Here is a 47891-nt window from a genome sequence, read left to right on the forward strand (position 1 = left end):
CCGCCGCGCTGGGAGGCCGTGCCCGCCAACGCGACACGGCTGGTCCGCACGGTGCACGGTCTGCGCCGGGTCCCGCTCGGCGAACTGCGACCCGCCGACCTGCGCACCCTCCTCGCGCAGCAGGTGGCGCTCCCGTTCGTCCTTCCCCTCGCGGTGCGCCTGCTGGCCGAGGAACCGCTGCTGGACGCCTACTTCTACGAGGGAGACCTGCTGCTCGCAACCGTCACGGCCCCCGAAGGGGCCTGGGCGGCGCTCCCGGAGCTCGAAGCGCGGCTGCGCACCATCGTCGCGGGGCTGCCCGGGGCGGCGGTGAAGGAGTTGCCGCGGGGGAGTGACACGGACCTAGCCCGGTTCATCGCGCGGGGCTGATCCCACCGCGCGGGGGCCGTCAACGTCGGCCGTGCTTGGTGTGGAGCCAGCCGTGTCGACGATCAAGCAGTGACCAGACGCTTCCCGCGGGGCGCGCTGCAGCCCGCACCGAGGACATCTTGCAGGCGCCGCCCTGGCTTCACACCCGGCATCATGTGGCCCCCGCCGTCGCTACCGCCGTACTGTTCAGTGCGCTCGAATGCGTCTGAAGGGGGACACACCCTTGCCGGACCGCAGTGCCGAAATGCGTGCGAAGACGCTCGACCGCATTGCTTCGTATCAGGAGTCCAAGGACCGCTGGAACCTGTTCCGGAGCCTCAAGAACCTCATCGAACAAGCCGTCCGAGACTACGAGCATCGCGCCTTGGTGGAGCTCCTTCAGAACGCCCACGACGCGCATGACGCCGATGACCCCGGCGGCAGGGTCCTGATCAGGCTCGACCACGACGAGGGCCCGCACGGTGCGGTGTACGTGGCGAACACCGGACGGCCCGTCAGCGGCAGCAACTTCGACGCGATGACCTACATCGCACAGTCGGACAAGCGACCGGAGGAAGGCATCGGCAACAAGGGGATCGGCTTCAAGAGCGTTCTCCAGCTGACCGGAGCACCCCAGGTCTACTCGGTCGCCGGGGCGGGAAGCCGGGTCTTCGACGGCTATCGCTTCACCTTCGCCGACGAGACCTCGCTCAAGGATCTCCTGGGCGGCGACGTGACCCTCGCAGCGGAGGTGGCCGCCGACGTCTTCCACCTCTGTCTGCCTGTCCCCCTCGACGGCGTCCCCGACGCCGTGAACGGCTTCGCGGCCGACGGATACGTGACCGTGCTGCGCCTGCCGCTCAAGAGCGAGGAGGCCCGGGCCGAGGCGGCCGAGCAGTTGACCGCGCTGTCCGCCGACCCGCCGGTGCTGCTCTTCCTGCGCCGCATCGGGTCACTCACCATCGAGGAGAGGCAGGACGGGGAGGTCGCTCGGCGCACCCTGGTCCGGACCGAGCGGGTGGACGCCGTCCTCGACCGGCTCACGGTCAGCACGGCACGCGTCGCCACGACCTGCTTCATTCTCCGAGTGCGAACGACGCCCGTTCCTGCCATTTCACACCGTCGTGCACCATCAGTTCAACCGACGCGACATGAGACGTGAACGGGAGCTTGTCGGCGAGGTCGGCCTCGATCTCCTCCAGAACGGCGTCTTCCTGACCTTGAGCGATGGTCAGGTGCGGCACGATCTCGGCAAACCGGCCGCCATACGGCGGAGCCTCAGGCCAACGATCAGCGATCGCCTCCGTGAGCTGCCGCAACTGCGTATCAGGCTCGGGGACGAGATACAGCACTTCCGGGAGACGCCCACACCTCTCGAACCGCAGATCAAAGGCCGGGTGGCTGGCCAGCACGTCCGCGAGAGCGGAGTAGACGAGCGCATCTATTCGGCTCTCATCGAGGAACGGGAAGAGCACGGTGACGTGGGCTGGAACCCCGGCCTGGGCTGAGGGGTCGAGCTGTTCACGCCACCCGCGGACGGACGGCTCCGCCTCCGGGATCCGGACGATGAGGCCCGTCTGGCCCGCCTGAAACGTACTGGTGCTGTCATCTGCCATGACACCGCATGGTGTCACCTCTGTCGCAGACAGCACGGCTCCTTTTCCGCCGAACGATCACGACGGGTCTCCGAAGCCGGTCGACGGGCGGGACGACCAAGGTGCTGCCGTTATGTGCCGTGAACATCCAGAGTGCCGGTGATCACTGACCGCCGCCGGAACCCACGAACAACGCTGTCGGTTGACGGGTTCTGGCACGACTTTCGTGAAGCGGTCGCGATTAGTGATCAGTGGGTGTTTCGAGTGCTTGGAGGATCTGTCGCACTTCCTGGCGCCACTGGTTGGCGTCAGCGCTGTCCACCCAGCCGGTTGTCAGTTCTGATCCGTCCTGGAGAACCCGGTCCAGTGCCAGTTTCGCCGACGCGCGAAGGGAGGCTGGCAGTTTGGGCAGCGGTTCCCTGGGGCCGTCATCGGGGTCGATCACGATGGGGCTGTCTGGGAGGGTGCTGGCGACGAGGGCGCCGGCGGCGACGGCTTCGGCCCCGTCTCCGCCGTCGACGCGTTCCTCTGAGTCGGTGACTCGCTGGAATGCCCTCTCCAGCAGGGCGATGACCTGCTGGTGGGCGAGCCCCTCAAGTTGATCGACGAAGTCTGCGGCGAGGTCGCTGTCGAACGGGCCGGTTCCCCACGTTCCCATGCATGGCTCCTGATACGGCTGTCTCGGACGAAGGCATGGTTCCAGGAGCCACTGACGTCGGTCACGGGGCGAGGAGGACCCGCTTGCGGAGCAGTGTGAAGCCGGCGCGTCCGAACATCTGGCGCTTGAGCATCTTGATCCTGTTGACGTGCCCTTCGACAACGCCGGAGCTCCAGGGCAGGGTCAGGCCGGCGATGACGGCGTCGCGGTCTCGGTCGATGCCGGCCGCGAGAGTGTGGGGGGACTGGGAAGAACGTCCCGGCGGACCGGCTTCGAGCCACTGCGGGAGTCGTTCCCCCCTGCCGCTCGGTGAGCACCCGCCGATGAGCGCGCAGCCCGACCACGCCCCATCACGCAGTACCCCGCGCCCGGCGCGCAGCTGGCCGAAATTGACCATGAGGGCCCCTTGCCGATCACCGAGGGCACCGGGATTCGGTTGACGGTCGCGAAGCTGCCAAGCGGCGGGGTGAACAAGCCCGCCTGGCTCTGGTGGTCGGGCACCGGTGCGGGCCCCGAGGACGTGGATCGGTGCTGGCGGGCGTTCCTGCGAAGGTTCGACGTGGAGCACACGTTCCGCCTGCTCAAGCAGACGCTCGGCTGGACCCGTCCCAAGCTCCGGGACTCCGCCGCGGCCGACCGCTGGACCTGGATCGTCCTCGCGGCACACGCCCAACTTCGTCTTGCCCGCCCGCTCGCGCGCGACCTCCCCGGCCGTGGGAGCGACCAGCGGAACCGTACAGACTCACCCCCGCCCGAGTACGCCGCGGGTTCAGGAACCTGCACGCGCAGACCGGCACGCCAGCCCGTGCACCGAAACCCAGCCGACCCCGCCCCGGCCGCCCGCCCGGCTCGAAGAACAAGCGGCCCGCCACCCGCTACGACGTCGGACGCGTCCTCGCCACCGGCGAGTCCTACACCCGACCGGCCCACCACAAGGTCGGCACCAAACCCCGAAGAACTGGGCAACCGGCAAGCTGAGCTGCCACCCCAGCCTCATCGCCACGACACCGACGATGTTGGATAGCCGCATGGTGAGACGGAAGAAGGAGAAGAAGAAGCGGCCCGACTGGGGCATCCCGAAGGGGATCGTGCTGTTGGCGACGCCAGAGGGCTGGCGCCACAGCGTCCTCACCATGGAAGGCGGCATGCTCTGCGGGCGTCTGGACGTGCCAATCAACACCGATCCACAAGACGCGCGAGCCGCGGCGGCCCGGATGGTGACGGAACTCGCGCGAGACTTCCACGACACCGACGTCGAGGTGAGCTGGGATCCCCCTCGGGAGCCCTGGTCATGGACCGCTCAGGTCACCCTCCCCGCCGGAACCGAACCTTCCCCGCCAGACTCCGAAGGTTAAATCGCAAGCTCAGTGCCTGTTCGAGTACGCCGCTACAGTTCCCCCGTCGACGTCCGGGGGCCCCGGTCTGAATGAGGGGTGGGAACGTGGAGAAGACCTGGTTCGAAGAGGTGTTCCGCAGGAGACCGCACCCGATGCTGCGCCTGCTGGGCAACCTCCTGCTCGGTGCGGCCCAGCTGGTATTCGTAGTCGCCGTGATCACGCACTTTCACAGTGACTGGCGGTGGCTTGTTGTCCCGATGGGGCTCTGGGCGATGCTTGCCGATGGCCGAGGCGTGGCCTTGGCGGTGCAAGACCTTCGGCGGCGCGACCCCGCCCCGGCGCCAGAGTGAGACGACCTCCGCTGGCTGGCCACCTCGGGGTCATGCCCGTTTAGGAAGGACCGGGCCTCGGCCGACTCCGGCACTGGAACGCCGGCGACGTCCCGGCCGACGGCTGCAACACCCGCGCCGAGGTACTGCTGGCCGAGGCGGTCGTGTATCCGGAGATCGGGCCGGGCTGCACCCTGACCGGCGGGGTGTGGTGGTTGTACTACGACGAGCGGGAGGTCACGCCGGCCGGTGCGCTGGACATCGACCACATGGTGCCGCTCGTCGAGGCCTGGGACTCTGGGGCGGCGGCGTGGACGGCGGCGCGGCGGGAGGCATACGCGAACGATCAAGGTCAGCTGGCCTCGCTGGTGGCGGTGACGGCCCGCTCGAACCGGAGCAAGGCCGACCAGGACCCGGCGCAGTGGCTCCCGCCGGCGCCGGACGCGCTGTGCCGGTACGGCGCCGAATGGACCGCGACCAAGCTCCGCTGGGGTCTCGCGGCCGACGAGGCGGAGCGGGAGCGGCTGCTGGACATCGCTGCCGGCTGTAGCGGCACGGACGTGGAGTTCACCCCCGCCCCGTAGCGCCAACGCGGACGGTTTGACGGGGCCGCCACCGCCGACGAGGGGGGCGGCCCCTTTGTCTGTGGCGCCTGCGGTCAGGGGTGGAGGTAGTCGTTGAGGTAGGTGCGGGCCGCGGCCTCGCTCGTACCCAGCGCGGTGGCCAGCACTGTGAGCGGCACGTCGCGGGCGCCGTGGGCAGACTGGGATCAGCCCGGCTCGGCCTCCGGAGGGTAACGGGGGTGTTCGAATGCGATGGAAGGAGCGCGAGGCCGGGTCTGTCAGCGTTCACGCATCCTGGTCCACCACCAGCCGTGCATTGCCCACTCGGTGTAGTTGGGCTCCGGCAAGGTGCGGCGCTCGAATTCCTCATCGATGCGCGTGATCAGTCGACCCAAGTCCCGTTGGGCTCCGGGAGGAAGGTGCAGCATCGCCCGCTCCAGATCGTCACGGGCGTCTTCCACCTCTATCCCAGGCGAGCATGCCTCGGAGGCGTTCAGGTAGCGGCCAGGTTGCTTGAAGGCCCACTCGAAGCGTGAGAGCGCATCCGCGACCGCGTTGGGCCACATATCTTGGTCTTCGACCCGGCGGATCGCTGCACGAGTCCGCGCACTGACACCGCGGACTTGCAGGACCGGGTACTGCCATCGTGGCCGAAACCGCTCTGCACGGACGGCCTTGGGACGCCTACGCGGCATCGCCCTTTCGGATCAACATAAGGCCATCCTGCCACGGCTGGTGCCCGGATGGGGTTCCCACGGGCCCGCCGTGGTCCTGCGGGCCCGTGGGAACCGGGGCAGGCGGGGTCAGGAACGGGCCGGCGCCGCTCCCCGGCCTGCCTCGCGGCCGCCGACGAGGCCCGATCATGCCGTCGACCGCACGGAAGACGGAACCCCTTCTTTCCGGAGTGGGCGGGGAGCCGGCGCGCCGCCGTGCTCGGGTCCCAGCCGCGAGACCCCGCACGGCCCGCATCCGCAGCGGGTGCCCGGACACGCCCCGGGGAGCCCGGGCCGCAGCCGGCCCGGCCCCCTCACCCGTCGGCCTGGTGGCGTATTCGACGGCTCGGGCTACTCCGCATTCCCGCCGGTGACCCGGGAGTACGTCTTCGGGTCGGTGGCGGCGATGCGTTCAAGCGCGGCAGCGGCCCGCACGCCCGGCCGGCGCCCGTCGTCGGGCAGGCGCCAGGTGAGGCGGACCCACTGGCCGGCTTCGTCGCCGACCGGGTCGCGGCCGGCGCCGGGCCCGTACCAGAAGTCCACTTCGACGGTGTCCTCGTACGGGCCGGCCGGGCGGCACCAACTCTGCAGGATGCCCCAGCGGGCCAGCAGGCCGGGCCGCTCCCCGAGCCCGGCCTGGATGAGGCGGGCGGTGCTGCGCGCGGGCCGGCACCAGGTGTCGTCCGCCCGGGCACGGTCGACCTCGGCGTGGTAGGCCGCGGCGTCGAACCGGTGCTCGGGCAGCTGTGGTCCGATGCCGTTCTGACGGGGCCCGTGCCACACGACGTGGGCCCCGTCCCGCCGCACGGTTACGGACAGCGTTCCGCAGCACCCTTCATCGCACTCCGCCGTCGACAGCGTGACGGTGCGTTCCTCGGGCGTCGCCCGCAGCAGGTCCTGGCCGAGGACGTGCTCCGGCGACGGGCTGTGGCCCGCGGGGAACAGACGGGGCACCAGCGGGCGGCCGTCCAGCAGGATCCGGGCCTCCACGTGGCCACCGATCTCCGGATCGTGTTCGACCACGTGGATCCGCAGGCCGTTCGGCGTGGTGCGGTCGAGGGGCTCCCGTCGCATGCGCCGGATCCAGTCGGCCCGGTACCGGTCGCGGTGTCGATGGCCGCCGTCCGGCACCGCCGCCCAGGCCGGGGTGCCCAGCAGGCGCTCCAGCCGCTCCAGCAGTTCCTCTCGCAGCCCCGGAGGCCAGTCCAGGAGTACGGACGCACCGCTGGACAGGTCCAGGGCGAGCGAGAGCAGGATCGCGTGGTGGTCGAGGGTGGGCGGGAGCCGGTCGGCCCGTCGCACCAGCGCCTCGTAAACGGCGATGGCCGGCCCGTAGCCGAGGACCTCGGCGGGGGAGCCGGTCGCCAGCGCCATCCGGGTCAGCAGCCGGCCGCCCTGCGCCAGGACGGACGCATCGACGGACTCGTCCTGCAGCAGGTCGGCGAGGCGGACCGCGAGGGCGATGTGGTGGGCCCGGGAGCTGGTCGTGCCGGGCCCCACGGGCAGGTTCAGCAGCCACCGACGGGCTGCCGGGTCCTCACGTGAGGCGAGCGCGTCGATCACCACGCCGTGATCCTGCGGATCCAGCAGGTCCATGAGCCGGATCAGCACCTCGGTGTCGCACCGTAGTGCCGAGAGGGCCGTGACGACGGGCCGGAGGAAGCCCTGCAGCAGGGCCAGTGTCGTGAGCTGGGGCACGTCCTCCGACCCGCCGAGGCGGCCGACCAGGTGGATTCCCGCCCCCAGCGCCGTCGGATCGGATGCCGTACGGACCAGCTGACGGCCCAGTGCGAGGGCTGCGGACTCGTTCGTCAGGGGCAGCCGCGCGAGGGGATGGTGCACGAGGTCCGGGCGCACACCCAGCTGGGGCAACCGCCGGTCCAGCGTTGCCGCTGCCCCGACCGGATCGGGGTCGTCCACAGCGGGACCGAGCAACTGGGCCAGGAGCCGGGTGGCTTCCCTGAAGCGCAGCGCGGAGCGCAGCCGGTCACCGGGCACCGGGTAGCCGTAGGCGGGAGCCCGTCCGTCCGGCTCGATGCCGCGGCGGAACAGGGCGTAGTCGTGGAGGGAGGTCGTCTGGGAGCGGAGCGCCGGGCGCTCTTCGCGGGCGCTCACCGGACGGGGCGCGACTCGATTCCGTAGATCATGTCCCGCAGCATGCCGCAGTGATCACCCGGCGTCCAGCGAAAAAAGATCGACCGTCTCGGGCCGATGCTCGCGCTCCAGCCGCGCAGAGGCTGCGTGTTGATCAACGCCACGCGCGGGCGCACAGCGCAAACGTGAGCAGGTCGGGAGTGCTGTGCGCCACAGCCCAGGAATCACAGCCCGACAAGTCCAGTGTTCATCGGACAGGTGCAGTGCTCCGTCACGACGCACCTGTGACTGCCGGCCTTAGTTGGCCCCTCCCGCCAACTACACCACTCAGCTTTCACGCCCGTTGTGCGGCTCGGCGGGCTGCGGAACCGCGCCGACCTGTGTGGCGTTCGGGTCCCGACCTGAAGACGAGGACGGGGACCCGGCCACCCGTCAGCCGCGGCGTCTGACCGGCTCTCCGAGCAGCTCGGTCAGTTCTGCCTCGACGGCGGCGAGCAGCGGGGGCCCCCAGACGGTCAGTGTCTGTTCCCAGGGGTGGCCGAAGGTGCCCAGGCGGAGGTCGTCGGTGAGGTGGAGGTAGTAGTCGCCATTGGGGTAGGTGCCTTTGCCGGGTCGGGGCGGCCGTCCGGGGAGGTCGGTGCGGCGGGGGTCGTAGCGATAGCCGTCGTGCTGCCAGTCGAGCCAGTAGACGAACTCGCCGGGCTTGGTGGCTGTGAGTAGTCCGCGCTGGACGATCGCGTCGATCTGTTCGGGGAGGTCAGGGACGGGCCGGTGGTGGGCGTGCAGATGCCAGACGGCGGAGGGAACGGGAGCGCTGATCGCGGGCAGGGACGTGGTGCTCGGCTTGAAGTCGAATTCAGTTTGGAAGCGGTCCCTCAGTGGACCGTCGTCGTGGAGCCAGTCGAGGAACTGCGCGGGTCGGGTGATCTCGGGGGTGCCGGTCGGGCGCCAGTGGTAGGAGCGGACGGTGGCCGCCTCCATGAAGCCGGCCTTCAGAAGCCGCTCGCGCAGGAGGCCTCCGGCCTCGGCGAGGAGGGGACGCGAGCTCTGCGTGCGCCAGTGGGCGGTGCAGCCTTGGACGAATTCTGCGTCGTCGCTGCTCAGCCCACCGACGACTTTGAAGGGACGGGTCAGGTCGGCGTAGACCCAGCCCACGGCGGTGACCTCGCGGTGCTGCAACAGGACGTCGATGTAGACGTCGCCGTCCTCCGAGGCGCCGTCGGCGATCATCTCCGCGTAGGGCACCGCGTGCGGGCCGGGGGAACCGACGGCGATCCCCCAGGCGCGTTCGGCTTGCTCCCGTACCGCGTACAGGCTGCGGATGTCGTTCCGGGGCTCCACCAAGACATCGGGCTCGCCCGGCAGCTCCTCGGCAATCAGCACGGAACGCTCCCAGCCCGGGGTGAACCCAGCCGCGGTCAGCGCTCGGCTCAGGTCCGGCGCATCGTGCCCGTACACCTTCCACTCCACGGGCTCGCCACGCTCTGCGAAACCTTCCTGCTGGTGGCGCACCAGCCCGGCGATGTCAGTCCCGGGCTTGAGGGGGGCGTGCTCGACCGTGCCGTGCGTCCCGTAGTGCCGGCGTACGACCGGCCCATCGGCCCGGACCACCACCCCGACCGGATGCCACGAGGGGACCCGTCCCCGCAGCCCGTCGTATTCCGCCCACCGCTCGCCCATGTCCATGCGCGGGAGCCTAGACGCGGCTCGGAGGCGCCTCGGCGTGAGGACCTTGGGGGTACACGCTTCGGGGCAGTTTTCCGACCATCCGTACGTGCAGGTCACGGGTGTCCCGAGGGCGGCAGGGGCCCTCTGGAACACTCATATTGGCCAGCTGTAGTTGACCACTGAGCGTTGTAGCTGGCCGGAGCCGCGCAACGGCGTCTACCGGCCGATCTCGAGTCGATCGTGCCGTCTGCGCGAGCGTGGGAGGGGAGGGTCCCGGCTTGGCACAGGCAGGAGCTTCGGGCCTCCTATTTGGTCGCTCGGGCCGAGCGGGGTTGCGCGCGCAAGGCAGGCAGCCGGGCGGTGTCTTCGGCTCCGGCCAGACTCTCGCCCACGGTCAGCAGCGAGAGGAGCCGCACCGGCCGGCCGGCGGTTGCCGCGGCTTCCAGTTTGTGGTGGCCGTCGAGGAGGAAGTGGGTCAGGCCCCAGTGCACTAAATAGTCGTCTCCCCGGTCGATGCCCGCAAAGGGGTCGAGTCCTCACAGCGGCTGGAAATGCATCGGCGTCCGCATCGCCCGCAAGGGCATCGAGTCATCAGAACGACTCGGCCGCCGCCGGAGGGTGATCGAGCGGGCCATGTCTGGCTCACCGGCTACCGCAGACTCAACCACCGCTACGAACGCCACCCCCGCAACTACCTCGCCTTTCTCGGCCTCGCCGCAGCCATCTGCTGCTACAAGCAATTCCTCCGCCTCACCGCATAGGACACGAGCTAGAAACACAGCGTTGCTCAGGGCTGAGAGCGGCGCCGGTGACGGGCAACGTGCACCGACGTTGCCGCCAGGACGGCGTCGGCCGGCGGGCCTAGTCTGCCGCGTAGCACCCTGTCTGGTAGTCGAGCCCGGGATCGGGTGGCCCACACTGCAGGATCGCGTCCACGGCCGGCCACAGCTCGATGGGCACGTCGTACCCATCGAACATCCAAGGGTCGTCCGCGTCGGGAGTGATCACCTCACGGAGTTGCATGATCTGTTCGCGGCCGATGGGAAACTCGGTGCGCAGGAAATCGTCGACCTTACTGAACCCCTGAAGGACCCACACGGCCCCAAGATCTTCCGAAGACATCCACGGATCGTACCGACATCGCCCCGAGGTGGCCGACCTTCGCCCGCCGCTACGGCTTCGACATCGAGCGGCCGGTCCAGTGGGAGGTGGAGGCGCTGGAGCCGGACGAACTCCAGCGCCTGGTCCTCGCCGCCGTAGACCCGTACATCGACCGCGACATCCTCGCCCGGGAGATTGCCCGCGAGGAGCAGCAACGCCGCGCGCTACGCGCCCGCCGGTCTCCTGCCACCGCACATAGGGGGAACGGCCAGGGCGGCAAGGTCATCGCCTACGAAGGTGCCACCGCTCCGTGGATCCAGCTCGGCCAGAGCGTGACGCCCGCCGCTCCGGGCGACATGACCGGCGACTAGAATCACGACCTCGTCGCGATCGACGCCACCGGCAAGCTGCGCCTCTACACGCCACGGGTACCGGCGCCCTCGGTACGCACAGCATGGGCAACGGCGGCCGGTCGGTATCTTCCGTGGCGCACCGCAGCGACCGGACCGGCGACGCTAAGAAGGACATTGTCCCCCGCGTCGGCGGGGAACTGCGGGTCTACCGGGTCGTCGGCGCCGGCGATGTCACGAAGGACGGCCACCCCGACCTCCTCGTCCAGCACTCCAACAAGCTGTACCTCTACGCGTCCATCGCGATGAGGCGGGCGGCGGTGGGAACTCGATCATGACGGCGCCGGGGATCTCGGAGGCGTAGCGGCGGCCGATGTCCTGGAAGTCGGCGACTTCGAGTGTGCCGATCCCGACCAGGGTGGGGACCGCGACACCTGACAGGTCGCCCCGCACGACGCCCTGCGAGTGCTCCCCGACGACGTCCTGGTTCACAAGCGACGTAACTACGTAGCGATCTTCATCCCTGCCAGAGAGCAAGCCCCACGGACCACAGGTTAAACGGCAAGCTCAGGACACGTCGCTCGACTAAGGGCTGTCCCGGAATCCAGTGCCGGGCTGGAGCGCCGCTACCCCAGAGCGGGAGGTGGCGGCTACTGACCTGACGCTTGCGTTCGACGCCCGCCCCGGGAAGAGTTCCGTCCTGCGGACGTCGTTCGGGGCGGGGCGTGGGAGCAGGGGCAGAGAGATGTGTGAGATGGACGCGGCGGTCAGAGAGGCTGCCGTTGCTCGGTTCCTCCGCGAATATCCGCTGATGGAGCAAGCTGCATGCGACCACCCCGCGCTGCTGGGCTGCGCCGACGTCGACTGGTCGCAGATTCCCGGGTGCCCTGCCGGGGTCCCGGTCCTGCTCCGCGGTCTCTTGGATGAGGTGGCCGGCCCTGCGGCTCTGACCGTGCTGGAGAACGTCCTGATGAACAGTGTTTTCCACGTGAGCGCCGTGATGCCGGCCGTCCTGCCCTTCCTGATCCGCCTGGCAGCCGTCCCTGACATCGCGGTGCGGTCCGGATTGGTCGACTTCCTGGTCGTCGCCGCGGAACTGTCTTCGTCCGTCGACGCCGACGATGAACGCCAGGTGCTGCTGTTCGGCAAGGACTCCGATCACCCGGAACGCGAGTGGTGCAGGGCCGCCTTCGCCGCACACGCGTCCGCCCTGCGCGCGTTGCTGGAGGACGGAACCCTTCCGGACGGACTGATCAGCGCGGATGACCGCGAGTGCCTGCTCAGGGCTGTGGAACCGCAGCGACGTCCTTCCTGACTGCCCGCTGACCGGCACCGCGGCCCGTGAAAAGACCCTGCGGTGTCTGGTGTGATCACGGCGTCGGAGCCGTCCTGGATAGCCCCGTTCACCGGGCTGAGCCCTCGCTGTTTCAGCACGTTGGTGACACAGCTGCGGCGTGAAGGAGCTGACGCGGTCCGCAGGCCGGCCGTGGGGCATGCCGCCGGAGGACCGGGTGCTGTTAGCCACGGCGTACTGGCGCACCAACTTGACGTTACGGCGCTCGCACCACTGTTCGGCGTCTCGAAGTCCGCGGCCAACCGCATCATCAGCCACCGTCAACCGCAAACGCCGCGGCAGTGAGGGCGGCCGGCCCACCGGCTTCGACAGCGAGATCTACAAGCGCCGCAACGAAGTCGAGCGGACGATCAACCGGCTCAAGAACTCCCGGGCTGTCGCCACCCGCTATGACAAGAGGGCCTACGTCTTCCACAGCACCGTCACCACCGCGGCTGTCCGGTTATGGCTCCGAGGCTGAGCCGGCCTGCAGCCTCAGTCCCCGAGGAACCACAGGTACAGGCCCTGTCCGGCGAGAACCACCTGACCCAGCTCGATCAGCTCGCGCGCGAACTCATCAGTCAGCACGCCTGCAGGCAGCCGCGGTACCTCCTCCAACAGGGTCGACACCTGCCGGTGGTTGAAAACGGTGTCCCCATACGGCAGCAGGTGTCCCAGCATCGGGAACACGGCCTGATCAAGACCAGCCAGCTCAGGACCCCAGAGCACACCGTGCTTCGCGCGGGCCTCGATCGTGCCGCTCTCGCCTCGGACATGGAGGTTAATCACGGTCAGACCCTACGGCCTTATGATCCGCCGGACACCCCCTAGCCGCTCGTCGTGCACTTCTCAAGGTGGCCGGCCCGTTCGCGCGGCACACCCCCCGTGGTTGTCAACCTCTGTGCCGGGCCGGGCGGCGTTGAGCGGCCCTTCGGGTGGCGGCTGCCAAGGTGGGGGGCGTGCCTATTCGTCGTGTTCGTGTGGTGGCCGTCTCGGCCGCCGTCGTCGCCATGGCCGCTGTTGCTGGCTGGGATCCGGCTGCTCTCCTTGGCCGGTCGAAGGCGAAAGAGGCGGTTGTCCGTGTCGACCAGTCCGGCTACGTCACGGGCGAGGTCAAGGTCGCCGCGGTCATGGGGGATGAGGAGGCGCTGGCCGGCGCGGGTTTCGTGGTCCCGTAGGGTGACAGGGACGAGAGAAGAGCACGATGGATCCCCGCATACCCCGCCTGCGTCGCAAGCTGGCCGCGATCCCTTTCCAACCCCTGCGCAGTCACTCCTTCGGGGAAGAGAAACACGAGTTTCGCCTCGGTCCGAATCGGCGCAACCGGCGAGATGCGCAGTCGTTGTGAGGGTGGGACGCACACCGCCCCTGGGAATCCATCCGTTCCCCCACGGGTCTCACCAGGGCGGGTGCGCATCCTGACCACCTGCACGTGCAGCGGCCCCTCGTCGGGACTTGACCTGGGGCCGGGGCGCGGCCGCGCATGGCGGCGGCGGGTGGTCAGGCAAACCACCAGCCCGCCTCGGCGGAGCTGCTGATCAGGAAAGATCTCGTGCATAGCGGAACGCCTTCTTCCCAGGCGGGAAGACAGCGATAGGTGCGGTGCCTGCACCCCCCGGCCGACAGCCAGGCCCGGCAAGACGCGGCGATGCACCGAGACGATCACTGTGCCGTGTGAAACCTCAGGCCGCCCCACGCTGTGCACGACGGCGCTACCTCCCGCTGCTGCCCGCGGATAGATTCCAGGCGTCCCCTCCGCAGGAGGGGCAATTCGGGCCGTCGGCCGGCCCGTTAGATGGACAGTCCATTCGCAGTTCTGTCCGCACCGATCCGTTCGGATCATTCACACTTTTCTCACGAGGGGGGACTCGTGCGCAGAAGAAGTGCGCTTCCAGTGTTTGCCATGGTGTCTTTGTCTCTGCTGCTCCCGCAGCAGATGGCCGGGGCGACACCTGCGGCAGCATCACCCGCGGCGGGGTCCGCAGTCGTCGATCCACCGCTGGCCGACGGCCAAGTCCAGCAGGTCGGTCCCGGTGTGTACTCGACGGCGGACAAGTCGTTCGAGATCTACGAAACCGATGTGGCAGTGGGCCTGATGAGCCGCAGTCACACCGTCACCGTTCAGCCGGACGGCGTGTCCAGGCCAGAGTCCGCACCGGTGGCCCGTGCGGACATGGGGATCTTCGGCCCGGGCTGGGAAGCTGAGTTCGTGGGTGGCCAGCTCAACCGCAAGCTGGAGCAGAGCGGCAATACGGCCGTCGTCACCGACCTCACCATGAACGCCGCGGCCACCTACGCTCTGAAGAGCAGCCTCGACTTCCCGGATGGGGGCGGCGTCAGGAAGTACGCGACCCCCGAGGGGGACACCCTCACCGAGACCACCCGGTTCAACGAGGCGACGGGCACGATGGTGTCCACCGCCGTCGAGAGCGCCAACGCGGCCACCTCGCTACCGGACGAGGACCTGTCCGCTGACGCCGATGCGACCGCGCCCAGCAATTTCGCTCAGCTGGCACCGACCTACACCTGGAAGCAGGTGGGGACTGGAGCCAACAGCTGGCGCGTCACCGGGGTTGGTACTGCCGCCAACAGCGCCCTGTCCACGGTCACGTACGACACCGCGGGTCGGGTCGCCACCGTCAAGGACGCCGAGATCGGGGAAACCACCTCCCGGCTCCTGACGGTCAAGTACTCGACCGCCACCACGGCCACCGGCACGACCCCCGGGGAGTTCACGGGCCGAGCCAGGGAGATCACCCTCACCGACGGCGCCACGGTGCAGACCCTCGCTCGGTACTCCTACGACGCCACCGGTCGACTCCGTTCGGTGGCCAACCCGGCCGAGGGAATCGACGCGGCTTCCTCGTATTCCTATGACACCACCGGGCGGGTCTCCGCCGTGGCTTCGCCGGCCAACGGCAACTGGGAGCTGACGTTCCCGGCCGGCTCGGCCTCGCCGAACGTCGAGCCCGTCGGTCCCGCGCGACCGGCTGCGGACGCACCGCTCGAAGGAGCGGGTGGGATCACCGACCCCGCCGCCGGCCCGCTGCCGACGGACTTCATCAACGGAGAGATCACCGACCCGCAGGCCTACCCGCGCCACTGCTCAGCCGCGACGGACTGGCTGTGGTACCTCAAGAGGAACTGTGCAGCGTGGGCTGCGCACTACGGCTGGCACAAGCCGACGTTCAAAACCACGCCGACCAACCACCGGGTCGTGGGCATCAACTACGACGGTTGCAGCACCCCCGGCCCCAACGTCAGCAGGCCGGGCGGCTTCAACTTCCGCACCGCGTGCGACATGCACGACTACGGCTACGGGCTCATCGGCAACACGTACAAGGGCTACTCGTACTACCTCGACCGGAGCAAGAAGTCGAACGTCGAGAACGCTTTCCACACCACGATGAAGACCTACAGCTGCAAGGCGTACTTCATCCTGAGGCGGCCGGGCTGCAACAACTGGGCGTATGCCTACTACAAGGCCGTGAGCAACCAGAGGTGGGGCGGCAACCCGAAGAACGGCGCTGACGCCACGTAAGGGCGCCGACTCTTTCCCACAACGTGCCATACATCAGCCGGACCGGGTGCGGCCGGGCATGACGGGGCCGGGGCGGAACCTCTCCGCCCCGGCCCCACCCCTCCGACCAGCCCGTGCACCATCTCGGCTGCCTCGCTTCGCCACCTCGGCATCGCTGCGATCCGAGTCGGGTCCCACGAGACGAGTCAGGACGCGCCCCGGCCGCCGCGGCATTTCCCTTGCAAACGACGGCCGACTGAACTGGCACAGCCGTGATGACGACGAGGTCCCTCGGCGCTTCGGATCGGTCCGTGCAGCCGCGCCGCTCACTCCCGCGGCAGCTGCGGAGCCACCCTCGGCGGCCATGACCCGATGCCGCCGGCCACATTCTTCCTTCCTGGTGCGAGCTCGCACCCGCCCTATGTTCATGGAGCAGCAAGTGAAAATTCGCATGGGCGGATTGGTCGCCGCCGCAGCAGCGGCCATGGTGATCACCGCGATACCGGTGGGCATCAACCCCCTGTCCGGAACCGCCACCGCCTCCGCCGAGGGCGGCGGACCGGTCGACCCTCCGCTGTTCGACGACACCCAGGACGGCGGGACCGTCCGGGTCAACGTCGTCACCGGCCAGCGGGCCGACCTGGCTTCCGCTGCCGGTGCGGGCGAGACCCTCGTCTCGTACGACACCCTGCCGATGGTCACCCTCCGCGTGGACAGGGCGGGCCTCCAGGAGCTGAACACCAGGCCGGGCGTCATCAGCGTCACCGAGGACGTCCCGGTCCCGCCCACACTGAACGAATCCACCCTCAAGATCGGCGCCGACCAGGCCGTCGCCGCAGGCAAGACTGGCGCCGGCACCGCCGTCGCGATCCTCGACACCGGCGTGGCCGTCAACCACCCGTTCCTCTCGGGCCGCGTGAGGACCGAAGCGTGCTTCTCCGTCAATGACGCGGAGTCGGGCGTCTCGAGTCTGTGCCCCAACGGTTCCGACCAGCAGGACGGCGCCGGCAGCGCCGACGCCGACAGCGGCCCGTGCGTCACCACGGGCATCGACTGCTCTCACGGAACCCACGTCGCCGGGATCGCCGCCGGCAACGGAGCCGGCATTGGCGGGGCACCGCGGCACGGTGTCGCGCCCGGTGCGGACATCATCGCCGTCCAGGTGTTCTCCAAGTTCGACTCCGACGACTTCTGCGGAGCGGGGATGAGCCCCTGCGTGCTCAGCTACACCAGCTCCCAGATCAAAGGTCTGGAGAAGGTCCTCGCGCTGAAGAAGGCAGGGACCAACGTCGTCGCGGCCAACCTGAGCCTGGGCGGCGGGCACTACACAACCCCCTGCGGCCAGGACTTGCGTACGGTCGTCGTGGACACCCTGCGTGCCGCTGGCGTTGCCACGGTCGTGGCCGCCGGCAACAGCGGTCACACCGCTGCCGTCAACGCTCCCGGCTGCGTTCCCTCCGCGATCACGGTCGGCTCGACCACCGACGACGATCAACTCTCCGCTTTCTCCAACCGCGGACCGCTGCTGGACCTCCTCGCCCCCGGCACGAGCATCATCTCCTCGCTTCCCGGCGGCGGCTACGGTTCGAGAAACGGCACCTCCATGGCCGCCCCCCACGTCGCCGGGGCCCTCGCAGTGCTGAAGCAGACCTACCCCGCGAAGAGCATCGACCAACTCGAAACGATCCTCAAGAACGACGGCAAGGCCATCGCCTACGAAGGCGCCACCACTCCGCGAATCCAGCTCGGCCAGAGCGTGACGCCCGCCGCTCCCGGCGACATGACCGGCGACAAGAAGCCCGACCTCGTCGCGATCGACGACACCGGCAAGCTGCGCCTCTACCCCGGCACGGGTACCGGCGCCCTCGGTGCGCACAGCATTATTGGCACCGGCGGCTGGTCGGGATCTTCCGTGACGCACCGTGGCGACTGGACCGGCGACGCCAAGGAGGACATCGTCGCCCGCGTCGGCGGGGAACTGCGGGTCTACCCCAACCGGGGCGACGGTACGCTCGGCGCGCATATCAAGATCGGTAGCGGGCTTCCCACCACCGCCCAGGTCGTCGGCGCCGGCGATGTCACGAAGGACGGCCACCCCGACCTCCTCGTTCAGCACTCCAACAAGCTGTACCTCTACGCAGGTGCTGCGGGGCCCGCGCCGTCCGTCGCCGCCCCCGTCATCATCGGCACGTCCGGGTGGGACGTCATGGACCTCACCGCCCCTGGTGACGCCGACCACGACGGCCGCGTCGACCTGCTCGCCCGCGACACCCGGGACGGCATCCTCTACCACTACCTCGGCCAGCCCGACGGAAAGACATTCAGCGACCGCACGGAGTACGGCCGCGGGTACACCAACGCTTTCCGGCCGCTGATCGCCGGCGCCGCCGACGCCAATCGAGACGGCATCGCCGACATGTGGGCCACCGCCGCCGACGGCACCCTGAAGTTCTACAAGGGCGACACCTCCATCCACGGCCCGGTCGACGGCCCGAGCATCCAGGTCGGCAGCGGCGGCTGGGGCGCCATCAAGTCCATCAGCTGACCCGGCCCCTCGCGGCTGCACGACGTTCCCAGGCGGCCAGGAGAGCCACCCACGCTTCCGGCCGGGAGCGCGGACAGAATGCATGTCGGCGTGGGCCGCCGCCACCCGGTGGTGGCCCACGCGCCGCCAGCTGTCGAAGACAGCCACCCATGTGATGTCCGGCGATGAGCGGTGTCCGACGACTCGCCATCCCTCACGAAGGGACGGCTGCCCGCCACGGTTCGCTGCCGCCATCCAGATCCAGGACGACGCCCCGGTGCCGGACGCGTACGCGGTCGGTGAGGAGTCACGGGGCAGCACGGTGCCCGACACGCGGTCGTCGCCCGCCCGCAACTGGGTCAGGCCGACCGACCCATTGCCCGGACACCGTCGCCTGGACGGTGATACTGCCGCGTGGGACGTGGCCGCAGTCTGTCCGCGACGGCGCGATCATCGAACCTTGACCGCCCTGGTCAGACTGTTCCCGGGGCCGCCGACTGCTTCGCACCGTCAGCAGGCTCGGGTGCCGCCCGGGGGCTGGAGCTGAACTGCTCGCCGATGTTGTTCCACATGAAGCCGTCCTGCCAGTTCGGCTTCGCGGCTGCACAGCCGAACACTGCCACGAGGACCTTCTCCTGGGAAACGGTCATGGTCTGGAAGTGCTGCTCGGCCCCGCCGTCCCGGTATTCGAGCTGGTAGGCGTTGTTCTCACGCAGCAGGACCTGGATGTACCAGCTGCCGGGCAGTTCCTCGTCCACCCGCTCCACGATCAGGTGGGCGTTGCCCCGCCGCAGGTTGGCCAGCATCGCTCCGATGGCGGGCTTGGTGGCGCGCTTCACCACGTGGCCGAGTTCGTTGGTCGCTATCAGCATGGCCGGATCATCCAACAGGGGACTGACACCGCCTCGTGAGGCTCGGACCTGGGCGGTCAAGGTTCGATGGCACGAACGGTGCAGTGGTCCAACTTCAGTGGCAATCGGTCAAGGATCGGTGGCACACGACAGCCTGGCTGACACGCATCACCGCACCCGCTCTCGCGTCCCGAAGTCCCGCGAGGTTAAATCCAAGGTTAAGAAGTGCCGGAATCTGAGGTTAAGACACGCTAGGGTTGGCCTATGCCAACCGAGGATGAGCTGTTCGCGGCCGTGGATGCCCTGCTGACCGGTGAGCCCGAGATGCCGCAGCCGGCCGAGCGGGCCCGGCTGCGCGAGGCGGCCGGTGTCACCCAGGCGCGTCTCGCCCAGGTCCTGCAGACCACGACACAGTCGGTGAAGAACTGGGAAGCGGGCCGTTCCGAGCCGCGCCCGCCGCGCCGTCAGGCGTATCAGCGGCTGCTGGATGGCTGGGCCGCCCAGCAGCCCACCCGCCCGAACACGCCCGTGCCCGCCGCGCTCTCCGGCACGCCCGCTCCGGCCGCTCCGTCAGCGGAGCCCGTCAGCCCGGCCGTTGCCGAGGTCCCGATCCGTCCGGCGGCTTCGTCACGGCGCCCGGCCGCGAAGGAGGCTGCCAAGCCCGCCACCAACCCGGCCGATCCCCGCTTTGCCCACGGTCCGCTCGCCGTCCTCGACGGCGACGGCAACGCGTACGCCGTGAACGGCATCGTGGTGGACTGCCCGGCCACCACGGTGGTCGAGCTGGTGGAGTGGACGCTGAAGGAGTCCGGTCTGGGCGCCGCGCGGCTGAACCGCAGCGGCAAGGACTCCGACCCCCTGATCGTGCTCACCGCCTCCGCTGCCGTGAAGCTAGGCCTTCCCGAGCGGCTGGAGGGGCGGGAGGAGCGGCGCTCGCTGCGCTTGGCGGAGGACCACCCGGTGGTGAAGCAGATCGCCAGGGCGAAGTGGCAGCTCACGCAGCGCGGTTTCGGCCCGTGGCCGCGGATCTACCGCAAGGCCCAGGGGAGCGCGCGGCAGTGCGTGCAGCTCGCGGTCCTGTCCTGGGATGCCCTCGACACCCGCTCCTGGCCGGGTGTCGCCGACATGGCTCCGGCTGACATTGCCCGCGTCCTCGGCGCGTACGCGCAGCGGGTCATCACCCCCCGCGGCTCCACCGCCGTGTCCGGGCTGGAGCTGATGACCGCGCTGCGCCCGCCCACCCGGGCCGTGCAGGAGAACGGCACCTGGGTGTCGGGCCACAACCCGGGCAGCCTCGGATCGGAGCCGATGGACCCGGCGCCGCCGGAGGCGATCGCCGAACACCCCGTCGTGGTGAACTCCGGCTGGACGGGCGGCTTCCTGAACGAGGAGGCGTACCAGTGGGTCCGCGACCCCGGCCTCCTCTCGGACGAGGAGTGCCTGCTGCCGTACGCGGTGGGCCTGGACCTGAACACGGCGTTCCTCGCGGCCGCGGCGCGACTGACGGTGGGCCTGTCGGCGCCGGACCACTTCCACCGGCCGGTGTTCAACAAGAAGATCCCCGGCTCCTGACTGGCCGACCTCTCCCACATCGATCTCGATCCGCGTCTGCCGTCGCCGTTCACCCCGGACGGCACCCGGCCGACGGGCCCGGCCTGGTACCAGACCCACACCCTGGCCTACGCCGAGGAACTCGGGCACGAGGTCCACCCGATCGAGGCCTACCTGCGCCGGGAGACCGGCGCCTACCTCGACCCGTGGCACGACCGGCTCAAGACCGCGTACGTCGACACCCTGGCCGACCTCGGCGTCACCGGACCTCACCGAGGCCGAGTTCCTGGCGGCGATGGAGCACCACAAGCAGGCCGACCCCGCGATGGCCGCCGTCCTCGCGGCGATCAAGGCGACGGTCAAGGGCGGTATCGGCAAGCTCCGCGAACGGCCCCAGGGCCGCACCTACCGCGACGGCGACCCCTGGCCCGCCATGCAGCGCCCGACCTGGCGCCCCGACATCCGCGCGGCCGTGATCTCGAAGGCGCGGGTCAACATGCACCGCAAGCTCGCCAACATGGTGAAGCTGACCGGCCTGTACCCCCTCGCCGTGCTCTCCGACTGCGTCGTCTACCCGTCCCCGGGCGCCTCGCCGCTGGACTTCCTGCCGTACGCGGCGTCGGGCAAGCCGCTGATGGGCGGCTTCCGCCTCGGCCCCACCCCCGGCCTCGCCAAGCTGGAGGGCGTGCAGCAGTTGGCGTGGGCGGTGGACCTGATGGAGAAGGGTCTGAACCCCGCCCGCCACATCAAGGGCGGCGACGCTGTCCTCGACGACGGCGAATAGCATCGAGCCGTGGCCTCCGCGACCGGAGGCCACGGCTGACAGACCGCTCACCGTGTACGACTCGGACACCTGTCAGGAGCGCTGAACCGCTGTGGGAGAGATCGAGGACGCCATCCTCCGCGCCGACCAGGAGGCTTTCACCAAGGACCCACCCAAGACCCTGAAGGGCCAGATCAACTTCCTGCTCAAGCAGCTTAAGACCACCCGCGCGGTCGCAGCCGAACTCGGCGTCAGCCAGCGGTCCGTCGAGCGCTACCGCAAGGGCGACCGCAAGACCCCGCCCCAGCCTGTCGCCACCCGCATCGAGGCGGCCGTACGCGCCCGCTGGCAGCCCGTCGTACGCGGCCGCCGCCGCAAGGAAGCCGCCACCAGCACCGGCATCACCGTCGAGACCCGCGCCCGCTTCGGCTACACCGCCCCCGTCGGCACCACCGACGACGGCCGCGTACGCCGCCTCACCGTCCACCTCCCGCCCGCCTACGCCCAGCGCCTGTTCGACGCCCGCGCCCGAGGCGCCGACGACCGTGATCTGCGCGGGATCGTCGCCGAGGGCTTGCAGGAGATCTACTTCAAGGACGGCGGCACCCGAGCAGACGAACTCCGAGTCGAGTTCACCGACATCGACTACTTCGACGTCTCCTTCTGACACCCGCCACCAGGCCCGCCCCGGTAGAACCGCACCCGGACCATGAGCACCTGTCCGGGTGCGGCTCACACCCATGTCCGCACGTCAACACCGGGCCTGCCTCGGGAAAAGGGTGCAATGGTGCTGCGGGGAGTTGCTCTCGGACGGGCCGCTCCCGGCCCCCGTGGCGCTGTCGACCGCGGGCAGGAACCCGGCCGCTGTCACACATAGCTGGTCACCGCCCCGGTCGACAGCATCCACCCGGCCCCGGCCCAACGACCGCATTCACGGCCGAGGGTGAACTCAGCTTCCCTGGCTATGCCAGGCGCTTCTTCGGAGCGGGTCGGGCGTCGAGGAGCGCCCACCAGGCGTGGCCGTCGTGGTCGGTATGGGCGCCGCACGCGTCCACGGTGCGCAGCACCGCCACCCCCGCCGGCACGGCTCCCGCCGCGTCCTGCTCACGGGTCTGGTGGTTGAGAGCCATGACGAGAATCTTGTCGTCCTGGTCGGCGAGGTGGACGCTGAGGCGCTTCCCGCCGGCCGCCACGGCCGTGTGGACCAGTCCGTGGACTGTCTTGAGGAAGTCGTGCTCATCCAGCAGCGGGTAGTCCCACGCGGCGACGGCGAGCGCTGCCTGCGCGGCGGCCTTCTTCGCCGCCCAGCGGTCCGCGCGAAACGCGCGGGCGGGTCAACGCGCGCTACCGGCGCTCGGTCAACGCCTGCGGGCACTTCCCGAACGAGACCGCCGCCCTCAAGCAGCTCTACCTCACCACCCTCGCCCTCGACCCCACCGGGAAGAGCCGCAAGCGGTGGACCAGCCGCTGGAAAGAGGCGATGAACGCGTTCGACATCGCCTTCGACGGCCGCCTCTCCGCCGAACGAGTGTGAGCCAACCAGACCAACGAGAAACCTCTACGCCAACCGAGTGGTGAACACCGCTTTCGTGGCTCTGTCTCACTTCCGGTGGTGACGGAAAGGCATGGCAAGAAGGCCTGTTGAGCCGAGCAGGCGCCCGTGTCAGACCCCTGTCCGTGTCAGACCCCTGTCCGTGTCTTCGGCGGGCACAGAGCCAAGGCATCGACCTTCCACTTGGCCTGCGTTAATCGCCGCTAGTAACGATCACCACGCCCCGTTACCACCGGAAGTGAGCCAGAGCCGCTTTCGTGATACTTCCCCCGGCGTCGAACGGACGATCGGACAGAGGAGGGGCCGATGCTCGGTGGGGGCTGACCGATTGGGTAGCGTGTGCGAACTGGGGGCTGTCGAGTCGGGCGCCCTCGGAGAACGGGGGCACTTCATGGGACTGGCCGAGGAGATATCCGCCGTGCGCAGCGTATCGGGGCATTCGGGCCGCTTGCTGGGGGAATTTCGCCGCGCCGCACTGCTGGTGCCGCTGTCGGAGGGTGATGGCGGCGGGCTGATGTCGGGGTGGCAGGGCGGTGTGCGCTGGATTTACGCGTTCACGGACGAGGAGGCTCTGGCCCGTTTCGCGGTGGCGCGCGGTGCTGATGCTGGTGCGCGTGAGTGGGAGTACCTCTCGATCCTGGGGGCCCGTCTCGTCGACGCGGTGATCCCTACGGTCGAGGGTCCGACCGGTGTGGCCGTCGATGTCGCTGATGAAGACGGTTCGATGCTGTTCCCGCCGGTCGTGGGCATCGTTCCGGACGCGTATGCCGTGGATGCAGGGCCCGACCGTGCGGAAGCCGTCTGATGGCCGGCGATGCGGACCTTGAGGTTTCGCCGGCTGCGGTCAAGAACATCCAGGACGGTCTGCGCAGGGCCGTCGCCGAGCTGCGCGAGTCCGGGGATGCGGCCGGCGCCTCGATGGGCGCCGGTTTCAGTGATCTGTCGATGACGGGGATGGAGGCCGGACACGCGGGTCTGGCCACCGACTTCGAGGACTTCTGTGAGCGCTGGGAGTGGGGCGTGCGCAGTCTGGTGCAGAACGCGAGCGCTCTGGCCGGGAACCTGGGGATCGCGGCGGGCACGGTGTGGGAGGAAGAGCACTACATGCAGGGGGCGTTCAAGGTGGTCGCCAATGCCGCGTACGGCAATCCGCATGCGAGTGAGGACGAGATCGAGCAGAAGAGCTGGGACGACATCTGGCGTGCGGATGTCTACAAGCCGGACTACAGCGATGAGTCCTTCGAGAAGAGCGACGCGGACATCAAGCAGACCTGGTCGGACACGGGCGACAAGCTGACTTCCAGCGGGAAGATCGGATCGCTGAAGGATCTGCTGGACCAGGCCGGCGGGGGCGGTAACTGATGGGCTGGAGGGACTTCGTACCGGACTCGGCGGAAGACTGGGTCGAGGACCGGGCCGAGGACCTCGGCGACGCGGTCGAGTGGGGCGGTGACAAGGTCGCCGGCGCGGCAGAGAAGGTGGGCCTGGACGAGGCGGGCGACTGGGTCCGTGACAAGAGCCGATCGGCCGCCAACCAGCTCGGCTCGGACGTCTCCGAGCTGGAGCTCGGACAGACCGAGGACCCGAACAAGCTGGTCTACGGCAGCGTGTCGAAGATCCGCGCGCAGGTCTCGCACCTCAGTGACTTCGAGCTCTCGTTCACACTCGTTGGCAACGGCCTGAAGGCCCTGGAAGGCGACGGCCTGAAGGGCGCGTCGGCGAACGCGTTCCGGGACGCGATAGCCAAGGAGCCGCCGCGCTGGTTCAAGGCGGCCGAGGCCTTCGGCAAGGCCGCCGACGCGATCAACCGGTTCGCGGACACCGTGGAGTGGGCACAGGGCCAGGCCAAGGAGGCCCTGGAGGAGTACAACAGGGCCAAGAAGGTCTCTCAGGACGCGCGCACCGCCTACAACAAGTCGATCATCGACTACAAGGCGGCGGTGAAGGCCGAGAAGGACACGCTGCCGCCGCGGCCGGCCGACGACTTCACCGACCCCGCCGATCCGCTGTTCAAGGCGGCCGACGACAAGCTCCAGACCGCGCGCACCCAGCGCAACGAGGTCGCGGAGACGGCCCGTACGGCGGTCCGCGCGGCCCGCGACGCCGCCCCGCCCAAGCCCTCGTACGCCGAACAGCTCAAAGACGGCATGGACTACCTGGAGATCGCGGAAACCCACCTGGCCGGGGGCGTCCTCAAGGGAACGGCGGGCCTCGCCAACTTCGTCCGGGCAGTCACCCCGTTCGACCCGTACAACCTCACCCACCCCGCCGAGTACCGGACCAACCTCAACTCGACGGTCGCCGGCCTGCTCGTGGCGGTCAACGACCCCATAGGCACGGGCAAGCAGATGCTCGACGACTTCATGAAGGACCCCACCGAAGGCGTCGGCAAATTCCTCCCGGAACTCGCCGGCACCAAGGGCCTCGGCGCCGGGAAGAAGGCCGGCACGGCCGCGAAGCACCTGGACGACCTGGACGGCCCGGGCGGCAAGGAGACGGACGGCCCGGGCCGCAAGGAGACGGACGGGAAAGGACCGCACCACGGCGAGCGGCCCGACCCGGACAAGGCCAGTGAGGGCACCGACCCCGTCGACCTCGCCACCGGCCGGATGTACCTCCCGCAGACGGACGTGGTCCTGCCCGGCACGTTCCCGTTCGCGTTCACGCGCCGTGCGGAGTCCGGCTACCGGGCGGGCCGCTGGTTCGGCCCCACCTGGTCCTCCACGATCGACCAGCACTTGGAGATCGACGCCAAGGGCGTCGTCCTGGTCTCCGAGGACGGCCTCCTCGTCGGCTATCCGCATCCCGCGCCCGGTGTGCCCGTACTGCCGGTGTCGGCCTCGGCCCCGCGCCACCCGCTGGCACGCACCCCTGACGGCGACTGGACGCTGACGGACCCGCTGACGGGTGCCGTCCGCCGCTTCGTCCCGCCGGCCGACGGCGCCGAGAACGGCATCGCGCCGATCGCCCAGTTCGAGGATCCGAACGGCAACCACGTCGTCTTCGAGTACGACGAGCACGGCACGCCGCTGGGGCTCACCCACTCGGGCGGCTACCGGCTGCACTTCGAGACCGAAGGCGGCCGGATTACGGCCCTGCACCTGTCCGGCGGCGGCCGCGTCCTCGCGTACGGCTACACCGACGGGAACCTGACCGAGGTCACCAACTCCTCCGGTCTGCCTCTGCGGTTCGCCTACGACGACCGCGCCCGCATCACCTCCTGGACGGATACGAACGAGCGCCGCTATGAGTACGCCTACGACGACCTCGACCGGTGTGTCGCCGAGGCCGGCGAGGCGGGCCACATCGCCCTCACCTTCCGCTACGACGACGTGGACCCGCAGACCCGCCACCGGGTGACGCGTGTGACCACCGCCGCAGGTCATACCCGCCAGTACCTGATCGACGACCGGTACCGGGTGGTGGCCGAGACCGACCCGCTCGGCGCGGTCACCCGGTACCAGTACGACAGCGGCGGCCGGCGGACCGCGCTCACCGATCCGCTCGGCCACACCACCCGCAGCACCTTCGACGACACGGGCCGCATGGTCTCCTACGTCCGGCCCGACGGCAGGGAGGCCCGCGCCGAGTACAACGACCTCGGCCGGCCGGTCAAGGTCGTCGCCGTGGACGGATCGGTCGTCCACCAGACCTACGACGAGCGCGGAAACCGCACCGCGGTCAGCCGCCCCGACGGGACGGTCACCCACTTCGGCTACGACGAGAGCGGCCACCTCACCACCGTCACCGACCCCCGCGGGGCGGTCACGCGGATCCGCACCGACCGGGCCGGGCTGCCGCTCGCCGTCACCGACCGGCTCGGCGCCACCACCACGTACGAGCGGGACGCCTTCGGGCGGGTCACGGCGGTCACCGACCCCCTGGGAGCGGTCACCCGCATGGAATGGACGGTGGAGGGCAAGCCGCTGCACCGGACGGACCCGGACGGCCGGCGCCGCTCGTGGACGTATGACGGCGAGGGGAACTGCCTGACCCGTACGGACGGCCCCGACGGCGGCGGGGTGCACTTCGAGTACACCCACTTCGACCTGCTCGCCGCCCGGACCGACGCGGACGGCACGCGCCACGCATACACATACGACGCCGAGCTGCGGCTGACCGGGGTCCGCAACCCGCAGGGCATGACCTGGGAGTACACCTACGACCCGGCGGGCCGGCTCATCCGGGAGACCGACTTCGACGGCCGTGTGCTCGACTACGCCTACGACCCGGCGGGCCGGCTCGTCACCCGCACCGACGCCCTCGGGCAGCGGATCACGTACGAGCGCGACGCCTTGGGGCGCACCGTCCGCAAGGACGCGGGCGGCACGGTGACGACGTACGAGTACGACGTCTTCGACCGGCTCGCCGTCGCGGTGTGCGGGGACAGCGTGCTGACCCGGCTGCGGGACCGGGCGGGCCGCATCCTCCAGGAGACGGTCGACGGCCGCACCCTCACCTACACCTACGACGCCATGGGGCGCCGCACCGGCCGAACCACCCCCACGGGCGCCGTCGCCGCCTGGGCGTACGACGCCGCAGGCCGCTACGACGCCCTGACCACGTCCGGCCGCCGGATCGGCTTCACGCACGACGCGGCGGGCCAGGAGCTCAGCCGTACCTACGGCGACGCCGTCGCCCTCGACCAGGCGTGGGACGAGACCGGCCGGCTGGTGGAGCAGCGGCTCACGGGCGCAGGACAGGGGGTGGTGCAGCGCCGCGGCTACACCTACCGGTCCGACGGGGTCCTGACCGGCGTCGACGATCTGTTGGCCGGCCCGCGCAGCTTCGACCTCGACCCGCGCGGCCGGGTGACGGCGGTGCACGCCGGTAACTGGACCGAGCGCTACGCCTACGACGACGTGGGCAACCAGACCTCCGCGTACTGGCCCGGCGCCCATCCCGGAGGCGGGGAAGCCACCGGACCGCGCACCTACGAGGGCACCCGGCTGATCGGCGCGGGCCGGGTCCGCCACGAGTACGACGTCCTCGGCCGGGTCGTGCTCCGCCAGAAGGCCCGGCTCTCGCGCAAGCCCGACACCTGGCGCTACGAGTGGGACGCCGAGGACCGAATTACGGCCGTCACCACCCCGGACGGGACGCGCTGGCGGTACACGTACGACCCGCTGGGACGGCGGACGGCGAAGGAACGGATGACGCCCGACGGCCTGGAGGTGGCCGAGCGCACGGTCTTCACCTGGGACGGCACCGTGCTGTGCGAGCAGCGGACCGCCGCCGCGGCGCAGGAGGCCGGCGGGATCGCCGTGACCTGGGACCACCGCGGCCTGCAGCCGCTCGCGCAGACGGAGCGGATCCTGGGCGCCAGCCAGGAGGTGGTGGACGAGCGGTTCTACGCCATCGTCACCGACCTGGTGGGCGCACCCGCCGAACTCGTCGACGAGCGCGGCGGACTGGCCTGGCGCAGCCGCTCCACACTGTGGGGATCCACGGCCTGGAACCGGGACGCCACGGCCTACACGCCGCTGCGCTTCCCCGGCCAGTACTTTGACGCCGAATCAGGCCTGCACCACAACTACTTCCGCACGTACGACCCCGAGACCGCCCGCTACCTGAGCCCGGACCCGCTGGGCCTGGCGGCGGCCCCCAACCCGGTGGCGTACGTCGCCAACCCCCACGGGTGGTGCGACCCCTTCGGGCTGGCCCCGTACTCGGACAGCACCCGGGCGGCGCAGGGCGTCGACCACCAGCTCAACGAGGCGGAGAGCGGCAAGGACAACCACTACCTGCAGGGCATCGGGAAAGACGAGGTGAAACTGGAGAAGTACCTGCGGGGCCATCTGCAATCGCCGGCCAACTACGTCGACAGCGACACGGGGGCGCGGATCATCATCGACAAGACCCTGGACCCGTCCAGGCCGGTGGCCATCATCCGCCAGGACCATATGATCCACGCGTACCACATCGAGCCGGAGGACCTCTCCAACTACATCACTCCGCGGGACGGCAAGGACACCGCGAAGTGGCGGACCCCGAAGGGGGACGAAGTGAATGAGTAGCCGCAGCGGTATCCCCCGCGATCCTGCACCCGGCTGGCCGGGCTACCACGCCGAGCCGTCCTACGACCCCGGCCAGAGCCGGGTCTTCCCGGCCCCGCTGCCGGCGGAGCTGCGGGCGCTCGGCAACGACGTCCGGGCGGCCGACTGGCCGGTGCGGCTCGCCTTCCGCAACTCCCGGACCGAGCTGCTCGACACGCTCTGCCGCTGGCAGACCCTGCGCGCGCTGGCGTACGTGCACCTGCTGGCCGCCCGCACGGGGGACGAGCGGCTGCCGGCCGACCTGAGGGTGGTTCCCGACCCGGAGGCGGTCGGCGAGCCGGGCCTGCCCGCGCTGCTGGCGAGGCTGGAGCATGCCGCCGCCGGCCTCCCGGCGGACCTGCTGGACGCGGTCGTCTGCGACAGCGGCGGGCTGCTCGCCGACAATCGGTTCGCGGCATCGGTGCTGGCCGCCGGGCTCACCGCCGATTCCCGGCCGGGGGACCCGGACAAGGCGGTCTCCCGCGCCGTGGTGCTCACCAGCTACTGGTACGAGGTCCCCGGGCTGCGCGGCGCGCTGGCCCTGGCGTGGAGCGCGAACCTGTTTGTCCGCTCCTGGCTGGGGTGGTCCCAGCGGTTCGTGTACGGCGACCCGGCGGGAGGCCTCGGCATCACCTCCGACCCCCGCCCGCCCCGCCCGGCGGCGTCCGCCCTCCCGAAGTGGGCGGAGCCCCTGCTGGACCGCATCGAGCAGGGTCCGGGGGCAGCCTCGTGACCTGGGCCGACTTCGTCGTGACCTCCCGGTACTCGTCGGCGACCGCTAGAAGTTCTTCGGCCGTCCGCCCGGGAGCGTCTCGCCACCACGGCGCCACGAGGCACAGCCGCACCAGCTCCGGCAGCCCGAGTGCGAGTGGGCCAGGCTCGTCGTGTACGGCGCGAAGGGCTTGTCGTTAAGATGCCGGCAGATCAACGTCTGGACCCGAGGCAGGGTCCAGCGTTCGTCTTCATAGCTGTGCCGTGCGCCGACGGGCCCTTGCCGAGTTCCTCCTCGAGCACGGCGAACTGTTCGTCGGTGATGGTCGGGGCGTTCGCCGGACCCGCTGACCGCAAGCCCTCCATGCCGTCCTCGCGCCAGGCGACCGGACAGGATTGGCAACCCCGCATGAACGCTGCCGATCAAGCTAGGGTCCGGGTAGCCCGTGCCGATATGGCGTGCTCGGGTGAGCCCGGGGCCCAGAGCGCTCTGGGGGCAGCAGTACCCCCGGGCCGCCCCCACCCCTACTGCCGCCCGTGTTGCTGGTGTCCGGCGTGACCCGGCGGCGTTGGGCAGGGCATGGAGATGGTGGAGCGGTTGCCGTTCGGGATGCGGACCGCGGTCGAGGCGACGTACGTCCGGTGCGCCCTGTGCGGCGCGTTCGGTGAGCTGGTCCTGGACAGCGGACGGCTGGACGAGGCGCTGGCCCGCGCCCGAGATCACGTCCGCGAGACGCATCCGGGCGCGGACATCCCCGAGGCGCTCCGGCTCGTGCCCGATGTCGCCTTCCCGCCGGACGGCTGCCGCGACGTTGTCGAGTGGGTCGAGCAGTACAACGCCCGGAACACGCTGCCGGTCCCTGGCCCGCGATAGCTGCGCCGGCTGGCGCCGCCGTCGGCCGCTCAGGCGGCTGGAGCGGGCGTGTGCTGTGGGATTCCGTGGGGCGGGGCCCCGCCGGTGCTGTTGCCGGGAAGAGGTGGGTGGCCGGGCCCTTGTTCCGGGAGCCGCGGCGGGTGCTGTACGGCTCCCTGGTGGGCGTCTGTCCGGCCGTGGACGAGGTAAACCGGGGCCGCGCTGCGGGCGCAGACGGGATGGGCTCAGGTGTGGACGCGGCTGTTGGTGCCGTCGTGGTGGTCGGCGTTTTCGTCGTCGAACTAGACGAGTAAGTCCGAAGTGTTGGTCAGTGGTCGTAGGCGACGAGTGATCGGGTGATGGATGTTCCGTTGGCCCGGTTGTGCCAGATGGCTGCGGTCAGGGCCAGGATGCGTTGTCCGACGCGGGCCAGGACCCCAGATGGGGTTCTGGCTCCGTGACGTTCGAGGTCGAGTTGGCCTTTGAGGGTGTCGTTCACCGACTCGATGAGCTGCCGGATCGGTTTGAGCAGGTGCTCGCCCGGCCGTGGCTTGCGGTTGCGGTAGCTGGGCCGCAGCAGGGTCAGGCCGTGGTCGGCCATGAAGGCGTCCAGGTGCTTGGAGACGTAGCCCTTGTCGCCGACGATGGTCTGCCCGGGGTGGGTGGCCAGCAGGTCGATGTCCTGGGTGAGCATGCCGGCGAGGACTTCACGCTCGTCCGTTGTCGGGTTGGCCAGCGCCCAGGCAATGGGCAGGCCGCCGGGTGTGCAGAGCAGGTGCAGACGCAAGCCCCAGAAGAACCGTGAGTGCGAGGCGCAGTAGCCGTAACCGGCCCAGCCCGCCAGTTGCGAGCGTTTGACCGTCGGCCGTGAGCGGGCGCACTCCACGGGGGTGGAGTCCACGATCCATACGTCGTCGTGCCACAGGTCGGTGTCGCGGGCCAGAGTGCGGATGAACCGGCTGATCAGCGTGTTGGCGGCCCGCAGGCGCTTGTTGTAGCCGGACTGCTCGGGCAGGTAGGGGAAAGTCGGCGCTCAGGTGGCGGCGGGCGAACCGAAGCCAGCGGGTCTCGGAGGCGAAGCCGAGGACGGCCTGCATGACCGCGAGCGTCAACAGCTCGGCATCCGTCAGCCTCGGCGGACGGCCCCATCGCCGCGTTCCTGCCAGAGAGTCATCAATCCTCACGTACAGTGCAGTCGCGAGGGTTTCGAGATCTGTCGTCACAAACGGATCAACGAGACCCTCGCTTCATGCGCCCGAAGACTTCGGACTTACTCGTCTAGAGCATGGCTCCCGGCCGTCCACCTGCTGCCCCGCCCAGGCCGCCGGGACGGACTTGCATCCGGAGTTCGACCGGGCCGACGTCGTCAACTGGCTGCTCGCCCACGACAAGATCACCCTTCCCGCCGGTGCGGGGCAGGCGTCGCTGCTGGTGCGCGGCGAGAGGGGCGCTACAGGCAGGTTCCGGCTGGATGCCCCGTGGCTGGGCCTCGCCGACGACATCGAGGGCACCGACCGGCTGTCGGGCTGGGTCGCCGACGACGCGGACGCCGACGCGCTGGCCGCCCTCGCGGCGGGCCCGGTCGGGGCCACCCTGACACGGCTCACCGCACCGGGCGCGGGTCCCCTCGCGGTGCTCGGGGACGTCCGGGTGACCGACCGGCTTTGGTCCGGATCTGGGGGCCTGCGAATCACGCTGGAATGGCCGGCCCGCCTGCGCGGCACCACCGCGCACACCGGTAACGGTGGTGTGGTCGCCACGGCGTCCCGCAGACCAGGACCGGCGAGGACTGCGTGTGCACCCGCCACGACTGCGGCGGCCTGGACCCAGTCCTGTGGTGCGACGAACACGGCGGCGAGGCGCCCCCCAGTGCTGGACTGGCACGCGGGCGGCGGCCTGCGCTGCGCACAGCTCGGGCGAGGAAGCGTGGCAAGCGTGACAAGCGCGTAGGGGCTCGTCGGCTGAGGGTGGTCCCGGCGCAGCCTCGGATGCGCCGGGGGCCGGTCAGGCCCGGATTTCACCGTCAGGGTTGCCGGCGGCGCGTTGGTACCAGGTTTCTGCCTCGGCCGCCCGCCCTGTGTTCTGCAGCAGCCGTGCGAGGTTGTTCATGGCAGGGGCGTTTCCGGCTTCGGCGGCGCGCCGGTACCAGGTTTCTGCTTCGGCCGTGCGCCCGGTGCCCTGCAGCACCACTCCGAGGTTGTTCATGGCTTCGGTGTTTCCGGCGTCGGCGGCGCGCTGGTACCAGGGTTCCGCCTCGGTCTCGCGGCCAGTGGTCTGCAGCAGCACCCCGAGGTTGTTCATGGCCTTGATCTGTCCGGCGTCGGTGGCTTTTCGGTACCAGGTTTCTGCCTCGTTGGTGCGGCCGGTGTTCTCCAGCAGCAGTCCGAGGTTGGTCATGGCGCCGGTGTTCCCGGCGTCGGTGGCTTTTCGGTACCAGGTTTCTGCCTCGTTGGTGCGGCCGGCGTCCTCCAGCACCATGCCGAGGTTGTTCATTGCGTTGGTGTTTCCGGCGTCGACGGCGCGCTGGTACCAGGGTTCCGCCTCGGTCTCGCGGCCAGTGTTCTCCAGCAGGAGTGCGAGGTTGTTCATTGCGTTGGTGTTTCCGGCGTCGACGGCGCGCCGGTACCAGGGTTCCGCCTCGGTCTCGCGGCCAGTGTTATGCAGCAGCAGTGCGAGATTGTTCATAGCGTTGGTGTGTCCGGCTTCGGCGGCGCGCTGGAACCAGGGTTGCGCCTCGGTCTCGCGGCCAGTGTTATGCAGCAGCGCTCCGAGGTCGTTCATGGCGTCGGTGTTTCCGGCGTCGATGGCTTTCCGGTACCAGGTTTCTGCTTCGTCGGTGCGGCCGGTGTTGGCCAGCAGCACTCCGAGGCCGTGCATGGCGTCGGTGTTTCCGGCGTCGGTGGCTTTGCGGTACCAGGTTTCTGCCTCGTTGGTGCGGCCGGTGCCGGCCAGCACCACTCCGAGGTTGGCCGTAGCGTTCATCTGTCCGGCGTCGGCGGCCTTCCGGTACCAGGTTTCCGCCTCGTCGGTGCGGCCGGAGTAGGCCAGCACCACTCCGAGGTTGGTCATGGCGTCGGTGTGCCCGGTGTCGGCGGCTTTCCGGTACCAGGTTTCTGCCTCGTCGGTGCGGCCGGTGCCGGCCAGCACCACTCCGAGGCTGTACATGGCGTCGGTGTCTCCGGTGTCGGCGGCTTTCCGGTACCAGGTTTCTGCCTCGTCGGTGCGGCCGGTGTTCTCCAGCAGCAGTCCGAGGTTGTTCATGGCGTCGGTGTTTCCGGCGTCGGCGGCTTTCCGGTACCAGGTTTCCGCCTCGTCGGTGCGGCCGGTGTTCTCCAGCAGCACGCCGAGGTTGTTCCTGGCGTCGATCTGTCCGGCGTCGGCGGCTTTTCGGTACCAGGTTTCTGCTTCGTTGGTGCGGCCGGTGTTCTCCAGCAGCACGCCGAGGTTGTTCATGGCGTCGATCTGTCCGGCGTCGGCGGCCTTCCGGTACCAGGTTTCTGCCTCGTCGATGCGGTCAGCCTCTTGCAGCAGCCACGCGAGGCTGTACATGGCGTCGGAGTCTCCGGCTTCGGCGTCCCGTTGGAGGAGCTGCTCGTCGGTTTCCGACGCCTCCGCTGCCGGCACGGGGGTGGGCCCGGGTGCGAGGTGGGCGGTGCGCAGGCGTGCGGCGACGTCTTTGGCGGTGGGGGGACGGCCGGCGGGGTCTTTGGCAATAAGGGAGGTGATGAGGTTGTCGATGTCGGGCGGGATTGCGGGCTGGCGGGTGCTGGGCGGTTCGGGAGTGGTGGACAGATGCATGGCGATGATGGCGTACGCGGAGTCCGCGGTGAACAGGGGGCGCCCGGTGAGGAGCTCGTAGAGGCTGGCACCCAGGGCATACAGGTCGGCCGAGTGCGTCGGTGTCTGGCCTCTGAGCTGCTCGGGAGCCATGTAGTGAGGGCTGCCGAGCAGCGCTCCGGTCATGGTCAGGCCGATCGTGCCGTCCTGGACCTGGGCGATCCCGAAGTCGCAGATCTTTACGGTGCCGTCGTCGAGCAGCATGAGGTTGGCCGGCTTGATGTCGCGGTGGACGATGTTTTGCGTGTGGGCGGCGGCCAGCCCGTCGCACACCTGGGCGCCGTACTCCACCACCTGCTCCAGCGGGAGCCCGCCGGGGTGGTCCTCGCGCAGGACCGTCGCGAGATCACGACCTTCCAGGAACTCCATGACGAGGAACGGAGAGACTTCCACCTGCCCGTCGGCGCTCGTCTCCCGGTGCTCGCCCAGGTCGTGGACGACGGCGATGTTGCGGTGGTTCAGCCGGGCGGCTGCTTCGCCCTCACGGCGGAAACGGGCCAGGACCTGGGCAGCGAGCCGTTCGTCACGCAGATGGGAGATGAGTACCGTCTTGACCGCGACGGTACGGCGCAGCCTCAGATCGGACGCCGCCCATACCTCGCCCATGCCGCCGTGCCCCAACCGGCTCTCGAGCCGGTAGCGGCCCGCTAGCTCCATCCCCCTATACATGCAGGTCAACGTATGCGACTCGCCCGCGATACGACAAGAATCCTCCGAACCTGGGCGGGGTTTTCCGGCCGCATCCGCCGGCCCGCTGCCAGGAGTACGAGCACCGCCGCGACACCGAGACCCCGCATGCAGCAGCTCGGCGAACATCACGGCACCGACACCGTCGCCCAGCACCTGAACCGCCTCACCACCGCCACCTCCTGGCAGGAAGCCACCGGCAGCGCCCTGGTCGGCCGCCTCGTCGACGCCACCCTCACCTCCCTGACCACCCCGCCCGGCGCACCGGCCCCCTCCCGGCCCCGGGTGTCCGCGGCCGCCGCCCGCTCCCGCTCCACCACCACCCCCACTGCCGCCGCGGCCCCCGGCCGGCCGGCCCCGGCGGAGGCCGCGGTCCCCACCCACCGGCAGCAGGCCGCACCCGTCAGGGGCGCGGGGCGTAGGCGGTGATGGTGATGACGGGCAGGCAGCGCCGGGCCGGTGGCAGCGCGCTGGCGGGTCTCGTGCTGGCCACGGCCGGCTGGTGGGCGCAGTGGTCCGGGTACGAGGTCGTGGGCACGGCCCTGACCCTGCTGGCCGGGACCGTGGTGCTGGCAGGTGCGTGGCGCTCGGGCGTCCTGCACCTCCCGCAGCACGAGGCCGGCCGCCAGGCAACGCAGCAGCAGCGGGCGCGGGACTCTGGCTGCAGATGCTCGGAGGGCTCCTCCTCATGCGCACCCTGCTCCGTGCTCTACGGGCCCCTCCACTTGCTGGCAACGCTGCTGTGAGCGCCGCCCGCGCCGCGCACGCGTTCCGGCTGTGGGTCTTCCGGGCCATGGCTCGTCCCTGCTCCATCACGCCCGCCGCTGCGGTCCCCGGTCAGCCGGCCCCGGCCGAGGCCTCGGTCCCGGCCCACCGGCCGCGCCTGCCAGGGGCGCGGGAGTTCGGTCACGGGAGGGGACGAACATGAGGTTCTTCTCCGTGAAGGGCCGGGAGTACGTTGCCCTCACAGTGCTCGGGAGCGACGACTTCGACGCTCTGGAAGTGGTGGAGATGACTGCTGCCGGGCGTGGCGCCCTCTTGTTGGAGTTCCGGATGGACGAGGAGACGGCCACGCTGGTGCACCTTGGCGCGGAGGTGGGTATTCCGCTGCTCAGGGCCTCCCTGGAGATCTTCCGCACGGACTTTCTAGAGCCGAGGCGCGCGGCGGGGTTGCCGCTGCGGCCCTGGTAGCCGAGCCTGGTCTGCGCCTTGGGTTTCGGTTGCCGGAGGGAGGGTGTGGTCGCGGTGTGACGACGGCCTGAGGCTGATGCCGGGGCGGACTGGCCGGCCATGCTCCGGTAGCGCTAGCGCGAGGAGTAACGCTCGGTGGGGGGTTTGTTGGTGTGTCGGGTCGTTGGTGGCCTGGGGTGTTGTGGGTTCGTTGAGAGGTGGATTTGGCGGTTCGGCGGGGTGGCTGGGGTGTGTGAGCTGGGGTTATGTGTTTCGTGTTGAGGGCGGCAGGGTTCGTTGTAAGTAGTTCTGGCGTGTAAAGGCCCGGTTGGTGTTTGTGCTGGTCAGGGCTGTTCTGCCTGTCTGTTTGGTAGGTGGGGTTTATCGGCGTCGGTGGGGGCGGTGGTGGGTTTCGGCGAGGTGGTCGAGTCGTACCGCGTCGAGGGCGGTTTTGGTGATGCGTTCGGTGCCGTCGCAGATGGCGGTGATGGCGGCTTGGCGGATGAGTCGGGTGAGGGATCCGATGCGGCCGGCGGTGCGCTGGTGGAGGTAGGGGGCGTGGGCCGGGAGGGTGCCGGCTTTGTGCTGCTGGAGGTCGAGGTTGTTTTCGATGTCGGTGATGGCGTCGCGGAAGGGTTGGCGGGTGCCGTGGCGGGCGGGGAGGGGGCCGCAGTCGACGAGGGTGGCGCGTCCGGCGAGTTGAGCGCCCCGTGTCCCGCTGAAGAGGGGTGTGTCGGTGACGTTGATGCCGGCGTAGACGAACGTCGCGGGGAGGCGTTCGCTGAGGTCTTTGAGCAGGTCGGCGGTTTGGGCGCCGGTGGTGGTGCGGGGGTTGAGGCGGTGGATCTCGTCGATCATCACCAGCTGGACGCCGGCTTGGGTGTAGGTGTGGCAGACGGCATCGGTGATCTGGGTCTGGGTCATACGCGCGGTGACGGGGATGCCGAGGTAGCGGGCGAACTCGGTGACGAGGGTTTTCGCGGTCGCGCCGGGCGGGACCAGGACATACGCGACGGGTACCGCGGTGTGGGCTGATCCGGGTGGTGCGGGGTTTTTGCGGGTGTGGGCGAGGTGGCAGGTGCGGCCGACGTTGAGGAGGGCGGTGGTTTTCCCGGCTGCGGCGGGTCCGGTGACGATCAGTGAGGGCCGTGCGGTGTTCTGCTGGTGGCGGCCGAGGATCATCAGGGTGCGGACCTGGGTGGTCAGGGTGTGGATGGCGGGGGTGCGGATGGTGACGAAGCTGGAGTGGTAGGCGAGGCGTTCCTCTGTACTGCGGGGCGGATCGCCGGGCTGGGGCGGTGCGACGGGGTCGGTGGTGGCGAAGCGCTGCCAGCCTTGCCAGGTGGTCAGCGGCCAGGATGGCTCGGCCGCACCACTGCCGCTGGTGCCGACTGGTGTGCGGCTCAGGTTCGGCGTCGTGGGGTGGGGGGTGTTCACCACTTGTCGGCTTCCTCGTGCGCGTTGTAGAGCCCGAGTCCGGTGGCCGGGGCGGGGCTGACGTCGTCGGGCAGGTCGTCGAGGCCGTCGAGGTCGTCGAGGTCGTCGATGGTGTCGTCGTCCCGCTGTTCCGGGCTGTCGGCGGGTGCTTCGGTGCCGTGGGCCCCATTGCGGGCTGTGGGGAGTGGGACGTGAGCGGTGCGGGCCAGGAGGGTTTGTTCGGTCTTGGTGGCGTGGCCGCTGTGGACGCGGCGCATGAGCTGGTCGAGGGCGTCGGCGAGGCGGGCTTCGTGCTGCTCGGCGTCACCGTGGTTGCAGTCAGTGGCCTGGGTGCGGATGTGCTGCCAGGTGTGTTCGTCGAACGGCCGGTGGACGTGGTCGCGGTGGATCCACGGAATCTCGGTGAGTTCGCCGTCGGGGAGCCGGATCCAGATCTGGCGGACGTCGTGGGGGTTGTAGTGGATCTCCCATTTCCCGCCGCGGCCGGCGACGGGGGAGGCCTGGCCGCGGTGCGGGGCGAGGAGATCTGCGTCGTAGGTGCGGTGGCGGATGGTGATGCCGGCGGGGGTGATGGCCTGCCAGCGCACGGGCAGCAGTTCGAGGTAGTCGCGCCCGGTCAACGGGACGGGCACGTATCCGGCGACGGCGACGAGCGCGCCCCACATCTCATTCGGGGTGAGCGCCTTCCTGGGCATCATCGGGTGGCGCAGCCCTTCATGGGGCCGGTGGTGGTAGTGCACCAGCCACTCATCAAGCAGGTCCTGCAGCTGGGCGACGCTGAAGCAGGCGTCTTTCTCGGCCTCGGGGCCACGGCGGGTGACGTCGGATCCGGTGTAGCCGGGCAGGTGCTGGCAGAACAGGGCGTTGATAGAGCCGAAGGTGCGCTCGACGATGCCCTTCGCGGTGGGGGCGCGGGGCGGGGCGGGCTGGACGCTGATGCCGAGGGTCTCGCAGGCGGCGGTGAACGCGGCGGAGACGAAGACCTTGCCCCGGTCGACGACGATCGTCTCCGGCAGGACGACCGGCCGGGCCGCCGCGCCGGCCAGGCGCTCATCCAGCGTGGCCAGCTGCTGGTAGGGGAGCGCGCGGGCGTGGTCCATGCGCAGGATGTCCGGCCAGGTCGGTCTGGCCGGGTGCGGGACGGCCATCTCCGCCAGCAGCAGGGCCGCGTCCACGGACTTGGTCGCGCTGGGGCACAGCACGGCGGCGAGGATGGCGCGGGTGGCGACGTCGACGGCGATGGTGAGCTCGGGGCGGGCGAGGCGCCCGTCGTCGAAGAGGGCCAGGACATCCAGGCGGGTGGTGTCGATCTGGACCTGCTCGCCGGGCCGCAGCGCGGTGGCGGGGGTGAAGGCCCGCCCCTCGACGCTCGCGGGCACCTGCCGCACCGGGCCACTGGGCAGTTCACCGGGGCGGGCGAGGGAGGTGACGAGCCGGTACAGCGTGGCCTGGGACGGCACGGGCACCGCACCGGGGCCGTGCCGGTCCTGAAGGATCTGGTGGATCAGCGGGAACAGGCCGTTGATGGTGCCCCTGGAACGCCCGCGCCGGCGGCGCAGCGCCTCACGCACGGCTGCGACGACCCGTTCGTCGGAGCGCCCGGTAGAGCTGGAGGCGCGGGTGGTGCGGTGGTCGAGCAACCCCCACAGTCCCTGCTTGCGGTAGGCCAGGCGCATGCGCTGCACCGTGGTACGTGACACCCGCCCGAAACCGAGGGCGGTCAGTTCCTCGGCCTTGGCCTGCTCCCGTTCGGCCAGCGTGTGTCGTGCGGGGTCGTACTGCTCCCGCACCACTCCACCGCTGCCGGGCCCGTCGGCAAGGCCGCACTCGACTTCCCGGACATGCCGCTGCCAGGCCAGGGCCTTCTCCCGCGCCGCGGCGGGCGCGGTCTCGAACAGCCCCCACTGCGGGGCCGCCTGCGGCACCTCCGCCCCGATGACACTGAAGCCGGGATCGGCGAACAGGTACCCGGCAAGCACCGCCTCACCGCCGCCGTCCGGGCCGACGAGGTGAACCATCTGTCCGGACAGAGCGACCACCTGCCACTTCACACCGCGGAAACGGACATGCGCCCCGACCGCCACGGCCGGCCGGGCAGTGCGCCGCGCGCTCACCCGGCACCTCCCGTCCGGCCCAGACCGTTCCAGTCCCTGGGGCCGACGGGGACGCACTCGTGCAGCGGCGCCTCCAGGTCCGTCGTGAGCTGCCCGTGCCACAGGGCGTGGAAGACGACGGGAAGGACCTCGATCGGGTCACCGACAGCTTCGGCTCCCTCGATCAGCGGCCGCGGTCGCGCGAACGCTTCCACAGCCGCGGGCGTCAGGCCCGGGCGGCCGGCGTTGCGGGGATGGCGATAGCCGGCCAGCCACTTCAGATTGGAGGCCGGCACATCGTCGAGCGGTGAAAGGCGCCGGTAGGCCCAGCCGATGTCCCCGCACGCCCTGGCCACCGCGTGCGCGGCGCCCAGGGCACGTTCGCCACCGGCGTCGGGGTGGCTGGGGCAGTCGGCCAGCAGGCCCGTGCCGTCGCGGTAGCGGGCGAACAGCTGCGGCACCCAGGAACGCACCCGTCCCCGTTCGTCGCGCCACAGCAGCCGTACCGGCCGCCCGGCGAGCCCGGTCACGCGTGGGTCGCGGTCCAGGGCCATCAGTTGGGTGCGCATTGCGTTCGACCCCGCGGCCACGTGCCGTCCGGTGGTCGCCGACCACCACAGTCCCGGCCCCCAACGCCGCCCCGGCACCACCGGGAACGCCGACACCGGCGGCAACTCCTCGAACGCCACCGTCATGGCTGCATCCGCCCACCGCTGCTGCACCGACTGCCCCACCGGGTCGAGGAACACCGCCTCGAACCCGCTCCCACTGTCCACGACCGCTCGCCCTGCCCGGTCCCCGGGCCGTGCCCCACCTGTGCTGATCACCCGCGTCAGCCAAGCCGTACCCGCCGACAGACGCCGCTGTTTTCAGGATTCCTTCCACAAACGAGTGCAGTATCAGCTAACAGCCGACAAAGCCGTCGTGCTTCGTCCTCAACTGCCGTCTTCCTGCCTGCCCGCCGTCAGCATGCTCCTGAGCTCCTCGACAGGCATGTTCACCCACCGTGCCACCTCCTCCAGCGGCACCCCGCCGTTCACCGCCGCCACCGCGCTCCGCTTCCAGGCCGCCTCGATCAGACCGGCACTATGACCGAGACCGCGCAGCAGCTGCTCCGCGACCTCGGCAGTCGGCCCGCTCTGCACGCCGCGCAGCTGGGCGAGCTGCTCCTCGGCACCGTCGATGAGACTGCCGATCCGCGCCCGCTCCTCGGGCGGCACGACCGTCCGCCACATCGTCCCCGAGCCCGGCGCCCGTTTCTCCTTGCCGAGCACCCGCAACTGTCCGGCCATGGTCGCCGGCTGATGTTCCTGGCGCACCCACCACGGATCGTCCGCGTACCCGGTCGGCCCGCCGGCTGCGGTGCGGCGCCGGCGGATGACGCTGCCCATCCAGGAGATCAGCGGACCTCCATGATCCGTCGCCGCCAACGGCCCCAGCCACACGCGCCCGACCCGCTCCCCGAGCCGACGACAGAACATCCCGTCGGCTGGCAGCACCCGCGGCCGCCCCGCACCACTGTCCACCCACACCAGCTCAGCCATACCCGGACTCAACAACGCCTCGGCAACCACCACCACCTCAGGGAAGACGACCGGATCCCGCCCCACGATCCGCCACCATTCCAGATCACCTCCGGCGTCACCACCAGCGACCTGATGCAGCCGCCGCGGCCAGATCGTCTCCCGCTCCCAGGCATACGCCTGCTCCCACCAACGACCCACCACCGCATACGCCAGCGCGAACACCCTCTCCGGCCCGACCCCGCCCCGCACCGCCCGCCGCGCCACCCCGGCCCACCGCCGCTGCGCCGCAGCCACTTCCGGCAGCTGCCGTACGTCCAGGTACTCAAGAGGCTGGTCGGCGTCCGCATCGAAGAGCCACCGTCCGTGCCGTACACACACCCGATCCCACCGCGGGACGTACCGCACGACGCGCACGGCCGTCCCCGCACGCCCGGCGGCGCACAGTCGGCAGCCGAAGGCCACCGGCCCGGCGACTGTGCCGGCGATCCGCCACGCCGCCATCGGCACTCCGGTCGCCTCGGCCGATAGCTTGGCGTCCTCCTGTGCCCACGACGGCAACGCCCGCGCCAGTACCTCCTCCTCGACGCCGCACAGGCCTGCCAGGAGTTGCCGCCCGGCTGAGTTCAGCACCACCTCGGCATCGGCCCGAAAGGCCCCGCCCGCGTGCTTGGGCTGGTGGTTGCGCCAGTGCCAGCCGGACCGCAATGCCTTCGCCTCCAGCCCGTAGCGGCTTGCGATGCGGCAGATCAGCGACGAGGTCGTTTCTCCCTGCAGGGGAGCGGTCCGCACAAGACCGGGGTGATGGTTCACTCCACCACGGTCTCGTGTCCGCAGCCCGGGCGGGCACTTTCGCAACGGACGCCCAACCGATCAAGGATCCGCGCGGGACGGCTGCGCACCGACAGGACTTGGCAGCAGGCCAGGGGGCACCGCCCTGGTCGGCCGCCTCGTGGACGCGACCCTCACTTCCCTGGCCACCCTACCCGGCACACCGGCCGCCTCCCGGCCCCGGTCTCCCCGGCTGCTGACCGCTCTCGCTCCTCCTCCCCGCGGTGCCGGCGCATCGGCCCCGGCTGCGGTTCCGCCCACCGAAGGCAGCCCGCCCCGGGCAAGACAGCAGGGCACGGCCGGTAGACGCCCGGCGCTGCACTACCGGAGCGGGAAGCCGACACGGCCGGCCGCGCTGGGGGAGGGGGTGTGGGCGGTGGCAGGCCGCGCGGTGGTGGTGGGGGTCTCTGCTGTGTGGTGTCTGGTGTGCGGCACACCTCTGGCACTTTCGACACATGGTCGCTGTCTCGTCGAGGTTTTCCCGCCGTGCGGGACGAGGGGGACGGGCCGGTCTGAATTCTTCCCGGGAACACGACCGCGTCGGGCGGATCGTCCTCTGCGTCGCCGGCCTTCCAGACCGCGAGTCTCCCCGACTCGGTCCGGCGGCCTGGTCAGGGTCTACTACCCGCACCCTGCGACCCCAGGCGTGCTGGCCCCGTCCGCCGCCGCGGTCCCCGCCCACCTTGGCGAACTGGAATGTCAGAGGTCGCTGAGACACTCCTGGGCATGGCGCTGCGGTCACCGATCTACCTCGACACCGAAACTCTCCTGTCTCAGGCGGAGTACTACGACATCGACGTCCCTCGACAAGCGGAGATCACTGAGAAGACCGTTCAGAAGCGGACTGGTGGCGGCAAGGCCGGCATGGGCGGGTTCGCGCTGGAAGGGTCCAAGGGAACCGACGTCGAGTTCCAGTCCACTTACACGCTCGCCCCGAAGCAGAAGGCCACCTTCAGCAAGGTCATCGACGCGCTGATCAACGAGGCCGGAGCAGTCAAGGTCGACCCGGACAGCGAGACACCCCTCTGCAGGGACGACCTGGTGCAGATCGAGGGCACAACGCGGATCACTGCAGCCAGTCTGGCCGGGAAGATGTTCTACATCCTTCGACGGCTCATGGACAACGTCGCGGTAGACCTGGACAGTCTCCGCGATCTCGATGTCAACAATCTGCCGCTCGCCGAGCAGTTCCAGCAGGTGTACCTCCGAAACGAGCTCCTCCCCATCCCCATCCTGCTGGAGCTCACCGGATCGAACCTGCCGCAGAAGGTCTACATCAACGTGCCACCGGATCATTTCCTGGGCGAGGCGTCAGCGAACCGTATCGAGGGCGAACTGCGCGTCCTGGGCAGCATCAGCAGGCTGATCCCAGGCGGCAGCGATGGGTACCTCAGCGCTGAGCAGTGGCTTCTCCACGACTGGGAACACATGATGCGGCGCTTCCTGATGACCCAGGTGGACGACCAGGTGCGAGAACTGGTCAGTCACTTCAATCTGGACCTCCCCGCCGAGGACGTTCACGCCCACATCGCCGGCCCAGCCATCATCGTCGACGCGATCGGGATCTACTGATTCGTGGAACGCCCCCGGTCTTCGGTACCGCCCGGCGAGGTTTCTGTGGATTCGTGGGGTGAGCGCGGTTGGGTGTGGGTAGGGTCGGGGCAGCCGGGTCCGGGTCTTCGTTCGTAGCGGGGGCACCAGCTGGCTCCTCGAGTCTTCTTTCACCGTCCGGGGACGCGCTCGTACCGTGTCCACCAGCGGGCTTCCTGCCGCGTGCGCGTGCTGCTTCGTCCGGCGCGCGCTCTCTTCCTTTGGAGTCCCGCGATGTCTTCATCGCTGCCCGTGGCCCGGGCGATCGATTTCCTGTGTGAGCACACGTCCAGCAAGAGCCGGGTGATGGCCCTGCTGGCTCACGACAACGGCCCCAGTTCCCTGACCGCCGTTCTGACCTGCAAGGACCCAGACCAGGCCTTCGAAGCGGTGGGCATTCTGCGCCGAGTCCTGGCCCGGCGGGATGCCACTGCCGTCGACGACGAACTGAAGGCCCTCACGGCCGAGATGCCGGACGCCCCGGCCGGCTCGCTGCGCCAGGCCGTCGTCCACGCCGCGTCCGGCACCTGGCAGGCACAACCCGGCACCCTGTTCGTGGTACCCAACCCGGATCCGTCCGAAGATGAAACAGTCTCCGACGTACCGTCCGGCCCGGTGGGGCACCCGCGGCTGAAAGACCTGCCGGGAAAGGTCGTGCGGATCGCGCACCTGTACGAGTTCCACGTCACCGACGAGAACGCTCTCCTACGGGCTGCTATCGACCGTGGCTGGGAGCCGCTGCCGGCCTCCGAACGCGGCGACGACGATCCACGCGACCTGATCGGGGCGGTGATGACCCTCACCGAGGATCCGGATGTCGCCGGAACCCAGACCCTGGAAGAACAGAGCTCCGCGGAGCTCCTGAGCGTCGAAGACGGGGACGAGCTGGCTGACTGGAGCGCGGCACCGATCGTCACCCGATTCACTCACGGCTGGCGCCTGCGAAGCAGGCGGACACGCTCCGCAGCCGAAGACGAGACACCCAACTTCGCAGCGCTCTTCCCCACTCGGCACTGCCCGTGCAAGGGCGAAGACGAGGACTGCGAGGACTGCGTATGGCAGCTCACGCCCCGTACCGCCGACCTGCTCCACACCGCACTGGTCGTCCTTGCAGACCAGGCCTACGACGACGCGCAGCATCTGGGGGACCAGTTCCTTGCAGACGCTGACTCCTCCACCTGGGGGGTCTTCGACCGCATGCCCCCGCTCACATGGACAGCCGACCACCGCTGGCGTCGTCGCATGGCGCGTGCTTTCGACGACCTGGCCGCCGACCTTGCCAGGGGGAACTGGCCCAACCCCAACTGCACGGCGGAGGAGATGGCACTGCACCTGGCCATCGAAGACGCCCCGACCTACCTCGAAGACCGCCCTGCAGAGGACGACCACAACGCTCTCCCGGAACACGAGGACGACTACGGCTGGGACAGCTGCTCCGACCTGATGTTCCAGGACCACGATGTCCTGATGCTCTTCCACTCCAAGTTCACCGGCATCGAGGACCCCGACCACCCCGCGAACCAGTTCCTGGGTGTGGGCGACCTTCGAGAGGCTGCCTGGTTCGACCCGTTCGACAACCGCGGCATCCGGGACCCCCGGCGAGGCTTCCGGCGATAGACCTCAGCTCCTCGCACTGGTCTGCTGGGGGCCAGTGCGAGGAACTCCTCCCCCGACGGTGCCTACCGCGCCCAGTCGACGCCGAGTTCGGCGAGCGCTGCGAGTTGCGCCGGGTTGAGTCGGTCACGGCGGGCCTTCTGGTTCCCGATCCAGATGCCCACACGGTGAGGACCGTCCGCGAGCTCCTCGACGGCGCCGCGTCCCGGCATCCCGCCCTCCCGCGCCACGTACTGCGCGAGGGCCTGCAGGCCCTTCTGGAAGGCGTCTCCGCCCGCCCGCGGCCCGGACGCCGCAGCCGTCTTCACCGTCGTCTTGCGAGCCCGTGAGGCCTTCTTCACGCCGAGCGCGGCGAGCCGGCGCTGCTGCTCGGTGTTGAGCCGCCCCCAGTTCCTGCGCTGCGTGGCGAGCCAGCGTCCGACGTCGTCCCCGTGCCGGGTCACCCCGGGCACGACCGCGGTCAGGCGGGCGCCTTCGGCGAGGAGCTGCGTCAGGTAGGCGTAGTGCCGCTGCCAGTCCACCGTCCACCCCAGCACGGCCGGGTTCCAGTCCGGATCGACCGCAGCCAACGCCGCCGCCCGCCGCTCCGCGCGAACCGGGTCCTTCCCGAGCCCGCCGGGCCGACGCACGTTCGTCAACCACTGACCGATCGCGACGTCCATGATCGCTGCGCCGCGTGGTGCGGCGAGGCTCCCGTGAAGGTCGTAGTAGGCCCGCGCCGCACCGAGGTTGGCCTCGAAGCCGGCGTCGGCGGTGTCCCACACGACCCCCAGCCCCTCCAGCTCGGCCGCCCGCTCCCCGGTCATGGTCCCGGCCCGGTACGCCCGCCGCTGGTCCGACAGCCACCTGCCGAGCGGGAACGCCCCCGCCTCCTCCACGTGCTCGTACGGGACGTCCAGGTCCCCTTCGCGCTGCCGGTACCGGTAGGCGGCCTCGGCGCCCCGACGCCAGTCCTGCCGCTCGGTGTTGATCACCTGGTAGCTGATCCACTTCGCGATCAGCGCCGGGTCCCGCGGCGTCGCGAACTTCAGCAGCAGCCGCGACTCCTCCTCACCCTCTTCCGGCTCCTGCCCGACCGGCCGGGACGGGTCCACGACCCTTTTCTGATTCGCCTGAGGAATAGCAAGCATTTCCACAGCTTTTTCATCATGCGCCCGCAATCCCGCCAAAACCCGCACCAAAGGCCTATAGGAATTCGACGAAAGCATGTCCTCAGGCTTTTCACCTTCCCGCAGAAACACGGGAACGATCAGGGTGGCCATCTTCCCCTCACCGGGCTTCTGCCGCAATGCCCGCCCGATCGCCTGGACGATATCGACGGCCGACCCCTTCGGATCGATCAGAGCCACGCTGTCCGTCGCCCGAATATCAACACCCTCGCCCAGGACCCGGCAATTCGAGAGCACGGCGCGCCCGGCCCTGCGCCCGAAGTCCGCGAGCACGGACTGCCGGTGGGAGCCCTCGTGTTCCCCGCACAGCCACCCGGCCCACACCCGCTCCGGGTGCCGCCCGGGGTCGACGGCGTGCAGCCGCGCGGCGACCCGCTCCAGTCCTACGGCGAAGGCCTCCGCCTCCATGGTTCGGTGGTGGAACGTGATGGTGGTCTGCAGCCCGTGCTCGGCCATCGTCTCCAGCAGTGCGGTCTGCGTCGCCGCGAGCCGCTGCCCCCGCAGCTGCTCCTCGTACCGCTCTTCGCTATTCAGCCGCTGCGGAGTAACGACAGGGTCGGTGAGTTCCGCCACCACAATCTGATACTTCGCCAAAAGCCCCCGGGAAATAGCCGAAGCAAGCGAGAGTTCATAAACAACAGGCCCGAACACCGCCGGATCGTCCATCGAGCACGCGAGATCCTTCGGCAGCCGGTCCCACCGCGGCCGCGCCACCCACACCCGCCCCTCCGCCTCGGCCTCCTCACGCGCCCGCCGCTCCTCCTCCGCAGCCCGCCGGCGCGCCTCCTCCTGCTCCCGCTCCTGCGCCCGGGAACCCGGCGCCCGCTCCATCCAGATCCGGGGTGTCGCGGTCATGTAGAGCCGACGCATCGCGGGGATCACCTCCTGGCGGTGGACGTCCGCCCACGCCTTCCCCGCCGACCCCGACGTACGGTGCGCCTCGTCGACAATCACCAGGTCGAAGACGTCCATCGGCAGCCCGTACGCGCCCTCATGCGCCTCGGCGATGACCGGCAGCGACGCGTACGTGGCGTACACCGTGACGGGGCCGCGCCCGTGCCACAGCCCGAGCTGGGGCGCCGACGTCGTCGTCCGGACGTCGAGCTGCCACAGCTGCGGATCGTCCTCCAGCGAGCACACCGCGACCGCCGGCCCGGTGTGCCCGGCGAGCCGCCACTCCCGCACCGTCTGCGTCAGCAGATCGAGCGTCGGCAGGAGCACTAGGACCCGCCCGTGCCGCGCCAGCCGCAGCGCCGCCGCCGCGGCGATAAAGGTCTTCCCGGTTCCACACGCGGAAACGACTGTAGCCCTCAGCCCCGCCTCCGGAATCCGCTTTCCCGGCGGGATATCCAGCCCCCGGACAATGGCCTCCACCGCCTCCTCCTGGTGAGGACGCAGCACGATGTCACCGGACTTCTGCATTCGGCACTCCACGGAACTCGAAGCGGCGTGGAGGCCCGCCAGGGAAGGGGTGGCGATGTTCTCGGGATC

General features: G+C 69.9%; 38 protein-coding genes and 11 pseudogenes (1 of these 49 running past the window's edge). 30 read left to right on the forward strand and 19 right to left on the reverse strand.

Annotation, left to right across the window (positions count from 1 at the left end; all coding sequences use genetic code 11):
• Both BSL84_RS34255 and BSL84_RS34260 read left to right on the forward strand, forming a co-directional pair.
• Positions 1 to 369, forward strand: partial view of a contact-dependent growth inhibition system immunity protein gene (locus BSL84_RS34255; protein WP_075969501.1) — the 3' portion only. The gene continues 45 nt to the left of window position 1, outside the view; 369 of the gene's 414 nt are visible here — the last part of the coding sequence; its start codon lies off the left edge, out of view; the stop codon is at positions 367 to 369.
• A 244-nt stretch (positions 370 to 613) separates the two neighbouring features.
• Entirely contained in the window at positions 614 to 1510 is an 897-nt protein-coding gene (locus BSL84_RS34260; RefSeq protein ID WP_075969500.1) for a sacsin N-terminal ATP-binding-like domain-containing protein, read from the forward strand.
• On the opposite strand, the gene BSL84_RS34265 is transcribed toward BSL84_RS34260, so the two are convergent.
• The 3 genes from BSL84_RS34265 to BSL84_RS37880 all read right to left on the reverse strand — a co-directional run bounded on the left by BSL84_RS34265 (position 1425) and on the right by BSL84_RS37880 (position 2998).
• Positions 1425 to 1964: a 2'-5' RNA ligase family protein gene (locus BSL84_RS34265; RefSeq protein ID WP_075969499.1), complete on the reverse strand. Its 540-nt coding sequence runs from the start codon at positions 1962 to 1964 to the stop codon at positions 1425 to 1427. The genes BSL84_RS34260 and BSL84_RS34265 overlap by 86 nt on opposite strands.
• 220 nt (positions 1965 to 2184) lie before the next feature.
• Positions 2185 to 2601: a DUF4259 domain-containing protein gene (locus BSL84_RS34270; RefSeq protein ID WP_075969498.1), complete on the reverse strand. Its 417-nt coding sequence runs from the start codon at positions 2599 to 2601 to the stop codon at positions 2185 to 2187.
• Positions 2602 to 2662: 61 nt separating this feature from the next.
• Positions 2663 to 2998 carry a hypothetical protein gene (locus BSL84_RS37880; protein WP_420718806.1) on the reverse strand — a complete coding sequence of 112 codons (336 nt, stop codon included), beginning with the start codon at positions 2996 to 2998 and terminating at the stop codon, positions 2663 to 2665.
• Here BSL84_RS37880 and BSL84_RS37365 point away from each other — a divergent pair.
• The 4 genes and pseudogenes from BSL84_RS37365 to BSL84_RS34295 all read left to right on the forward strand — a co-directional run.
• Positions 2993 to 3579, forward strand: a pseudogene (locus BSL84_RS37365) (transposase); the annotation flags it as partial. The gene BSL84_RS37880 and the pseudogene BSL84_RS37365 overlap by 6 nt on opposite strands.
• Before the next feature lie 50 nt (positions 3580 to 3629).
• Entirely contained in the window at positions 3630 to 3956 is a 327-nt protein-coding gene (locus BSL84_RS34285) for a hypothetical protein (protein ID WP_159393486.1), read from the forward strand.
• Between the two features lie 86 nt (positions 3957 to 4042).
• Complete coding sequence (locus tag BSL84_RS34290; protein ID WP_075969496.1) at positions 4043 to 4288, forward strand: hypothetical protein; 246 nt, start codon at positions 4043 to 4045, stop codon at positions 4286 to 4288.
• 68 nt (positions 4289 to 4356) lie between these two features.
• Positions 4357 to 4851: pseudogene (locus tag BSL84_RS34295) on the forward strand (HNH endonuclease family protein); the annotation flags it as partial.
• Between the two features lie 257 nt (positions 4852 to 5108).
• On the opposite strand, the gene BSL84_RS34300 reads toward BSL84_RS34295, so the two are convergent.
• The 4 genes and pseudogenes from BSL84_RS34300 to BSL84_RS34315 all read right to left on the reverse strand — a co-directional run.
• Entirely contained in the window at positions 5109 to 5396 is a 288-nt protein-coding gene (locus BSL84_RS34300) for a hypothetical protein (protein ID WP_045322888.1), read from the reverse strand.
• A 498-nt stretch (positions 5397 to 5894) separates the two neighbouring features.
• Complete coding sequence (locus BSL84_RS34305) at positions 5895 to 7658, reverse strand: hypothetical protein (RefSeq protein WP_079273057.1); 1764 nt, start codon at positions 7656 to 7658, stop codon at positions 5895 to 5897.
• A gap of 411 nt (positions 7659 to 8069) precedes the next feature.
• Positions 8070 to 9323, reverse strand: coding sequence for a DUF2716 domain-containing protein (locus BSL84_RS34310; protein ID WP_079273056.1), 1254 nt, complete (start codon positions 9321 to 9323; stop codon positions 8070 to 8072).
• A gap of 287 nt (positions 9324 to 9610) precedes the next feature.
• A pseudogene (locus BSL84_RS34315) lies at positions 9611 to 9820 on the reverse strand (hypothetical protein); the annotation flags it as partial.
• A 34-nt stretch (positions 9821 to 9854) separates the two neighbouring features.
• On the opposite strand from BSL84_RS34315, the pseudogene BSL84_RS36745 reads away from it, so the two are divergent.
• Positions 9855 to 10066, forward strand: a pseudogene (locus tag BSL84_RS36745) (transposase); the annotation flags it as partial.
• 100 nt (positions 10067 to 10166) lie between these two features.
• On the opposite strand, the gene BSL84_RS34325 reads toward BSL84_RS36745, so the two are convergent.
• Positions 10167 to 10427 carry a DUF7683 domain-containing protein gene (locus BSL84_RS34325; protein ID WP_045322885.1) on the reverse strand — a complete coding sequence of 87 codons (261 nt, stop codon included), beginning with the start codon at positions 10425 to 10427 and terminating at the stop codon, positions 10167 to 10169.
• Between the two features lie 86 nt (positions 10428 to 10513).
• Between BSL84_RS34325 and BSL84_RS37370 the strand changes: the two genes are divergently transcribed.
• From BSL84_RS37370 to BSL84_RS35125, 5 genes and pseudogenes are all read left to right on the forward strand, one after another.
• A complete protein-coding gene (locus tag BSL84_RS37370) occupies positions 10514 to 10777 on the forward strand; it encodes a hypothetical protein (RefSeq protein WP_045322884.1) in 264 nt (87 codons plus the stop codon).
• Positions 10778 to 10890: 113 nt separating this feature from the next.
• A complete protein-coding gene (locus BSL84_RS34335) occupies positions 10891 to 11094 on the forward strand; it encodes a hypothetical protein (RefSeq protein ID WP_075969493.1) in 204 nt (67 codons plus the stop codon).
• A 416-nt stretch (positions 11095 to 11510) separates the two neighbouring features.
• Positions 11511 to 12071, forward strand: a complete 561-nt coding sequence (locus BSL84_RS34340; RefSeq protein WP_159393485.1) for a hypothetical protein — start codon at positions 11511 to 11513, stop codon at positions 12069 to 12071.
• A gap of 42 nt (positions 12072 to 12113) precedes the next feature.
• A pseudogene (locus tag BSL84_RS35120) lies at positions 12114 to 12392 on the forward strand (helix-turn-helix domain-containing protein); the annotation flags it as partial.
• Positions 12373 to 12570: pseudogene (locus BSL84_RS35125) on the forward strand (IS5/IS1182 family transposase); the annotation flags it as partial. The pseudogenes BSL84_RS35120 and BSL84_RS35125, both read left to right, overlap by 20 nt.
• Before the next feature lie 14 nt (positions 12571 to 12584).
• Here the strand turns inward: BSL84_RS35125 and BSL84_RS34350 are convergent.
• A complete protein-coding gene (locus BSL84_RS34350) occupies positions 12585 to 12878 on the reverse strand; it encodes a hypothetical protein (protein ID WP_075969491.1) in 294 nt (97 codons plus the stop codon).
• A 170-nt stretch (positions 12879 to 13048) separates the two neighbouring features.
• On the opposite strand from BSL84_RS34350, the gene BSL84_RS34355 reads away from it, so the two are divergent.
• From BSL84_RS34355 to BSL84_RS37380, 4 genes and pseudogenes are all read left to right on the forward strand, one after another.
• Positions 13049 to 13267, forward strand: a complete 219-nt coding sequence (locus BSL84_RS34355; protein WP_159393484.1) for a hypothetical protein — start codon at positions 13049 to 13051, stop codon at positions 13265 to 13267.
• A 26-nt stretch (positions 13268 to 13293) separates the two neighbouring features.
• Positions 13294 to 13401 (forward strand): annotated as a pseudogene (locus tag BSL84_RS37375) (SMI1/KNR4 family protein); the annotation flags it as partial.
• 591 nt (positions 13402 to 13992) lie between these two features.
• The gene (locus BSL84_RS34365) at positions 13993 to 15630 is read left to right on the forward strand and encodes a phospholipase A2 (RefSeq protein ID WP_159393483.1); all 1638 of its coding nucleotides are present in this window, start codon (positions 13993 to 13995) and stop codon (positions 15628 to 15630) included.
• 418 nt (positions 15631 to 16048) lie between these two features.
• Positions 16049 to 18154: a S8 family serine peptidase gene (locus BSL84_RS37380; RefSeq protein WP_234363379.1), complete on the forward strand. Its 2106-nt coding sequence runs from the start codon at positions 16049 to 16051 to the stop codon at positions 18152 to 18154.
• Between the two features lie 452 nt (positions 18155 to 18606).
• On the opposite strand, the gene BSL84_RS34375 is transcribed toward BSL84_RS37380, so the two are convergent.
• Positions 18607 to 19005, reverse strand: a complete 399-nt coding sequence (locus BSL84_RS34375; protein WP_075969487.1) for a hypothetical protein — start codon at positions 19003 to 19005, stop codon at positions 18607 to 18609.
• 243 nt (positions 19006 to 19248) lie between these two features.
• Here BSL84_RS34375 and tap point away from each other — a divergent pair.
• Together tap and tpg are read left to right on the forward strand one after the other, a co-directional pair.
• Positions 19249 to 21319: pseudogene (gene tap, locus BSL84_RS34380) on the forward strand (telomere-associated protein Tap).
• A gap of 91 nt (positions 21320 to 21410) precedes the next feature.
• On the forward strand, positions 21411 to 21965 hold the full coding sequence (gene tpg, locus BSL84_RS34385) for a telomere-protecting terminal protein Tpg (protein ID WP_075969486.1): 555 nt from the start codon (positions 21411 to 21413) through the stop codon (positions 21963 to 21965).
• A gap of 295 nt (positions 21966 to 22260) precedes the next feature.
• Here tpg and BSL84_RS34390 read toward each other — a convergent pair whose 3' ends face one another.
• A complete protein-coding gene (locus BSL84_RS34390; protein ID WP_079273053.1) occupies positions 22261 to 22491 on the reverse strand; it encodes a hypothetical protein in 231 nt (76 codons plus the stop codon).
• A 140-nt stretch (positions 22492 to 22631) separates the two neighbouring features.
• On the opposite strand from BSL84_RS34390, the pseudogene BSL84_RS37385 reads away from it, so the two are divergent.
• From BSL84_RS37385 to BSL84_RS34415, 5 genes and pseudogenes are all read left to right on the forward strand, one after another.
• Positions 22632 to 22832 (forward strand): annotated as a pseudogene (locus tag BSL84_RS37385) (IS256 family transposase); the annotation flags it as partial.
• A 409-nt stretch (positions 22833 to 23241) separates the two neighbouring features.
• Entirely contained in the window at positions 23242 to 23655 is a 414-nt protein-coding gene (locus tag BSL84_RS34400; RefSeq protein WP_075971905.1) for a hypothetical protein, read from the forward strand.
• Positions 23655 to 24212 (forward strand): hypothetical protein, encoded by a 558-nt coding sequence (locus BSL84_RS34405; protein ID WP_075969484.1) that lies wholly within the window; start codon positions 23655 to 23657, stop codon positions 24210 to 24212. The genes BSL84_RS34400 and BSL84_RS34405 overlap by 1 nt, the downstream gene beginning before the upstream one ends.
• Positions 24212 to 28867 (forward strand): putative T7SS-secreted protein, encoded by a 4656-nt coding sequence (locus BSL84_RS34410; RefSeq protein ID WP_075969483.1) that lies wholly within the window; start codon positions 24212 to 24214, stop codon positions 28865 to 28867. Before BSL84_RS34405 ends, BSL84_RS34410 begins: the two co-directional genes overlap by 1 nt.
• Entirely contained in the window at positions 28860 to 29618 is a 759-nt protein-coding gene (locus BSL84_RS34415) for a hypothetical protein (RefSeq protein WP_075969482.1), read from the forward strand. The genes BSL84_RS34410 and BSL84_RS34415 overlap by 8 nt, the downstream gene beginning before the upstream one ends.
• Before the next feature lie 177 nt (positions 29619 to 29795).
• Here BSL84_RS34415 and BSL84_RS37885 read toward each other — a convergent pair.
• Positions 29796 to 29980 (reverse strand): annotated as a pseudogene (locus BSL84_RS37885) (IS630 family transposase); the annotation flags it as partial.
• 196 nt (positions 29981 to 30176) lie between these two features.
• On the opposite strand from BSL84_RS37885, the gene BSL84_RS34430 reads away from it, so the two are divergent.
• Positions 30177 to 30470: a hypothetical protein gene (locus BSL84_RS34430; protein ID WP_075969480.1), complete on the forward strand. Its 294-nt coding sequence runs from the start codon at positions 30177 to 30179 to the stop codon at positions 30468 to 30470.
• Between the two features lie 307 nt (positions 30471 to 30777).
• On the opposite strand, the pseudogene BSL84_RS34440 reads toward BSL84_RS34430, so the two are convergent.
• A pseudogene (locus tag BSL84_RS34440) lies at positions 30778 to 31672 on the reverse strand (IS982 family transposase).
• Positions 31673 to 31784: 112 nt separating this feature from the next.
• On the opposite strand from BSL84_RS34440, the gene BSL84_RS34445 reads away from it, so the two are divergent.
• Positions 31785 to 32399: a hypothetical protein gene (locus BSL84_RS34445; RefSeq protein ID WP_075969478.1), complete on the forward strand. Its 615-nt coding sequence runs from the start codon at positions 31785 to 31787 to the stop codon at positions 32397 to 32399.
• Positions 32400 to 32453: 54 nt separating this feature from the next.
• On the opposite strand, the gene BSL84_RS34450 is transcribed toward BSL84_RS34445, so the two are convergent.
• The gene (locus BSL84_RS34450) at positions 32454 to 35102 is read right to left on the reverse strand and encodes a serine/threonine-protein kinase (RefSeq protein ID WP_079273052.1); all 2649 of its coding nucleotides are present in this window, start codon (positions 35100 to 35102) and stop codon (positions 32454 to 32456) included.
• Here BSL84_RS34450 and BSL84_RS36350 point away from each other — a divergent pair.
• The 3 genes from BSL84_RS36350 (at position 35082) to BSL84_RS34465 (ending at position 36164) form a co-directional block, all read left to right on the forward strand.
• The gene (locus BSL84_RS36350; protein ID WP_075969476.1) at positions 35082 to 35402 is read left to right on the forward strand and encodes a hypothetical protein; all 321 of its coding nucleotides are present in this window, start codon (positions 35082 to 35084) and stop codon (positions 35400 to 35402) included. The genes BSL84_RS34450 and BSL84_RS36350 overlap by 21 nt on opposite strands.
• Positions 35403 to 35407: 5 nt before the next feature.
• On the forward strand, positions 35408 to 35719 hold the full coding sequence (locus BSL84_RS34460; protein WP_157879710.1) for a hypothetical protein: 312 nt from the start codon (positions 35408 to 35410) through the stop codon (positions 35717 to 35719).
• A 178-nt stretch (positions 35720 to 35897) separates the two neighbouring features.
• On the forward strand, positions 35898 to 36164 hold the full coding sequence (locus BSL84_RS34465; RefSeq protein ID WP_075969474.1) for a hypothetical protein: 267 nt from the start codon (positions 35898 to 35900) through the stop codon (positions 36162 to 36164).
• A gap of 360 nt (positions 36165 to 36524) precedes the next feature.
• Here the strand turns inward: BSL84_RS34465 and BSL84_RS34470 are convergent, their stop codons facing one another.
• From BSL84_RS34470 to BSL84_RS34485, 4 genes are all read right to left on the reverse strand, one after another.
• Positions 36525 to 37493: a TniB family NTP-binding protein gene (locus BSL84_RS34470; RefSeq protein ID WP_075971904.1), complete on the reverse strand. Its 969-nt coding sequence runs from the start codon at positions 37491 to 37493 to the stop codon at positions 36525 to 36527.
• A gap of 83 nt (positions 37494 to 37576) precedes the next feature.
• Positions 37577 to 39694, reverse strand: a complete 2118-nt coding sequence (locus BSL84_RS34475; RefSeq protein WP_075969473.1) for a Mu transposase C-terminal domain-containing protein — start codon at positions 39692 to 39694, stop codon at positions 37577 to 37579.
• Positions 39691 to 40449, reverse strand: coding sequence for a TnsA-like heteromeric transposase endonuclease subunit (locus tag BSL84_RS34480; RefSeq protein ID WP_075969472.1), 759 nt, complete (start codon positions 40447 to 40449; stop codon positions 39691 to 39693). The genes BSL84_RS34475 and BSL84_RS34480 overlap by 4 nt, the downstream gene beginning before the upstream one ends.
• A 159-nt stretch (positions 40450 to 40608) precedes the next feature.
• A complete protein-coding gene (locus BSL84_RS34485) occupies positions 40609 to 42009 on the reverse strand; it encodes a TniQ family protein (RefSeq protein ID WP_075969471.1) in 1401 nt (466 codons plus the stop codon).
• A gap of 744 nt (positions 42010 to 42753) precedes the next feature.
• Here BSL84_RS34485 and BSL84_RS34490 point away from each other — a divergent pair.
• Entirely contained in the window at positions 42754 to 43599 is an 846-nt protein-coding gene (locus tag BSL84_RS34490) for a DUF6414 family protein (protein WP_159393481.1), read from the forward strand.
• Positions 43600 to 43851: 252 nt separating this feature from the next.
• Entirely contained in the window at positions 43852 to 45234 is a 1383-nt protein-coding gene (locus BSL84_RS34495; protein ID WP_159393480.1) for a hypothetical protein, read from the forward strand.
• A gap of 62 nt (positions 45235 to 45296) precedes the next feature.
• Here BSL84_RS34495 and BSL84_RS34500 read toward each other — a convergent pair whose 3' ends face one another.
• Positions 45297 to 47822: a DEAD/DEAH box helicase gene (locus BSL84_RS34500; protein WP_075969468.1), complete on the reverse strand. Its 2526-nt coding sequence runs from the start codon at positions 47820 to 47822 to the stop codon at positions 45297 to 45299.
• Positions 47823 to 47891: the final 69 nt, after the last annotated feature.

Origin of the sequence: Streptomyces sp. TN58 (assembly GCF_001941845.1) — a bacterium.
Taxonomy (GTDB): domain Bacteria; phylum Actinomycetota; class Actinomycetes; order Streptomycetales; family Streptomycetaceae; genus Streptomyces.

What these genes read in the sequence shown, in the direction of transcription:
- BSL84_RS34260 (WP_075969500.1), top strand. Translation starts at nt 614, where the DNA reads ATGCGTGCGAAGACGCTCGACCGCATTGCTTCGTATCAGGAGTCCAAG.
- BSL84_RS34265 (WP_075969499.1), bottom strand. Translation starts at nt 1,964, where the DNA reads ATGGCAGATGACAGCACCAGTACGTTTCAGGCGGGCCAGACGGGCCTC.
- BSL84_RS34270 (WP_075969498.1), bottom strand. Translation starts at nt 2,601, where the DNA reads ATGGGAACGTGGGGAACCGGCCCGTTCGACAGCGACCTCGCCGCAGAC.
- BSL84_RS37880 (WP_420718806.1), bottom strand. Translation starts at nt 2,998, where the DNA reads ATGGTCAATTTCGGCCAGCTGCGCGCCGGGCGCGGGGTACTGCGTGAT.
- BSL84_RS34285 (WP_159393486.1), top strand. Translation starts at nt 3,630, where the DNA reads ATGGTGAGACGGAAGAAGGAGAAGAAGAAGCGGCCCGACTGGGGCATC.
- BSL84_RS34300 (WP_045322888.1), bottom strand. Translation starts at nt 5,396, where the DNA reads ATGTGGCCCAACGCGGTCGCGGATGCGCTCTCACGCTTCGAGTGGGCC.
- BSL84_RS34310 (WP_079273056.1), bottom strand. Translation starts at nt 9,323, where the DNA reads ATGGACATGGGCGAGCGGTGGGCGGAATACGACGGGCTGCGGGGACGG.
- BSL84_RS34325 (WP_045322885.1), bottom strand. Translation starts at nt 10,427, where the DNA reads ATGTCTTCGGAAGATCTTGGGGCCGTGTGGGTCCTTCAGGGGTTCAGT.
- BSL84_RS34340 (WP_159393485.1), top strand. Translation starts at nt 11,511, where the DNA reads ATGGACGCGGCGGTCAGAGAGGCTGCCGTTGCTCGGTTCCTCCGCGAA.
- BSL84_RS34365 (WP_159393483.1), top strand. Translation starts at nt 13,993, where the DNA reads ATGGTGTCTTTGTCTCTGCTGCTCCCGCAGCAGATGGCCGGGGCGACA.
- BSL84_RS34375 (WP_075969487.1), bottom strand. Translation starts at nt 19,005, where the DNA reads ATGCTGATAGCGACCAACGAACTCGGCCACGTGGTGAAGCGCGCCACC.
- BSL84_RS34400 (WP_075971905.1), top strand. Translation starts at nt 23,242, where the DNA reads ATGGGACTGGCCGAGGAGATATCCGCCGTGCGCAGCGTATCGGGGCAT.
- BSL84_RS34405 (WP_075969484.1), top strand. Translation starts at nt 23,655, where the DNA reads ATGGCCGGCGATGCGGACCTTGAGGTTTCGCCGGCTGCGGTCAAGAAC.
- BSL84_RS34410 (WP_075969483.1), top strand. Translation starts at nt 24,212, where the DNA reads ATGGGCTGGAGGGACTTCGTACCGGACTCGGCGGAAGACTGGGTCGAG.
- BSL84_RS34415 (WP_075969482.1), top strand. Translation starts at nt 28,860, where the DNA reads ATGAGTAGCCGCAGCGGTATCCCCCGCGATCCTGCACCCGGCTGGCCG.
- BSL84_RS34430 (WP_075969480.1), top strand. Translation starts at nt 30,177, where the DNA reads ATGGAGATGGTGGAGCGGTTGCCGTTCGGGATGCGGACCGCGGTCGAG.
- BSL84_RS36350 (WP_075969476.1), top strand. Translation starts at nt 35,082, where the DNA reads ATGCAGCAGCTCGGCGAACATCACGGCACCGACACCGTCGCCCAGCAC.
- BSL84_RS34450 (WP_079273052.1), bottom strand. Translation starts at nt 35,102, where the DNA reads ATGTTCGCCGAGCTGCTGCATGCGGGGTCTCGGTGTCGCGGCGGTGCT.
- BSL84_RS34460 (WP_157879710.1), top strand. Translation starts at nt 35,408, where the DNA reads ATGACGGGCAGGCAGCGCCGGGCCGGTGGCAGCGCGCTGGCGGGTCTC.
- BSL84_RS34465 (WP_075969474.1), top strand. Translation starts at nt 35,898, where the DNA reads ATGAGGTTCTTCTCCGTGAAGGGCCGGGAGTACGTTGCCCTCACAGTG.
- BSL84_RS34490 (WP_159393481.1), top strand. Translation starts at nt 42,754, where the DNA reads ATGGCGCTGCGGTCACCGATCTACCTCGACACCGAAACTCTCCTGTCT.
- BSL84_RS34495 (WP_159393480.1), top strand. Translation starts at nt 43,852, where the DNA reads ATGTCTTCATCGCTGCCCGTGGCCCGGGCGATCGATTTCCTGTGTGAG.
- BSL84_RS34500 (WP_075969468.1), bottom strand. Translation starts at nt 47,822, where the DNA reads ATGCAGAAGTCCGGTGACATCGTGCTGCGTCCTCACCAGGAGGAGGCG.